The organism is Yoonia vestfoldensis DSM 16212 (assembly GCF_000382265.1).
GTDB lineage: Bacteria > Pseudomonadota > Alphaproteobacteria > Rhodobacterales > Rhodobacteraceae > Yoonia > Yoonia vestfoldensis.
In genome coordinates this window covers 173015-229619 of the sequence record NZ_KB907976.1, presented here as the reverse complement: position 1 = coordinate 229619, position 56605 = coordinate 173015, and the positions used below count along the sequence as shown (strand labels likewise).

Below are 56605 nucleotides of genomic sequence, written 5' to 3'. Positions count from 1 at the left end.
CATCCTGCAACCCCAGCACATGCGACGCGTCAGACGGCGTGACCCCCGCCAGCATCACCAGCCCGCGCCCGATCAGCCGGCCCAGCGCGGGGTTTTCCATCCGCGTCTGCACCGCCTGCCCCAACCGCAACGGGCCCTCCGCCAGCCGCTGCGCCACGATCAGTTCGCGCGGATCAAGCCCCTGCGGCAGCGTTTTCCACAACGGCAGCACAAATTGCCCGCCATCGGACGCAGGCACACCGCTGGCCAGCGCGCGGTCCAGCGCCTGATGCACCAGTTCGGGAAATTGCCTTGCGGCAAGCGCGATGGGCATCAACCGCCGTGGCCCAAGGCGCAGACCGGCGGTCAGCCCTTCGGTCACATGCACCTCGCTGTCGCCGCCCAGACCGGTCGTGCGCATCGCCACCGCCTCGACCATGGTGCGGAACGGGCCGACACGCGCGCCCGCAGGGTCGATCATCGGGCGACCGGCCCGCAACAGGCAAACATCGGTGGTGGTGCCGCCGATATCGCTGACCAGCGCGTCGGTTTCCTTGGTCAGCCAGCTGGCCCCCGCGATGGATGCGGCAGGACCGCTCAGGATCGTTTCAATCGGTTTTTCGCGCGCGACAGCCGCCGATACCAGCGCCCCGTCACCGCGCACGACCATCAGACGGGCACTAATCCCGCAAGCCGCCAGATGCGTTTCGCAAGCGGTGATCAACCCGTCGATCATCCCGATCAGGCGCGCGTTCAGCACCGCCGTCAGCGCCCGTTTCGGCCCGCCCAAGGCAGAGGACAATTCATGCGAACAGGTCACGGGCAGGCCCGTCAGGTCGCGGATCAGGTCACGCACCGCAATTTCATGCGCAGGATTGCGGGTGGCGAAACTGGCGGCGACGGCAAAGCCGGTGATCCCTGCATCCAGATCGGCCAGCGCCGCCTGCAAACGTGCCAGATCAAGGGGGGCCGCCTCGACCCCTGCATGGCTGTGCCCGCCCGCGAGCGCGATGACCGGATCGCCGCGCAAGGCGTCTTGCAGGCCGGCGCGGGTCAGTTCGGCCGCGTCGAACCCGATGAAGACAAGCGCGATCCGCCCGCCTTGCCCTTCGACCAGCGCATTGGTCGCCAAGGTCGTGGACAAGGACACCATCGCGATATCGCGCGCGGCCACCCCCGCCTTGGCCAGGGCCGCATCAATTGCCGCGCCCACGCCCAGCGCCAGATCGGGCCGCGAGGTCAGCGCCTTGGCCGAGGCCACGACACGTTCTGCCCCGTCATCCAGCACCACCGCATCGGTATAGGTGCCGCCCGTATCGACCCCGAGTAGATAAGCCATCCGGCACCCCTGAAAATCCTTCCCTCTCGGTAAACGAAGGAACGGGCGAAATTGCAACGCCGATCATCGGTTTGACGGTGCAATCTTTACCTTGGCGCAAATCTGACCCAATGTCCGCGAAACCCACGTGACGGATCAGAATGATGTTCAAGAAAACCTTGGGACAAGCCCACGAAAAGCTGGTGTTCAACAGGCGCGTGCGGGTGCTGGTGGACCATATCGGCGCGCTGGTCCCGCAAGGCGCGCAGATGCTGGATGTCGGCACCGGCGACGGGCAGATCGCCAAGATGATCGGCGAAAAACAGGCGGGTGCGCAGGTGCAGGGCATCGACATCATGCTGCGAGAAAAGACACATATCCCCGTCACGCTGTTCGACGGCACCACGATCCCGTTCGCGGACAACAGCGTCGATGTGGTGACCTTTGTCGATGTGCTGCACCATACCGATGACCCCCAGCGCCTGATCTCAGAGGCCGCGCGCGTCGCCCGCCGCGCCGTGATTATCAAGGATCACCTGAGCGAGAACAGGCTCGATCATGCTACCTTGCGACTGATGGATTGGGTCGGCAACGCCCCGCATGGCGTCGTGCTGCCCTATAATTATGCGCCGCGCGCCGATTGGGACCGCTGGTTCGCAAAGGCGGGTCTTGCAACCGACGTGTTCGACACCGCGATCCCGCTTTATCCGGCGCCTGCGTCCTTTGTCTTTGGGCGCAAGCTGCATTTCATCGCCCGTCTGGTGCCTGCGTCCTGAAGATGATGTAGCGGCAGATCAGGAAGCTTGCGACAGCGGCGGCGCCCGCGGTCACAAGAAACAAAAGCGTATCGAGCCAGAACACCTTGGTCACGTAGCGCGTCGTAATGACGGATACGACGGCAAGGCTGCCGATCTGGGTCGCGGTATAGATCCAGACCGCGCCCCTTGCCTGCTGGTCCGCGCGAAACGCAATGCGCCGCTGCGCCCAGAAAGCTGCGGGAATACACAGCAGATACACCACGACAGAGGTGGGCAGGGGCGGGGCCGCCGCGAACCGGATCAATCCGGCGGTGATCAGCGCATAGCCAAGGCTGAAACTGCCGCCCACCAGCACGAACCGGATGAAAGCCATCATTGCGGCAGGATCTCGAACACCAGCAGATCGCCCGCCTCTACGGCGACAGGCCGGAGCCAGTCGACCTGCGCACCCGCCGCCAATGCGGTGGGAAAGTCGTTTTCATAGGTCGTGTCAGCGCACATCAGCAGCAGGTTCGCGCCCGATGCGCGCAGAAAAGCCGCCATCTCGTCCTCGGGCAATTGGTAGGGCTGCAGGCTGTTGATCAGGATGGTCGGATCGACATGATACCCCGCCGACATCACCTCATGATGGGTCGCCCACAGAACAGACGGACCGATGTTCATTGGTGTGATGAACCGACCTTTCGGGACTGCGTTCAATCCTGCCAATGCCTGATACCCGCGACACTCCTCGGCAAGTTCGGGCCGCGGTTCATCGTCGTCCTCGGCCATGAATATCCTGATCTGCTGGGCGATCAGCGTCGGTGAAATGATCATCGTCGCCAAAGCCAACCAGATGACCGCGGCACCCGGGGCGCGGGTACGCAGATACACCTCGAGCGCTTGCGCAATCACAATTCCGCCGAGTATCGGAATGACGGCCGCTGCCATGATGACTGTCCGCATCTGGTACAAGACCATCGCCAGCCCAAGCAACGACAAAACCCACAAAACGACCAGCGCGGCACGCGGCGTGCCGCCGCGCCGGATCAGGATCGCACCAGCGATGACGACCATCAGGATCGGCAGCGTGAAGACGACGAATCCGGCGGGATTGTTGCGCAAAAACCGATAGGCGGGCTGCGCTTCGGTGATCCGGGTCGAGATGAACGACTGCAAATCTGCGGGCAAAGCACCGTAAGGACCGTCGATGCAGGGCGCGAGCCATGGCCAGATCAGCACGACCCCCACCCCCGTCGCACCGACCGCCGCCGCGAAAGCGATGCCTGACCCGAAACGCGACAACGCGCCTGCCAACACGCTTGCGACGACGGCGACACCGATCAACGACAATGCAGGCAGGCCCAACTGATCGCATTTGCCGATACCGCGCAACGCGGGCGCGGTCTGGCCCAGCCAGAACAAGATTGCCGCGAAGCCAAGCGACAGGCAGAAGGCGACAAGAAACCGACGGCTTTCCTGTGACCTATCCACAAGATGCCGGACAAGCGCGATTGCCCCGGCAACGACGATGAACGGCAAAGCCTCCAGACCGACCGCCAACGAAAATGCAGCGGCAATACCTGCGATCACACCTGCCGCCAGAACGCGGTTGGGCCAGATCAGCGCAAAGGCGACGAGCGTCATCATCAGCATCTGTACGTTGTGGTGGTCGATATTGCCAGCACCGGAATGCAGATAGGCGCTCGTCGGCCAGATCACCATGATGGCAAGGGCGAAACAGGCGGCCAGATCACCAAAAATACGACGTGTCCCGAACCCGATCACCGCGACATGCGCAGTAAAGATCAGCGTCGGCCAGATCGTTACCGCCAGTTGCTCGGCCGTGTCCATCGAGACAAGCCACGACAGCGGCACGATGATCGCGGCGACGCCAAGATCGACATAGCGCGACCAGTGCATCACAACGCCATCCGGCGGCAACAGCCGGTATTGCGTCATGTCGAACCACCCCTGCCCGGCGATGAAATCACGCACCATCACCAATCGCAGGATGTCATCATTATCCATCGTCGCGAAATTATCGTGCATGCCATACCCGTCGAGCGCTGCACGTACGAGGACCAAGCTGAATGCAGCCGCCATTGCCCAAGGAAAGGGATTGGTCCGCATATCGCTAAGGGGGCGCCTGTCACTCATGATTTTTGTCTTCTTGCACTTATTTCAGATGGGTAACACAGGTGACCAATTGGCAACATAACCTGTCGGCACCGGCACCGGCGCGCGTCATGCATGTTGCGCAAAGGCCACTGCCTGCCGTAACGCTGGGGCGGGTCGGGTCACCGATCCGATAACACTACAGGATCAGGGCGCTTTCATGACCGAATTGACCATTTTGATGCCCTGCCTCAACGAGGCCGAAACGCTCGAAACCTGCATCGTGAAGGCCAAGGGTTATCTGGCACGCGCTGGCGTCGATGGCGAGGTGCTGATCGCCGACAACGGGTCCACCGACGGCAGTCAGGACATCGCCCGCCGCCTTGGCGCGCGCATCGTCGATGTGCCCACCAAAGGCTATGGCGCCGCGCTGATCGCGGGGATCGCGGACGCGAGGGGCCGTTACGTCATCATGGGCGACAGCGACGACAGCTATGATTTCGCCAATCTCGATCCGTTCGTCGCGGAATTGCGCGATGGCGCCGATCTGGTGATGGGCAACCGTTTCCGTGGCGGGATCGCCAAGAACGCCATGCCGCCATTGCACCGCTATCTGGGCAATCCGGTGCTATCCACGGTCGGGCGCGTGTTTTACCGCACGCCGGTCGGGGATTTCCATTGCGGGCTGCGCGGGTTCAGCCGCGACGCCATCCTTGGCCTGCATCTGAACACGCCGGGAATGGAATTCGCGTCCGAGATGGTCATCAAGGCGACCCTGTCGCGGCTCGACATCCGCGAGGTGCCCACGACGCTGAAACCCGATGGGAGGTCGCGCCCGCCGCATCTGCGCAGCTGGCGCGATGGCTGGCTGCATCTGAAACTGCTGATGACCTTCGCGCCTTACTGGCTGTTTTACTACCCCGGTCTGGTGCTATTCGGGCTGGGCAGCGTCAGCTTTCTGGCGCTGTTGTTCGGCCCTGTCACCATCGGCGGCGTCAGTTTCGACGTCGCGACCTTGATCCTCGCCTCCGCACTGGTCCTGACGGGTTTCCAGATGATCTGCTTTTACGCGCTCTCGCGGATTTTCGCGGTACGTTTCGCGCTTTTGCCCAGCTCTGCCCGATTCGAGAGGTTCAAGTCCCGCCTGTCGGTCGACAATGCCTGTATCGCGGGTGGTCTTTTGCTGGTGGTCGCCATCTTTGCCACGCTGGCGGGTGTGTTCAGCTGGGGTGCCACCGGCTTTGGAGATCTTGACGCAAGCCGCATTGTGCGGCCGGCAGCGCTTGCCGTGGTCGCAGCCTCGCTCGGGGTGCAGATCATCACCACAGGGTTCCTTGCGTCGATGCTGCAACAACGGATTAGCCCCGGCCAGACGGCCTAGGCTCTTGCGGGGGGCATCGGGTTGGCGGATAGTTCCGGCATGACCGACAACAGCCCCCTGATGGACGCCATCACCGACCGCCGCGACGACCTCATCGCGCTGACACAGGACCTGATCCGCATACCCACGCTGAACCCGCCCGGCGCGTTCTATCATGATATCTGCGATTATCTGGACCGGCGGCTGCGCAAATCGGGCTTTGCCACGCAACGGATCCGCGCGCATGGCACACCGGGCGACAGCGACCGCTATCCGCGCTGGAACATTGTCGCGCGGCGCGAAGGCGCGCGCACCGGCGATTGCGTGCATTTCAACAGCCATATCGACGTGGTCGAGGTCGGGCATGGCTGGACACAGGACCCGTTCGGCGGCGCATTGATCGACGGCAAGATTTACGGGCGCGGCGCCTGCGACATGAAAGGCGGGCTTGCCGCATCCATCATTGCGGCCGAGGCCTTTATCGCCATACATCCCGATTTCGCGGGCGCGGTCGAGATTTCCGGCACGGCAGACGAGGAATCAGGCGGCTATGGCGGGGTTGCCTATCTGGCCGAACAGGGGTTCTTCGACCCCGCCCGCGTGCAGCATGTCATCATCCCCGAACCTTTGCACAAGGACCGCGTCTGTCTGGGCCATCGCGGCGGCTGGTGGGCCGAGATCGAGACGCATGGCGAAATCGCCCACGGCTCCATGCCGTTTCTGGGCGATTGCGCGGTGCGGCACATGGGGGCGGTGCTGGCCGCGTTCGAGACCACGCTTTACCCCGCCATGGCCGCGCGGCGCACCGATATGCCCGTGGTCCCCGATGGCGCGCGGTCGTCCACGATGAACATCAATTCCATCCACGGCGGCCAGCCTGAATTCGCCGACGGCGACACTAGCCTGCCCGCCCATTGCGTGCCGGACAGCTGCCGCATCGTGATCGACCGCCGCTTTCTGGCGGAGGAAAGCATCGACGACGTGCGCGGCGAGATGACGGCCCTGCTCGAGGATATCAAGGCGCAGCGCGACACGTTCCGCTATGACCTGCGCGAGATCAACATGGTCCTGCCCAGCATGACCGACCGCGATGCGCCTGTCGTGCAGGTGATCGCCGCGCAGATCGAAAAGGTGCTTGGGCGTCCGGCAGAATTCGTCGCCAGCCCCGGCACCTATGATCAGAAACACATCGACCGGATCGGCAAGCTGAAGAACTGCATCGCCTATGGTCCGGGCCTGCTGGAACTGGCGCACAAACCGGATGAGTATATCGGCGTGGACGACATGATCGACAGCGCACAGGTGATGGCCGGCGGATTGGCCAGGATCTTGACGTAGGCCGGGGTTCACCCCGGCAATGTTCGAGGGGTTCTTGAGGGTGAGAGTGATGTCGGGGAGAACCCCGACCTGCGGCTCGCCATTGTGCCGCAATATCAAAAGCGCTTTTGCGGGGCATGAGTGGGCGGTTTAGGCATGGGTGCAAGCACCCATCCTACGCTTGCTGCAAATATCAGATTACGCGGCAGCGTTTGAACATCAAAGGGGCCGCAAGGCCCGCCTTTGATAAGGCCGCATGCAAGCGGTCGCTGACGAAAAACTGGCCGCCGCTGATAACGGGATCAACCCAGATGTCCGAACCATATGAAGCGGTTCCTTTCAACGTCAGTTGATCATCGTCATAAACACTGAGCTGGTAATAACGGTTTGTCTTTGAGCCTGCCGCGCTTGCCCCCGGGGATTGCTCTGGTACCAACGTATCTTTCGCGACGCCGACATTGAGGATGAAGAACTCTTGATCAAACGTTGTGCCCTTGTCCGCGCGCCGCATCGCCACTGGATAGAGATTGGTCGCGCCGATATCGAACTGCCGCAAGACATCCGCGATTTCTTTGGAAATCACGGGACATGTCCAATTGACGAAATGCGGCAGTTTGGCTGGCAGTTTGTATTTGTGGGGATCACCGGGTGTTGGCGTGAAATGCGTCTCCAGCACTTGCGGGAAACGACTTTGAGGCAGTGGAATACCTTTCTCGCTGTCTAAAATGAGGGCATTGTAGGCGTCCGCCAACTCTTGCGGGCTGAATCCTTCCTTTGGCCAACCAAATCCAAAGTGTGTTTCAAACAGGCTTGGTGTAGTGTTTACCCATACATAGTCGCTCATTTCACATCCCCCTGATCCACTTTCTGCGCCCCCATCTTCTCCAACGTCTCCGCATCCACCAGCCGTGTGACGATCGGGTGCAACCGCAGGTCCCCATCCTTCACCACCTGCTTGAAGTTCGCGATGACCAATGCCGTCGTCTTTTGGTTCGGTGCGATCACGTCCAGCAGCCAGTTGATGTCCTCTTACGGTTCATCTTCAACCTTTACGAGAAATAGCGACCACTTGCCCGCCTGACCAGCAGGACTTGAATTGCCACCCCACTTGGGTGAACACTGGCCCCAACAACAGGGGGTCCTCATGCATCATTTCAAACGCCTTGCCGCATCCACCGCCGTCGTGCTTTGCGCCTCCGGTGCGCTGGCGCAGGACAGCATCACCGTCGCAATCCAGCTGGAGCCGCCGAACCTCGACCCGACCAGCGGGGCGGCGCAGGCGATTGACTCGGTGCTCTACGCCAACGTGTTCGAGGGGCTGACCCGTTTCGATGCCGACGGCGCGATCATCCGCGGGCTGGCGCAAAGTTGGGACATTTCCGAGGACGGGCTGACCTATACCTTCAACCTTGCCGCTGGCGTGACCTTTCACGACGGCACCACGATGGACGCCGAGGATGTGAAATTCAGCCTTGACCGCGCCCGCGCCGAGGACAGCACCAACGCGCAAAAGGCGCTGTTCGCCGATATCGCCGAGGTCACCGTGATCGACCCCTTGATCGTGCAGGTCACGCTGTCGCAGCCCAACGGCATGTTCCTGTTCAACATGGCGTGGGGCGATGCCGTGATCGTGGCGCCCGAAAGCATCGACACCATCGCGACCAACCCTGTCGGCACCGGGCCGTTCACCTTTGCCGATTGGGTGCAGGGTGACCGGCTGGAGCTGACCCGCAACGAGAACTACTGGGGTGCCGCCCCCGCGCTGGAAAGCGCGACCTTCCGCTTCATCTCGGACCCGACCGCCGCCTTTGCGGCGATGATGGCCGAAGATGTGGATGTTTTCGTGGGCTTCCCCGCCCCCGAAAACCTGCCGCAGTTTGAAGCTGACCCGCGCTTTCAGGTGCTGAACGGCAATACCGAAGGCGAAACCATTCTGGCGATGAACAACAAGGTCGCCCCTTTCGACAACCCGCTGGTGCGCCGCGCTGTCACCCATGCCATCGACCGTCAGGCGATCATCGACGGCGCGATGTTTGGCCAAGGCACGCCCATCGGCACGCATTTCGCGCCGCATAACCCCGATTACGTCGACCTTCTGGCCAATTCGCAATTCGACCCCGCATTGTCGCGGTCCCTGCTGGCCGAGGCCGGTCTGGCCGACGGTTTCACCACGACGCTGAAACTGCCGCCGCCGTCCTATGCCCGTCGCGGCGGTGAAATCATCGCGAGCCAGCTGCGCGAGGTCGGGATCGAGACCGAGATCACCAACCTCGAATGGGCCCAATGGATCGAAGAAGTCTTCACCAACAAGGATTTCGGCCTGAGCATCGTCAGCCATACCGAACCGATGGACATCAACATCTACGCCAATCCCGATTATTATTTCCAATACGACAATGCGGATTTCCGCGCCGTGCTGGATGAACTGAACGCGACGACCGACCCCGCAGGGCGGTCGGCCTTGCTGGCACAGGCGCAGACGATCATCTCCGAGGATTACGTCAACGCCTACCTGTTCCAGCTGGGTGTTGCGACCGTTGCACGGGCCGAGATTACGGGGCTTTGGGTCAACCAGCCGACCGCAGCGGTCGATCTGACGGGCGTGTCCTGGGGCAATTGAGCGGGCATGATCCGCTTTGCCCTCGGGCGGCTTGCGTCGCTGACAGCCAGCCTGATCGTCGCCTCCATCGTGATTTTCGCGGTGGTCGAGGTGATCCCCGGCGATCCGGCGGCCTTTATGCTCGGGGTGAATGCGCGGCCTGACACGATCGCCGCCTTGCGCGCCGAAATGGGGCTGGATGAACCGCTGGTCAGTCGCTACGCGGCTTGGGTCGGCGGCATGGTGCAGGGTAATTTTGGGGTGTCATGGACCTATAAAACGCCGGTCGCGACCCTGATCGCGGACCGCATCTGGGTGTCGCTGCCGCTGGCGATCTATGCGCTGACTTTGTCCACGCTGGTGGCCTTTCCTGCGGGCATCTATGCCGCCAGCCGCAGGGGTGGGGCAGGCGACACCGCGATCATGGGGGCAACGCAACTGGGCGTGGCGATCCCGAATTTCTGGTTCGCCATGATCCTTGTGCTGATCTTTGCAATCAACCTGCGCTGGTTTTCGGCAGGCGGCTTTCCGGGCTGGGCCGATCCTTGGGCAGCCCTCAAGGCGCTGACGCTGCCCGCCATCGCCCTTGCCTTGCCGCAGGCGGCGATCCTTGCGCGGGTCATGCGGTCGTCGCTTCTGGACATGCTGGGCGAGGATTTCATCCGCACCGCGCGCGCCAAGGGGCTGACCCGCAGGCAGGCGCTCTGGCGGCACGCGCTGCGCAACGCGCTGATCCCGGTGCTGACGATCATCGGGTTGCAGTTTTCGTTCCTGCTCGCAGGCGCGATCATCATCGAACAGGTGTTTTTCCTGCCGGGGTTAGGGCGGCTGATTTTTCAGGCGATCAGCGCGCGCGACCTGATCGTGGTAGAAAGCGTGGTGATGCTGCTGGTCTTCACCGTCATCATGGTGAATTTCATCGTCGATCTGACCTATGCCGCCGTCGATCCCCGCCTGCGGGCGCGCGCCTGATGTCGCGCAACCTGATCATCGGCGCGGGCCTGACCGCGTTCTTCACCGGACTGGCGGCGCTGTCCTTTCTCTGGACGCCTTACAATATCGAGGTGCTGGACATCCCCAACCGCCTGCTGACCCCCGGCGGCGCGCATGTGTTGGGCACGGACCATTTCGGCCGCGATATCCTGTCGATGGTGATGATGGGCGCGCGCACGTCGATTGCCGTGGCACTGGTCGCTGTGGGTATCGGGATGGGGCTTGGCGTGCCGCTGGGCCTCTGGGCTGCGGCGCGGCGGGGGTCGCTGCTGGACGACCTGATCATGCGCGGCAATGATCTGGTCTTTGCCTTCCCCTCGCTGGTGATCGCCATCTTGATTACCGCCGTGTTCGGCCCCTCTGCCATCAACGCAATCATCGCCATCGGCATTTTCAACATCCCCGTGTTTGCCCGCCTGACGCGGGGCGCGGCACTGCCATTGTGGGAACGTGATTTCATCCTCGCCGCGCGCGTCAGCGGCAAGGGGGCGGCGCGGATCTCGGTCGAACATATCCTGCCGAACATCGCCAATCTGATGATCGTGCAGGGGACGATCCAGTTCAGCCTTGGCATATTGGCCGAGGCCGCCCTGTCCTATATTGGCCTAGGCGCGCAGCCACCCACGGCCAGTTGGGGACGGATGCTGGCTGATGCGCAGACCTTGGTCAGTATCGCGCCGCATGTGGCCCTGATACCCGGTTTCGCGATCCTGCTGACGGTGCTGGGGCTGAACCTTTTGGGGGACGGTCTGCGCGACTGGCTTGATCCGCGCCTGCGCGTGGTGCGGACATGACGCTGCTTACGATCAAAGACCTGTCGGTGCAGATCGGCGGCACGCCAGTGCTGCAGGGTATTGATCTTGACATGGCAGCGGGCCAGATCACCGCGATCACGGGCGAAAGCGGGTCGGGCAAATCCATGACCGCGCTGGCGACCATGGGACTGTTGCCGCAAGGGGCAGTGGCGCAGGGGCAAATCCTGCTGGATGGCACCGATATTCTGCAAACGCCCGAACCCGCCCTGTGCCGGATGCGCGGCAATGCGATGGGCATGGTGTTTCAGGAACCGATGACCGCGCTGAACCCCGTGCAGACCATCGGCGCGCAGGTGGCCGAAACGATCCTGATCCATGAACAGGTAACCAAGGCCGAGGCCCACGCCCGCGCCGCCGCCATGCTGGAACGTGTCGGGCTGAAGGTCGCGCCGACGCGCTATCCGCACGAACTCTCCGGCGGGCAACGCCAGCGTGTCGTCATCGCTATGGCCATCGCCATGCGACCCAAGCTGCTCATTGCAGATGAACCGACAACCGCGCTCGATGTCACGACGCAGGCCCGCATCCTCGACCTGCTGCAGGGGCTGGTCGATGAATTCGGCATGGGCCTGCTGCTGATCACCCATGATCTGGCGGTCGTGGCCGATGTGGCCGACCGCATCGCCGTGATGCAACACGGGCGCATCGTCGAGGAAGGCGCGACCCCCGACCTCCTGCGCGCCATGCGCCACCCCTATACGCGCGCGCTGTTCGCCGCCTCGGCCCGTGCGGTGGATCTGCCGCCGGTCCCGACCGACGCACCCCTGCTGGCGGTGCGAAATGTGGTGCGCGATTACCCGACCAAGCGGCTGTCGCTGTTCGGCCCGCGCCCAACCTTCCGCGCGCTGAACAACGTGTCGCTGACGATCAATCGGGGCGAACGCGTGGGGCTGGTGGGCGAAAGCGGTTGTGGAAAATCGACACTAACACGGGCGATTTTGGGGTTGGAACCTGTTCAGGGCGGCACGATTACCGTTGACGATGCGCCGGTGTCGCAAGGCGACCATGCCCTTCGGCGCAAGATGCAGGTCGTGTTTCAGGACCCCTACGGCAGTTTCAATCCGCGTCACCGCGTCGACCGGCTGATTACAGAACCCTTCCATCTGCTGGACAACCCGCCGAAGGGCGAAGACCGCGCCAAGGCCATCGCCAAGGCGCTGAAAGATGTCGGGCTGCCGCCCGATGCGGCGGGCAAATACATCCACGAATTCTCCGGCGGCCAGCGGCAACGCCTTGCCATCGCGCGCGCACTGATCGTGGAACCCGATCTGATCATCTTTGACGAGGCGGTCTCCGCGCTCGACGTCTCGGTGCGCGCGCAAGTGCTGGACCTGATCGCCGACCTCTGCCGCAAGCGCCCGCTGGCGTATCTGTTCATCAGCCACGACCTGAGCGTCGTGCGCAGCATCACCGACCGCGTGCTGGTGATGCAGGCCGGAAAAATCGTCGAATCCGGCGTAACAGAGACTGTTTTTGCCAATCCGCAACATCCCTACACCCAATCCCTGATCGCCGCCGCCCCCCAATTGCCGGAGCTCGCCTATGCCGCTGACGCCCTTTGATATCCCGCCTGCCAGCCACCTGATCGGCGGGCATTGGGTGCGCAGCACGGCGACAATTCCTGTGACGGACCCGTCGACCGGCCAGCCCCTGACGCAGATCGCGCGCGGCACGGGCGCGGATATCGACGCCGCCGTGCAGGCCGCCCATACCGCCCGCGCGGGCGACTGGGGCCGGATGACCGCGACCGAGCGGGGCCGCATCCTGACCCGCATCGGGCAGGCGGTGCTGGCGCAGACCGAAACGCTCGCACGGATCGAGGCGCGCGATGTCGGCAAACCCCTGACCCAAGCGCGCGCCGATGCGTTGGCCCTGGCCCGCTACATGGAATTCTACGGCGGTGCCGCTGACAAGATCATGGGCGAAACCATCCCCTATCTGGACGGTTACACCGTCTATACCCTGCGCGAACCGCATGGCGTGACCGGCCATATCATCCCGTGGAACTATCCGATGCAGATCATCGGGCGATCCGTGGGCGCGGCACTTGCCATGGGCAATGCCTGCGTGCTGAAACCGGCCGAGGATGCCTGCCTGACCGCGCTGGCCTTCGCCGCCATCGCGCAGGGGGCAGGCTTGCCAGCGGGGGCGCTGAATGTCGTAACCGGCTTGGGGGCCGAGGCAGGCGCAGCACTCGCCAGCCATCCCGGCGTGCAGCACCTCTCCTTCACCGGATCGGTCCGGACGGGCGAAGCGATCCAGACGGCGGCAGCCAAGAACGTGATCCCCGTCACGCTGGAACTGGGCGGCAAATCGCCTCAGATCGTATTCGACGACGCTGATCTCGACCGCGCGCTGCCGTTTCTGGTCAATGCGGGTATCCAGAACGCGGGTCAGACCTGTTCGGCGTCCAGCCGGATTCTGGTGCAGCGCGGCGTCTACGATCAAGTGCGCGACCGGATGGCCGCAGCCTATAGCAGCCTGCAGGTCGGGCCAGCGCTGGATGATCTGCACCTTGGCCCGCTGATCTCTGCCCGCCAGAAAGACATCGTGACAGGGTTTATCGCGCAGGGTGCCGACCTGACTATCGCCGCACAGGGCCAGATCGTGACGGATGCGGCGGGCCATTATATAGCCCCCGTCCTGTTCGCCGATGTGCCGCCCTATCATGTGCTGGCGCAGGACGAAATCTTTGGCCCCGTGCAAGTGCTGATCCCGTTCGAGGATGAGGCCGAGGCGCTGAAAATCGCCAATGGCACCGCCTACGGGCTGGTCGCAGCGGTCTGGACCCGCGACGGTGGCCGCCAGATGCGGTTGGCCAAGGCATTGCAGGCAGGGCAGGTGTTCATCAACAATTACGGCGCGGGCGGCGGGGTGGAATTGCCCTTTGGCGGCGTCGGTAAATCGGGGCATGGCCGCGAAAAAGGGTTCGAGGCGCTCTATGGCTTCTCGACCCTGAAAACCGTGGCCGCATGGCATGGGTGAAGGCATGAGACTGGCAGGCAAGACAGCTTTGGTGACAGGGGCCGGATCGGGGTTCGGCGCAGGCATCGCGCGCAAATTCGCGGCGGAAGGGGCGCGGGTCTGGTGCGCTGATATCAACGGCGCGGCAGCTGAACAGATCGCGGCGGAACTGGGTGGGGCGGCGATCACCTGCGATGTGGGCAGCGCGGAATCAGTGTCTAACATGGCGCAAATCATCCTTTCTGCCGGACCTTTGGACATTCTGGTGAACAACGCGGGCATCACGCATCTGCCCAGCGCGATGGAGGACGTGACCGAGGATGATTTCGACCGCGTGTTTCGAGTGAACATGAAATCGGTCTATCTGACCGCCCGCGCTTTTGTCCCGCATTTCAAAGGCCGTAAGGCGGGCGCGATCCTCAACGTGGCCTCCACCGCTGGTGTGTCACCGCGCCCGCGGCTGAACTGGTACAACGCCTCCAAAGGCTGGATGATTACCGCGACGAAAACGATGGCCGTCGAACTTGCGCCCTTCGGCATCCGGATCAACGCGATCAATCCGGTCGCGGGGGAAACGCCCTTGTTAAAGTCGTTCATGGGCGAGGATACACCCGAAATCCGCGCGAAATTTCTGGCGACAATCCCCTTGGGCCGCTTTTCCACGCCCGAGGATATGGGCAACGCCGCCTGTTTCCTCTGCTCGGACGAGGCCAGCATGATCACAGGCATCGCGATGGAGGTGGACGGTGGACGCTGCATATAAGACGGGACCGCGCAATCTGATCACCGATGTCTCAGGGCTGCGCGTGGGCAATGCGCAGGACGACCGGATCAAGACCGGCACGACGGTTCTGGTCGGGGGCGCGCCTTTCACTGCCAGCGTGCATGTCATGGGCGGCGCACCGGGGACCAAGGAAACCGACCTTCTCGCCCCCGACAAGACCGTGCAACAGGTCGATGCGCTGGTGCTGTCGGGCGGGTCGGCTTACGGCCTCGACGCGTGCTCCGGCGTTATGGACGGGCTGCGCGCGATGGGGCGCGGCTTTGCCATTGGTCACGTGCGGATACCGATCGTGCCAGGGGCGATCATTTTCGATCTGATCAACGGCGGGGCGAAGGATTGGGATGAAAACCCCTATCGTGCGCTTGGTCTTGCGGCCTTGCAAAACGCGGGCATGGATTTCGCCCTTGGCACGACAGGCGCGGGCACGGGCGCGCTGGCTGCGATGCAAAAAGGCGGGCTGGGGTCGGCGTCACTGATCCTGCCCGATGGCAGCACGGTCGGCGCATTGGTCGCGGTCAATGCGCTTGGCAGCGTCACCACCCCCGGCGGGCAGCATTTCTGGGCGGCACCGTTCGAGATGGGTGAAGAATTCGGCGGCCTTGGCCCTGATCCGCGCGGCGGGCTGGTCAGCCCGGAGCCCAGCCTGAAAGAACAGGCCATGCAAATGCACGCCTCGGGCGGCGCCAATACGACCATCGCCATCGTCGCCACCGATGCACCGCTGACTAAGGTGCAATGCCACCGGCTTGCCGTGACCGCACATGACGGGATGGCGCGCGCGATCGTGCCGTCGCACACGCCGCTTGATGGTGATCTCGTGTTCGGGGTGGCCACTGGCAACGAGGGGTCGGTCGATGCTACGGCCTTTCGCAATATCGCGGCGGCGGGTGCGGTCTGCCTCAGCCGCGCCATTGCGCGCGCGGTCTATGAGGCGACGGCAGCAGAGCGCGACATCCTGCCGACCTATCGCGGCAGATAGCGCAAATCGCCCCGGTCGTTCAGTATCTTGTCAAAGTCGCGACAGGTTGATCGGGCAAAGGATATGGCCAGGCCGCCTGTCCAAGCCGGGCCAAGTCGGGGAACATGACGGCAAGCGGGTAACTGGCGTCGGGCCTGATATCCGTGGCTGTGACCCGGATCGTCTGCGCGATGGGCGGCATTTGCCCGGTTTGGAAACGGCGCACCCCACCATCGCGCAGATCGCGTTCGACCAGCCCCTCGTGCAGATGGATTTCGGCGCGCAGAATCAGACCGTAGGCTTCGAGGTCCCACCCGACCGACTGCCAAAACCCCCTGAATCCGTCGCTGCGCCCCGCAAAAGGCGACCCCGGCAGCCCGAACCACCCCGACAGATGCGGCAGTTCGCGCGTCGCCCAGAACGTCCCGGACCAGACAAGATAGGCATCGTCCTGTCCGACGGGCATGTTGAACAGCAGCCTGTATTCCTCGGCCTGCCACCCGTCCAGAACGGTCTGGCGTCCGGTCGGGATGATCGAGGACACAAACATGTCACGGTTGCGTCTTGCCGCTGTCGGCGGGGGGCTGCCGAGCACCGGCAAGGCGATGCCGCCGCCGGGATCTTTGGCGTAGACAAAACCCGGAAACTGCGCCAGCCCGAAATACATCCATGTATCGCCCTGAAAGGTCGCGACCTCGGCATTGGCGATCGTCCGATAGCGGATAGAATCGCCTGTGCCCGTATCAAATGACAGGGTCATGTCCCATGCATCGAGGCCTTCGACGGGAATGTGGACCCAATCGACCGGCCCCGGATCGAACCCGTCGGGGAAGGTCCAGACCTTTTCGCCCGGCAGACGCGATGTGCGCAACTGCTGCCAGGACGGCCGCGTCCCCGCGACCTCCCTGCGGATAAGCCAGTCAGAGATTACCTCGTCCGCGACAAAGATACCGTGGCGCAGGATGCCGTTGGTCGCGCTGTCCTGCCCGACCACGCCCGAAGAAATCACCATCTCGTAGCTGCCGCGCACCACGGCCTCGCGCACCAGCAAGGCCGCGATCCGGGCCGGGACGGTCAGGCCTGTCGCGTCCGTTGCGTGATAGACCGGCGGATCTGATGTTTCGTCGATGGTGATGTCCTTCCAGTCCCAGCTATCGCCAACCGGGTCGGCAAGGTCGAGACAGGACAGCGCAAAGCAAAGCGCCGCGGCGGCTTCAGGTTCCGGCAGAATACGCCGCCCGATGGCGATCGGCGCTGCACCCATGCCCTGATGCGTATCGAAAACGAACCGCCAGGTCACATGCGGCGCAGGGTCGGGTGCAACGGGCGTAAAGATGCCCGCGTAATCCACAGCGACTTGGGCGGCTACCGTCGGCGCCAGATCAAAGCGTGTGACCTCGACCAGACGTAAGGGCGCCTTCCAATCCTCTTCTGTCGGCAGGTCGCGGCTGCTGATCCGGTAGCGGACCTGCGGCAGCGGACCGTCCAAGGCGTCGATGGCCAGAATCGCCTTTTCGACATCATGCATGCTGACATCGGCATAAAAGATGCTGCTGTGGTCGTAGTTCGGAAACCGCTGCGGCCCGTTCCACGCCTCTGACCAGAAATAGGCGGGGTCGATCGGCAGGAAACCTGCGGGATGTGCGAAGCTCACAATAGTTTCGGCCCTGAGCACCGTGGCGGACCCGGACGACAGGGCCAGAGAAGCGCCGGTCAGCACAGTAGCCATGCGCCACCGCAGACCCGACCTGCGCCCGCGCGCAAAGGGCACCGATGTCACCCCTGCCACCGGTATGTGGTTGTCGTCACGACGCGGCACTGATCGCCCATCCCGATCATCCCCGCGATGGCGGGCGACAGGATGATCGTCATGAACTGCGTGCCTCTGATCTCGGTATCGGACAGCACGCGCATCGACACGCTGACGCGGCCAAGCGCAAAGTCGTTGGCGTCATGCATGATGACACCGCGCCAGCGCGACAGCCCGGTCTGTCGCCAGGTGCCGTGCCCGCCCATCAAGGGTGCTGGCGAAAACGGCGTCGGCCAGACGATCTGCGTCGTGTTGGATGCACCGGCCGCGCCGATCGCGCCGCTGACGGCGGGCGGGCAGCCTTCCATCGTCATGTCGGTGATGTCGGCCCGCCAACTCCCGTTGCGCGCGCGGTCAGGGCCAAAGAGGTCGAGGATCGGCTCGCCCTCGCCGCCGCAGGTCGCATGGATCGAGCGCGCATCGTCGTAGGACCAGACAGGGGCACCATTATCGCGCATGATGAGGATCGCATCCGGGAACGGTGGTGGTGCCAGATCGCGCCCGATGGTAAAGGCGATCTCGTCCGGCTCGACCGAGACCGTATGGAACACGGCTCCGTCCCAGTCCGGCGAACAGTGCGCCAGCGTCGTGTCGGCCTTTGCACTGACCGGCAGGGCGCAAAGCAGCGCCACCGCAGCGCTGATGGCTTGCAGGCGCGTCATTCTCCGGCCCCGATCAGATCAAAGATCGCGGCGTCGATTTCCTCGGGGGTCATGGGGCTGCCAGCCTCGACATCGGTCCGGGCGGCCTCGGTCGCGCCCTGCGTGATCGCATCGGCCATGGTCCCTGCACCGTCGCCGATCTGCAATGGTGCAAAGACGACGGGGGCAGGGCAATCGCGCGTGACGATGCCGTCGCCTTCACGAAAGGCGCATTGCGGCAGCGCAAAATCAAGCGTGATCGCCTCGCAGGGGGCCATCAGCATCAGGTTGGCGGTGCTCTGGCCTGTGCTGCCAAAAGAGATGATCTCGAAAATCAGCGGCGCCTCTGGGTCAAGCACTGCGCGGATATCCTGCCCGCCTGCGGTGGCCGTCACCGGGGCGATCATCGTGTAATCGCCGCCTTCGGGGCCCGTCAACGCGGCAGAGATGAAGCAGCCCGTCCCGAATTGCGACACACCTGTCGGGGTCACAGTGATCTGGCCTGCGGGGGTGTCAGCGGCCACAGCCTCGAAATCCGTGCCGCCGAACATCTCGCCGTTCATGTCGAGAAAGCGGATTTCGTAAAAGCCCGGCGTGTCAGGTGCCGGCAGCACCGGGTCCTGGCTGCCGATCAGCGTCGCCGCATCGATGGTAAAGATCGCAGGCGCATCGCGGTCATCGGCGTCATGCAGCGCGATGAACCCGTTGAAATCCGCAGGCGCTGTCAGCGTCACGGGCACATACCTGTCAGGCCCAGCCACGATCTGCGCGTCGGTGAAGTCCAAAGTGACCTCATCCGACATGAAGACCGGAGCCAGATCCACCACCTGCACCATGTTGCCGGGCATGACCGTAACGCTGCGGTTGCGATACTGGCGCGTGCCCGACACCGCCCACAGATCATAGGTATTCCCGACCCCCAGCACATATTCGGCCTGCGCTTCCTGGAAAATCAGGCGTTGCGTTGTTTCGTGGGCAGGATCGTTTCCAGAGACCAGCGTGATTTCGATGTCGTAGGCCGCATCGCGCGGCGCACCTGCTAGCGACACCGAGACAGCCCGCGTCTGCGCGCCCGCCACAGGCTCTGCGCGGGCGATCATCGGCGCGATCATCAGGGCGGTCATCTGGGCTACGATATCGGCATCCTTGAAATGGCACAGGCGGCCCAGATCGGGGGTGTCGTGGCAGATGCCGTCGCTGTCGATCCACATGCGCGGGTTCAGCCGCAATTCCTGCCCTTCGGGCCCAAAGAGCGACATGCTCGGCAGGTCCGTTTCGCTTGGCGTGGCCGAGGCGGTCTGGAATTCCGGCGCTGTCACGCTCCAGCCTTGGGGCAAGGGCACGGTCACGCCACTGGCCGGATCGGTCCATGAACAGACGGAGTCCGCGCAGGCAAAAACGGTGCCGCCGTCCTGCTGCAATGCGCCTTCCTCCAGCGATGCAGGTCCGTAGAGTTCGTCCTGCAAGGCCGAGAGCGGCGGCAAGGCCGTATCATTGCGCCAGAAGATCACCGGCATCGCATTCGGCCCCGATTCCATCTGCCCGATATAGCCATCGCCGAAAGGCAGCGGCTGAAGCGCCAAGATAAACGGTTCGGGCGAGGCTGCAGGCAAGGTGAATTGCAAAACGAAATACGCCTCTTCCTCAAATGCGGCGTCGAGCGGCATCTCGGCCCCCGGCGCGCCCGTCATCAGCTGCGACGGCGTGAAGCGCCCGACATAGCCGGTGCCCGCATCGTTCGCAGCGATGGTCACATCCATCATCGTCAAAGGCTCGGTCGGCGCACCTGCGGGTGCATCGCGCGGCGGCACCGCCAGCACGCGCCACTGCCCTTCAAAGAACAGCGGTTCGGCACCGGCGTCACGGCTGGCGTTGATCTGCACGGTGAAATCATTGGCCTGCCCGGGAAAGATCGTGACATCGGCCGACAGCGTCACCTCGCCCGGTGCATAGGCCGTGACGCGCCAGTTGCCGGGTTCGAAACTGCCGGTGATGACGGGGCCTGTGTCCATCGGCGCCCAGGCTTCGGGCGACATATCGGCATCAAGCGGCACGCCGTCCCATGTCACATCCGATTGCGGCACATCGGGCGGAAGGCGGAAGGTGGCGGTGACCAGCGCCAGATCGTCCTGCGCCGCGTCGCCCCGGGTCGCCGCCGCCGCTTGTGCGGCCAGATCGGCGCTCGTGGTCATGTCGGCATCTTCAAACGGAACACCGACCCCGAAGCGGCGCGAGAACATGACCTCGGTCGCGCCAGCATTCAGATAGCGCAATTCGTATTCGCCGGGCGTTGTCGGCACCGCCAGTGTCATCGCGCCGTTCTTGGCCATGGCATTGCCCCAGCCATGGCGCTGATCTTCATTGACCGGCTGGTCAAGGTCGGCAATCACGATCCGTTCGCCCAATTGTTCCGGCCCGCGGAAGACAAACCGCACGCGGCTGCCCGGTTCGACCGATCCGATGGGATCAAAGCCCATCGCGGGTGCGACAACTTCGACAGGCTGCCGCGCGATCACGCCGTCCCGCGCGGTGACCAGGATCAGGTCATACATGCCCGGGGTCGTCGGCGCGGTCCGCGTGGCCGGATTGTTCGGTGCGGCCCCTGTGCCACCGATGGTGCGGTAGCTGCCAGAGGCTGGCGCGCGGCTTTCGCCTTGGGGCACAAAGCCCATGTAATCGACATTAGTCGCCTGACCGTTCCAGCGGATGCTGTAGTCAAAGCCAGCCTCTGCCTTGTCGCCGATATCAAAGGCGGCGGCAGGGGGTGCAGGTTCCGCCGGTGCGGGTGCCACCGCGCTGACCTGCTGCAAGGCATCCGCCAGTTCTGCGCCGGAATTGGTCTGGAACAGCATCCCGCCGGTCTGGTCGGTGATGCAGGACAGCGCCTCGACCTCGACCGCGCTCAGCCCGAAACCGACCACATGGGCGCGGATGTCGATACCCTCGGCGGCAAGGCTTGCGGCCAGCGCGCACGGATCGCCTTCGCAATTCTCCAAGCCGTCAGTGACCAGAATGATATCCGCCGCCTCGGCCGAGGGCGGGATCTGGTCGCGCGCCAGCGCAAGGCTGTCGGTCAAGGGCGTCATGCCCCGCGGCATCAGCCCGCGCAGGCGGGATTCGAGCGATCCGGCGTCGCCTTGCCCCATCGGCGTGACCACCTCGATATCGCGGCAATCGCCGCGCCGGTTGTGGCCATAGGCGATGACCGACAGCGGCACCGCTCCGTCGCGGCTGGTGAAGTAATCGCCCATCACATCGCGGGCGACCTCGATCCGTGTCAGATCGCCTTCGACACGGTTCCACATCGACCCCGAGGCATCGAAAACAAGCACCGCGACACGGTCGGCCATGGCAGGGGCGGCGGTCAGCAGCAGCGCGGCAAGGGCAGGGATCAGGCGGGTCATGTGATGTCTCCAAACGGTAGCGAAAGGGCGGCGTTGATATAGCCGTTGAGGATGGCAAGATCGGACGCAAAGGCGGGGATCAGCGCGTCGGGGTCGAGCGGTTGCCAATAGGGGGGCGGTTCGAACGCGCCGTCGAACATCGACAGTGGCGTCAGCACGACCAGCTTGCCGGGCAGGATCACCACCCAAGGGCGCAATCCGGTGCCCGCGGGTACTTCGGTCAGGCCGGTCGGGCCGCACCGCGCCTCTGCCTCCAGCCGCGCGAAACCGGCGCACAAGGCTGGGGTCATGCGGCTGACGTCGCCGGTCACGCTGTAGCGGTTGTCGAAATCGGCATCCCCTGTCGGCACTGCGCGGGTCCGGTGCATCAGCATCTGCGACACTTTCGACACAGCAGAGGCGTCCTTTGCCATGACCGTCGTCATACTATCCGATCCGCCGGTTTCCGGCAGCGCGACCTCGACCATGACGAAAGTCAGCCCGTCGCCCTGCTTTTCCCGACGATTCCTGTCATGTCCGAACATCAGCCCGATCCGGCTCGCGACGACGATGCGCCCGTTGCGCTGACCAGTCAGGCACAGGTCCACCGTCACCTTGCGGACACGCGAAAAGAGTTTGAGTGCATCGATCTCCTCTGTGCCGATCACAGGGGCGGGATCGACACGAAAACCCATCAGGTGGCGGGCCAGCACATCGGTGATTTCATTTCTGGTGGCGGTGCGCGGGTCATCCATGGCCTTGCCCGACAGGACGATCACCACAGCGACTCCGCCGAGAACCGCCAGAAAAAGGCCCAGCAGGATGTCACCCGAAACACCCCAACCCACAACCAGCCCGACAAGCGCGGCCCCGGGGATTGCGCGGTTCAGGAACCTGTCCGCGCGGTCCACATGCGCCGCCCGGTCGCGACCAAGCGCCGCCATCACAGGCGTCAGCCGGTCCTTGAGCGCGGCAAGATCATCGGCGGGCAGCGCCGCAGCAATCGGACGCGGTTCATAGGATTCCCCGAACTGCATCCCGCGGTGAAAAGCGGTATAGCGACCAAGGGTGCGGACGATACTGAACTCTGACATATTCCCTTTCGCCTGCTGCGGGACCCGCCTTGTGCTGCGACCGCCGCTGCAAAGGAATTACCATTTGGTAGTTGGCGACAAGAAACGGACGTGCCACGTCGGAGCGGTCAGTTCCTGACGCCACAGTGCAATCAGACACTGACACAGCGCGATTTCTTGTTCATGCGGTTCGCCCACAGGTATAGTCCACCTGCGCGCGCACCGCCAATATCAGGAAATCCCTAGATCATGGAGGCGGGACCGCTTGGCCCAAGCAACGCTCGACGACTTTATCGAGGCTTTGACAAAAGCTGCGAACACAGCCCCCTCGCTGGGGGTCGGTGCGGTCTGGGACCTGACGACAGCGTTCTACGCGGACCATGGGTTCGACAAGCTGATCTATGTGGATACCCGACCGGACGGGATGAACATGATGACCACGCTGTCCCCGGTCTGGGTCGCGCGGTATCAGGACTGCGACTATGCGCGGATAGACCCGTTCTTTACCCATTGCGGCGCAACCTTCCGTCCGATTTCCACGGGGATCGCCTATGCGGACAGGCATGACGGCCTGTCGGCAGATCAGGTTGCCATGATCCGCGAGGCGGCCGAATTCGGGATCAATGCGGGGTTTTCGTCGACGATCCGTCTGCATGGCCCGTCTGGCATGACGGGGTGGAACATCGGATCGTCGCTGGACCGCGCAGAGGTCGACAGGTTGCGCATCGCGCACGAAGCCGTTCTGCGGCTTGCGTCCGTTCATGCGCATGATGCCCTGCGGTCCCTGCGACACACCGTTCTTTCGCCGCGCGAAGAGCAGTGCCTGTCGTTGCTTGCAAGTGGGTTACGCACCAAGGAAATCGCGCGGAGGCTGATGCTCAGCCCTGCGTCGGTGGAATTGTATCTACGCAACGCCCGCCAAAAGCTGGGCGCAGCCACGCGAGAACAGGCGATCGCGATCGCCACCGAAAAGCGGCTGCTGGCGAACAGATAGATCAGGTCGTCATGCGCCGTCTGCCGCCGGGGCCTGCGCCCTGTCGAATTGTCCGTAATCCCTGCGCAGGTGATAGATTGCGACGCTCTCCAGTCCTGGCGTGTCACTGTAGCGCGCCAAAGCACCCTGCGCATCGGCCAGCCCCGCATAGGTTGCCAGCGCGATGAAACGGTCTTTGTGGTTGACGCTTTCAAACGCGTGCAGCCCGTCGGACAGGACCGGCTTCGACCCATAAAGCGCCAACACATATGCGCCGTCGCCAGCCGCGGTTTCATCTGGCATGACCGGATGCCCGGCCTGCCGATGCAGGACCCGCGCGCCGACACGGATCCGGTAATCGGCGAAATGCACCTTGCGCCCCGCTGTCTGCGACCGGCGATGATCGCGGTCCTTGCGCCATGCGACAATCGCCTCCTCGCTGTCCCAAAGCTGGTGTGACAACAACAAGTCCGGTTGCGTCAGAGACAGATACCGATCCAGAAACACAAGCCCTGTGTGCTGCGCCAGCACCGGACGCAACCGGGCGACATGCGCGAAGTAGTGATCAAGATGCCCCGGCAACGGGCGCATTTCAAAGAACAAAGCGTGCATGATGACCTTTCGCTTGTCATCCGGCAAAGGCGGCAAGACCCGCCGGATCACGATCAGGCTGCCGCAATTTCAGACCGAAAACAAGGTTGGGACCTCGAAGGATCAGGCGGCTTGCGCTGCCAGAAACCCTTGCAGCCGTTCGGTCTGAGGCTTGCGCAGAACGTCTTTGGGATCACCTTGTTCGGCGATAACGCCCTGATCCAGAAAAATGACGCGGTTCGCCACGTCACGGGCGAAATTCATCTCGTGCGTCACCACGATCATCGTGCGGCCTTCCTCGGCCAGACTGCGCATGACGCGCAGCACCTCGCCCACCAGTTCGGGGTCAAGAGCACTTGTCGGTTCGTCGAACAGCATCAGTTCGGGTTCCATCGCCAGCGCGCGGGCAATGGCCACGCGCTGCTGTTCGCCGCCGGACAGAAAGCCGGGATAGGCATCCTGCCTGTGGGCGACACCGACGCGGGCAAGATAATGGTCCGCACGCTCGCCCGCCTCCGTCCGCGACAGGCCATGCACGCGCATCGGGCCAAGCATGACGTTTTCGCGCGCGGTCATATGCGCCCACAGGTTGAACTGCTGGAACACCATCGTCACGCGGGCGCGAAAGGCACGCAATTGCGCGGGGTCCGCGACGGTCTGGTCACCGTTGCGGTCGCGTTTGCAGCTCAGGGCCTGCCCGCCAAGGCTGATCTGTCCCGCCGTCGGATGTTCCAGAAAGTTCAGACAGCGCAGAAACGTGCTTTTGCCGGACCCGGACGATCCGATCATGGAAATCACGTCGCCTTTTGCGGCGGACAGGCTGATGCCGCGCAGCACCTCGTGATTGCCGAAACTTTTGCGGATGTCGGTGGCGTCAAGCATGGCGGTCATGGCTTTCCCTCAGGGGCTAAGCAGCGCACCGTCCCGGAACGGAACACTGCCTGCAATTTTGCCAAGCCGCTTGCCGGCCTCGGCGATACGTGTGGCGGGGCGGGCGTAGAAAACGCCCGAAGTTGTGGCCTGTACCGGCGTCACGGTGCCGGTATCAAGATCGGTAATCTCGGCGACGACCTGCCCTGCCGTGACCTGTGTACCGACAGGGACGGGGTAGGACAGTAAGCCCGCGACGGGCGCTGTCAGCGCCTCGGACCCCGCAAGGGGTGTCGGCGCGCAGGCCGCATCCGGCAGATCGACCGATCCTGTCAGCGCACCAAGCCAGATCAGGTAATCCATGATCGCCTGCGCGTCGCGCATCCCCATGTCACGGCAGACATCGGACCTGCCGCGCAGTTCAAGGGTGGTGCTGATACAGCCAAGCGGGATCGGATGATCGGGGAACCGTGCGGACAGCGCCGTCCATGGTCCCGACACCGCTTCGTCGAACGGGTTGCCGCCCGATACCTCGGCCAAGAGCGCGGCACGGCAACCGGTCAGCGCGGCCAGCGGCGCAAAGGTGGGCCATGCGGCAGGCTGGGTGTAAAGATGCATCGCGGCTTCGCCATCGCAATGCAGGTCAAGCACGACATCAGCCTGCATCGCGCATCCCATCAGGTGATGGCGCAGGGTCTCTACCGGGCCGACAGGCTCATGATCCTGCAAAGCGGCGGACAGGGCCGTGCGGATCAGCGCACGATTAGCGGCTTCATCCAAGGTAAGGTCGTGCGCCACACGCGCAGCCACGCGTTCGGCAAGGTCCGGATAATCACGGTTGAAATTGCGTCCGTCGTAGAAATCGAACCGTCCGGCATGATCGCCGTGCAGGATCTGGCCCAGCCCCAGCGAATTGGCGAAAGGCACGACAGTCAGCGTGCCGATCATGCGCCCGTCCTTTTCAGCGACGGCAAGCAGGTCGGCAAGCAGCCGCGCGACCATCATGCCGGGCCCTTCATCGGCATGCAGCCCGCCTTGGATATGGACATGCGGGCGGGCGTCGGGGTCGCCGAATGTGAACGCCGTGACACTGTGTTTCGTGCCTGCGCCACGTCCGGCGAAATTGAAGCGGTGCCTATGCATGGGCGGTGGCCTTTTCTGCTGCTGGTCGCGCCGTCGCGCTGGCGCGCGGGTCAAGGTGGCGAAGAAAGTGCCGCTCCAACCCGCGGAAAAGGGTGGTCAGCGCCAAAGTCAGGCCAAGGTAAAACACTGCCGCCATACCGAAACTTTCGGGAATGACCAGATAGTTGGTATAGACATCGCGCCCCACCCGCAGGATTTCGACGATGGTGATGGTGCTGGCAAGGGCGGTCGCATGCATCAATTGCACGATCTCGTTGCCATATTGCGGCAGGGCGCGCCGCCATGCCCCCGGCCAGAACACATCGCGGAACACCTGCGCGCGGGTCAGGCCCATGGCGCGGGCGGCCTCGATCTCGCCCGATGGGGTGGTGCGGATGGCACCTGCGAAAATCTCGGTCGTATAGGCCGTGGTATTCAGCGTGAACGCGAGCCATGCGCAGAACCACGGATCGCGCAGCATCGGCCAGAGCGCGCTGTCGCGGATCAGCCCGAATTGCGGCAGGCCATAGTAGATGATGAACAGCTGCACCAAAAGCGGTGTGCCCCGGATCACGTAGGTAAAGCCGAACACCGGCCATGACGCCCAGCGGCTTTGCGCGGTTCTGGCCACTGCCAGCGGAACTGACAGCACCAGCCCGCTGATCGCCGCCGTGACCAGCAGGAACAGCGTCATCAGCAGCCCGTTCCAGAAGGCGGGCAGCATGTCGATCACGATCGTCCAGTTGATCATCGGACCGCCTCTGCCTTGATGCCACGCGAAACGCGGCGGTTGAGCGCGCCCAGCGCAATGATGGAAACCGTCGTCACCGCCAGATAGATCAATCCGATCAGCGCATAGAAAGTGAACGGCTCTCGCGTCGCGGCCGAGGCAAGCGAGGCGCGATGCACCATGTCATCCAGTCCGATGATCGACACCAGCGCCGTCGCCTTGAGCATGACCAGCCAGTTGTTCGTGAAACCGGGGATCGCGTGCCGGATCATCTGCGGGATCGTGATGTCGCGCATCACCTGCCCGCGCGTCAGGCCCATGGCGTGCCCCGCCTCGATCTGCCCGCGCGGAATCGCAAGGATCGCGCCACGGAAGGTTTCCGTCAGATAGGCACCGAACACGAAACCCAGCGTGATCGTACCCGCCACGAAGGCATTGATGTCGATGTACCCCCAACCCTGCGCCTGCGTCAGGCGGTTCAGCATGATCTGGCCACCATAGAAGATGATCAGCATCAACAAGAGGTCAGGCAGCGCGCGGATGACGGTCGTATAACCCCATCCGATGCCGCGCAGCACCGGCGACGACGACAGCTTGGCGCTGGCTCCCATCATCCCGAAAACACAAGCCACCGCCAGCGACACAAGCGCCACCGACAACGTGACCTGCAATCCGTCCAGGATCATCGGCAAATAGCCATGAAACATCATCGTCCCCCCGGCGTCGGTCGCCCCCTGTCGTGCAGGGGGCGGCCTTTGTTACTGGCGTGCGCCGACGGGCATGATGTCAAAGTCGAAATAGGCCGATGCCATCTCGTCATAGGTGCCGTCGGCCATGATCGCGGCCAGGGCTTCGTTCACGCGGGTGCGCAGCGCGTTGTCACCCTTGCGCATCGCGATGCCGACACCGCCGTCAACACCGTCTGTCAGCGTGATTGGTTCGCCAACCTGCGCGAAACCTTCGCCTTCGGGCTGGTTCAGGAACGCCTCGGCCGATACGACGGACGACCCAAAGGCCACGTCGCCGCGCCCGGCCATCAGTTCCAGGTACACCGCCGGTTCGCGGTCAACGGCAAGGATGTCGCTGTCAGGGTAGGTCGCCGCCAGATATTCGGCGCGCGGGCTGTTGCGCAGCACGATAATCGTCTTGCCAGCCAGTTCTTCGGGGCTGTAGCCTTCGAACGCACCCTCTGCCGCGATAAAGCGCGACGGGACATCGTAATAGGGATCAGAGAAATCGACGACTTCCTTGCGCTTTTCGGTGATCGTCATCGAGGCCACGATCATATCGAACTTGTTGGCCGCCAGCGCCGGGATCATCCCGTCCCATTCCTGCTGCACCATCGTGCATTCCGCGCTCATCCGGTCGCAAAGCACATTGGCGATATCGATGTCGAATCCGGACAGCGTCCCGTCAGGCGACACCTGGCTGAAGGGCGGGTAATTGCCTTCGACGCCGATGCGGATTTCATCCTGCGCAATGGCCGGGGCCGCGAGAAGCGCCGCAAACGATACGGCGGCAAGGGATTTGTACATGGGAGGCTCCTGTTGGATGCCGGATAAACCGACTTGTTGTGATTGATTAACTTTCATAAGTTTGAAAAATGAAAATGAATAAGTCAACAGAGAACTTGGGCTGGACCGCTGGCGCGACCCGGCACTTTGCCGACAGCGCCTTGGGCCAGCAGGTCGTGGCGCGGATGCGCGACGGATCAAAGTCGCAGCGGGCGCTGTCGGATTTCATCCTGCGCAACCCGGTTTTCGTCGCGACCCACGGGATCGAGGACATCTCGCAAGCTGCGGGTATCTCGGCCAGTACGATCAGCCGCTATGTCAGGGATCTGGGGATCGACAATTATGCCGCCTTTCGCGCAGAGGTGGCGAACCGGGTGCATGACCTGATTGCCCCTGTGACCAAGCTGGAAAGCCGCCTGGCCCAAGGCGCACAAGGGGCATCGGCGTCGGAATCCTCTCTCGCATCGGCCCGCGCGCAGTTGGACAGCCTGTCGGATGACGCGACCGCCGCTGCGATACAACAAGCGACGAAAACGTTGTGTGACGCGCGGCAGATCTGGGTCATCGGCTTTGGGCTATCGGCCCATCTGGCGGCGATTCTGGCGCTTGGCCTTCAGCCTTACCGCGATGCGGTGTTCAACGTCGTGCAGTTCGGCGGGACAGAGGTTGCGGCGGGGCGGCTGATGTCGGTCGGACCGGGCGATACCGTGGTGGCGATTTCATTCCCGCGCTATTCCAGCGACGTGATCGAGCTGTCGAAGGCCGCAAAATCCATGGGCGCGAACCTGATCGCGCTGACCGATTCGCCAGCATCCCCCTTGGCGCAGATCGCGGATCAGGTGTTGATGGCGCCAGCGCAGCATCCGATCCTGTCGTCGTCCTGTCTGCCGGGCCTCGCGTTGATCGAGGCGCTTTTGGCCGAATTCCTGCTGTCGGATCCCGCGCATGTCCACCGTGCGGGTCGGATGGCGGCGATCATGTCCGCCTATCTTGCCGATGGCGGCAGCTAGCGCTGGGCGGCAGTCACCTCGACCTCGACCAGAAATTCGGGGCGGGTGAACCCCGACACGATCACAAGGGTCGAGGCGGGCAACCGTGTCGCCGTCGCCAGCCATGCGTCGCGTGCCTTCATATAATCCGGCATATGGTCGCGCTGCGTGACGAAGGCGTTGATGCGGATCACGTCATGCGGGGTCATGCCAGCGTCGTGCAGGATCGCCGCGCAATGCGCAAAGCAGACCTGCGCCTGTTCGAACGCGGTGGCTGGGACTCGGCCCTGCGCATCAAGCCCCAACTGCCCGGATGTCACGACGATGCGCGCGCCAGGCGGCACCTCGACGCCATGCGCGTAGCGACCAAACGGGGCAGGCAGAACGGGCGGGGATAGCTGTCGCATCATGGCTCCTTTTTGTGGACCGCAGGGCATTGTGACGGCGCGATCGCACCCGCGGCATATGAAACGCGCACCGACCGGCCATTTCGGCGTCGACGCTGTAATTTCTGGCACCTGCCGACGGAATCACGGTGAATCTGGTGGTTTTTTGGGCAGGAACTGACTCTGCGTGATCACGCACCCGCTTTTCCTTGATTCTGCAACGCAGCGAATTGTTGCTGAGCAAAAGCGTTAATCATCCGGGGAGCCTTTGGAATGAAAATCCGTCGCCTTTTACTTGCCACCACCGTCATGCCCTTTGCCGCGGTGGCCACCGCACAGACCGCATTGGTCGATGTCACCTACGGCACCAACTGGGTCGCGCAGGCGGAACATGGCGGGTTCTATCAATCCGTCGCCGATGGCACCTATGAAGCCTGCGGGCTGAACGTCACGATCCTGCCGGGTGGTCCGCAGGTCAACAACCAGGCACTGATGCTGGCCGGACGGATCGATTTCTATATGGGTGGCACGCTGGATGCGTTCTTTGGCGTGGCCGAGGGGCTGCCGCTGGTGAACGTGATGGCGTCGTTCCAGAAGGATCCGCAAGTCATCATCAGCCACCCCGGCCGCGTCGGCAGTTTCGCGGAACTGACCGACCTGACGATGATCGTGCAGGACGGCGCGCCCTATTACGAATGGATGAAGGCCGCTTATGGCTTCAACGATGAGCAGCGCCAGCCCTACACATTCAACTCTGCCCCGTTCCTCGTGAACACTGAAAGCGCGATGCAGGGGTATCTGTCTTCCGAACCCTACGCGATCGAGGTTGAAACCGGCATGGTGCCGGATGTCTGGCTGATCGCGGATGCCGGATTCTCTGCCTATTCGACGACCATCCAGACGCTGGCCGAAACAGTCGAAACGCAGCCCGAGGTCGTGAAATGCTTTGTCGAAGGGTCGATTCTCGGCTGGTACAACTACATCTACGGCGACAACAGCGCCGCCAATGAACTGATCATGTCGGACAACCCCGACATGACGATGGACAAAATCGAATTCGCCATCGCCATGATGAAAGACGAAGGCATCATCGACAGCGGCGATACTGAAACGCTGGGCGTCGGCGCAATGACCGAGGCGCGGATGAACGACTTTTACGCCAAGATGGTCGAGGCTGGCGTGATCGAGGGCGGACTTGATATCAGCACGAGCTATTCGCTCGACTTCGTGAACGCCGGGCTGGGGATGGACCTGAAACCCTGACCCCAAAGGCGAGCTTTGAAAGGAGCATCATGACCACGCAACCGCGCATGATCTTGCCCGCCGGACAGCGCGCGCCCGTCTTGTCGATGCAATCCGTTGACAAGACGTTCAACGGGAACGTGGTCGCCTTGCAGCGGATGTCGCTGACAGTGAACGAGGGCGACTTCATCTCGCTGTTGGGGCCGTCGGGCTGTGGTAAATCAACCGCCTTGCGCCTGATCGCCGGGCTGATGCGGCCGACGCTGGGCCGGATCACATGGGAAGGCGGGCAAGGGGCCGATGATCTGGGCGTGGTGTTTCAGGAAGCAACCTTGATGCCATGGACCACCGTGGCCAAAAACGTCTGGCTGCCGTTCCGCCTGCGCGGTCAATCCTTTGCGCAGGTCAAGGACCGGATCGAGGAAGTGCTGGCCCTGGTAGGTCTTGAGAAATTCGCGAATGCCTATCCGCGCGAATTGTCGGGCGGGATGAAGATGCGGGTGTCCATCGCGCGGGCGCTTGTCACGAACCCGCGCCTGATCCTGATGGACGAACCATTCGCCGCGCTGGATGAGATCACCCGCCAAAGGTTGAACGACGATCTGTTGAACCTCAAGGCGCGCACCGGGGCGACGGTGATTTTCGTCACCCATTCGGTGTTCGAAAGCGTGTTCCTGTCCGACCGGATATTGGTGATGGCTGCGCGACCGGGGCGGATCATCCGCGAAATCGCGGTCGATGCGCCCTATCCGCGTGGCATCGACTGGCGCACATCGCCGGAATACGCGCAGATCGCGCGCGAAACATCGGACACATTGATGAGCACGCTGGCCCCAGAGGAGACACATTGATGTCCGCAACCGAACAGGCTCTTGGCCGCGGCAAGACGGAAAACACCGCCATGGTCGATATCGACGAACTTGCCTTTGCCCGCAAAAAGCGTGTCGAGGCCATTGCGAAATGGGTACTGCCCATCCTTGTTCTGTCGCTCAGCGTCTGGATCTGGGACCGCATCGTCGTCGTGAACGCGATTCCACATTACGTGCTGCCGCGCCCCGGCCTTGTCCTGCAAACGCTGGTCGACGACTGGCACACGCTTTATCCGTCCCTGTTGGTGACGTTGCAGATCACGTTGATGGCGCTGGCGGTTGCGATCATCGGCGGGGTCGGGCTGGCCGTGCTGTTCACGCAAAGCAAACTGGCGGAAATGTCGTTTTCGCCTTTTGCGGTGATCTTGCAGGTAACCCCCATCGTGGCCATCGCGCCGCTGATCTTCATCTATATCGAAAACCGGATGGTGGGCCTGCTGCTATGCGCGTGGATCGTCGCGTTCTTTCCGATCCTTGCCAATACGTCGCTGGGGCTGAAATCGGCGGACCACAACCTGCGGGACCTGATGCTGATCTACAAGGCAAGCCGCTGGCAGCGCCTGCGCTATCTGCAACTGCCGTCCGCCTTGCCCTATTTCCTTGGGGGCCTGCGGATCGCGGGTGGCCTCGCGCTGATCGGCGCGGTGGTCGCCGAATACGTCGCTGGCACCGGCGGGATCGGGTCCGGCCTTGCGTTCCGCATTCTCGAGGCGGGATACCGCCTGAACATTCCGCGGATGTTCGCCGCATTGTTGCTGATCGCGCTGACAGGTGTTGTCATCTTCGCGATCACCACGGCGATCAGCCATTTTGCACTGCGCAAATGGCATGAAAGCGCACTGAAACGGGAATGATGATGCCATTCAAGGACTTGCCTGACGTTGCCGCCCTGCGGCTGACCAATCTGACTGTGCCGGGGTATCTGGTGGGGCAATCCGCCTCGCTGGTGGCGCATAGCCTGACGATTGTGGATGGCGTAATCAGTGACGCTCCGGCCGAGGCAGAGGTCGACATGCAGGGCGCGCTGGCGCTGCCCTGTTTCGTCGACATGCACACCCATCTGGACAAGGGCCACATCTGGGCGCGCCAACCCAACCCCGACGGCACCTTTGACGGGGCGATCAATGCCGTCGGCGTGGATGCACGCGCCAACTGGAACGCCGACGATCTGCGGGCGCGGATGGATTTTTCGCTGCGCTGCGCCTATGCGCACGGCACCCGCGCGATCCGCACCCATCTGGACAGCCACACACCCCAGGACGCGATTACATGGCCTGTCTTCGCCGAGATGCGCGACACATGGGCGGGCCGGATCGCATTGCAGGCCGCCAGCCTGTCGTCGTGTGATTATATCGAAGAGAAAGACGCATTCAGCGCCACCGCCGATCTGGTTGCGGGGACAGGGGGTGTTCTTGGCACCGTGACCTATCCCAATCCCAACATCGTCGCGCAAATCAGCGGCTTTCTTGCCGCCGCCACCGTCCGGGGGCTGGAGGCAGATTTCCACGTCGATGAAACGCTCGACCCTTCCGTCAACACCCTGCGCCTGATCGCGGCAGAGGTGCTCGCCTCGCATTTCGATGCAAAGGTCGTCGTCGGGCACCTGTGCAGCCTGTCCACAATGGATGAGACCGAGGCGCTGCACACGCTCGATCTGGTCGCCAAGGCAGGGCTGCATGTCGTCAGCCTGCCGATGTGCAACCTGTATCTGCAAGACAGGCACACAGGCCGCACGCCGCGCAATCGCGGGATCACGCTGGTCCACGAGATGAAGGCGCGGGGGATCAACGTCAGCTTTGCCTCCGACAATACGCGCGATCCGTTCTACGCATATGGCGACATGGACATGATCGAGGTGCTGCGCGAGGCGACCCGCATCGGGCATCTGGATCATGCCGACCCCGACTGGTGCCGTACGGTTCTGACGAACCCCGCCGCGGCCTGCGGCTTTGACGCGCCGTCGCTGGCGGTGGGCACCCCTGTCGATCTGGTGATCTGCAATGCGCGCAGCTGGAACGAGCTCTTCGCCCGCCCGCAATCCGACCGGATCGTGCTGCGCGCCGGGCGCGCCATCGACACGACCTTGCCCGCCTATGCCGAACTTGACCATCTGATGAGGACGCACTGATGAAACCGAATGTCGCCGCCGCTCTTGCCGCTCTGTCGCATCTGGAGATCGACACCAACCCCGTCGCCGTCAAAGCGAAAAGCCGGGATTTTTTCTGGTATTCGCCCGTGCTCAAGGCGCGGCTGGACGGGGTTGTCGGCGATTTCGTCGTCTCGCCCAAGTCCGAGGCCGAGGTGATCGAGGTGCTGAAAACCTGCTATGCCCACAATGTCCCCGTCACGACACGCGGCACCGGCACGGGCAATTACGGGCAGGCGATGCCGCTGGCGGGCGGCTGCATCCTGCACATGCACAAGATGAACGCGGTCAAGGAAATCCATCCGGGCCGCTGCATTGTCGAACCGGGCTGCCTCCTGAAAGACATCGACGCGGCCTGCATCAGTCATTCAGCGCAGGAATTGCGCATGTTTTCATCCACCTGGGCCACGGCCACCATCGGCGGTTTCATCGCGGGCGGGTCCGGCGGGGTCGGATCGGTGCGATGGGGGTCGTTGCGCGACCCCGGCAACATCATCCGCCTGCGCGTGATCACGATGGAAGAAGAGCCCCGCATCCTTGAATGTCGCGGCGATGATCTGCACCGCGTCAGCCACGCCTATGGCACCAATGGCATCATCACGGAAATCGAGATACCGCTCGCCCCCGCTTATGACTGGGTCGGCATCTTCGTCACCCTGCCGGATTTCGACGAGGCCATGCAGTTCAGCTATGATCTGGCCTCCTGTGACGGGCTGCTGATCAAGCTTGCCACGATATTCGAGGCACCGACCGCGCAGGATTATTTCCAGCGCGTCGCACCCCATGTGCAGCCGGGCGACACCGTGCTGGCGCTGATGGTCGCCCCCCATGCGATGGAGGCCTTCACGACCTTCTGCACGCAGTTTCCAACCGCCAAAGTGATCTATCGGTCCGATGCGAGCGATTGGGACCGTGATCCGGGCCATGTGTTCGAATACGGCTGGAACCACACGACCCTGCGCGCGCTCAAAGTCGATCCGACGATCACCTATCTGCAAGTGGGCTATGGCACCGACGATCCGCTGGCCCTGATCGCCGAGATCCGCGCCAAATTCTCGCCCGAGGTGTTGCAGCATATCGAGGTGACGCGCCAGAACGGGCGGGTGGCGATGGGCGGTCTGAGCCTTGTCAAATTCACGACCGAGGCGCGGCTGGATGAAATCGTCGCCCTGCACGAGGCGGCGGGCGCGATGGTGTTCAACCCGCACCGCTATACGCTGGAGGAAGGCGGGCGGCAGTCCACCGACCAGCGCCAGCTTGATTTCAAGCGCGAGGCGGACCCCAAGGGCCTGCTGAACCCCGGCAAGATGATCGCATGGGACAATCCCGACTGGTCCTATGACCAGATGTACGCCTGGCCCGGCCTGACGAAGGTGGCTGAATGATGCCAAAGGCGCTGCTGGTCTATGCCCATCCCTGCGAAGAAAGTTTTGCCTCGGCCCTGCATGCGGCGACGGCAGAGGCGCTGACCAAGGCAGGCTGGGACGTAGACGATTGCGACCTTTACGCCGAAAAATTCGATCCCGTGCTGTCAGCGCAGGAACGGCGCAATTACCATGACACCGCGATCAATACCGCCCCCGTGCAGGGCTATGTCGACCGGCTGCGCGCAGCGGATGCGCTGGTGCTGGTCTTTCCAGTCTGGAACTTCGGCTATCCTGCTATCCTGAAAGGGTTTTTCGACCGTGTTTTCCTGCCCGGCGTGTCGTTCGACCTGACGCCGACAGGGGTGCAGGGCTGTTTGCAGAACATCCGCAAGCTGGCAGCGGTCACGACCTATGGAGCCACCCCGCTGCGTGCCTTTCTGGCAGGGGACCCACCGCGCAAGCTGGTCAAGCGCGCGGTCTGGGGTGTGACGAAGCCCGACAAGGTCCGGTATCTTGCGCTGCACAACATGAACCACGCGACCCACGCCCAGCGCACCGGCTATCTGGCCCGTGTGCGGTCGGAAATGGCGGCACTATGAAAGCTCTGGTCATCTATGCGCATCCCGCCGAGGGCAGTTTCAACGCCGCGATACGCGATCTTGTGGTCGAAAAACTGTCCGCGGCCGGTGCCGAAATCCGGCTGCGGGATCTTTATGCCGAAGGGTTCCAGCCGGTTCTGACCGGCCCGGAATGGACAGGCTACACCGACAGTCCCGCCAATCGCGCGCCTGTCGGGGATCATTGCGCCGATGTGGGTTGGTGCGACACCTTGATCTTTGTCTACCCGACATGGTGGTACGGGATGCCCGCGATGCTGAAAGGCTGGCTTGACCGCGTGCTGTTGCCCGATGTGGCGTTCCTGATGCCCGACGACACGCACCGCACGATCCGGCGCGGGCTGCAGCACATCCGGCGGATGGGTGTTTTCACGACCTGCGGTGCCAGTCGCTGGCTGACCTTTCTGATCGGCGCGCCCGGCAAGCGGACCTTGCTGCGCGGTGTGGGCCTGCTACTGCATCCGCGCGCGAAAAAGGTGTTCGCAGCGCATTTCCTGATGGACACCTCGACTGACGCCAGCCGCAGGCGACATCTGCGCCGCGTTGCCGCCCGCATGGACCGGCTGATCGGTAAACCCGCGCGCCAGGCCGCCATGAAGGAGCAGACAGGATGAGACGTGACTGGAAAGACTTTCGCGCGCCGGAATATGCGGCCATCGACCCGATGCGCACCATTACGATTCTGCCGACAGCGGCGATCGAACAGCACGGCCCGCATCTGCCGGTGGGTGTGGACACGATCATCAACGAAGGGCTGCTGGACCTGTTGCGCCAGCGCGCCCCCGAGGATCTGGATTTCCGCATCCTGCCTGTCATGGCGGTGGGCAAGTCGAACGAACACCTTTGGGCCAAGGGCACGCTGACGCTGACGGCGGAAACCGCCCTGCGCGCCTGGACCGAAATCGGGCTGAGCGTGGCGCGCGCCGGGGTCCGCAAGATGCTGATCCTGAACAGCCACGGTGGCAATGTGGACCTGATTTCCATCCTATCGCGCGAATTGCGGGTGCAGGCTGGGATGTATTGCGTGCGGATGGGCTGGGGCGGGCTTGGCCTGCCCGACGGCCTTTTTTCCGAACAGGAAATGCGCCACGGCATCCATGGCGGGGACAGCGAAACATCCCTGATGCTGCATTTCGCGCCTGACACCGTGGATATGACGGCGGCGCAGGATTTCCGGTCCACTGCGGAAACCAGCCCGGTATCGCCTATCGGGGCAGTCGCCTATGGCTGGATCGCCAGTGACATCAATCCGCATGGCGTCGCAGGAGAGGCGCATCTTGCGACCGCTGAAAAGGGCAAACAAGCAGCCGAACACATGGTCGATTCCGTGATCGGGCTGCTGCATGCCATGACCCGCGAACCCATTGATCGGTTCGCGCCCGTCCACGCGCCGTTTTCCGCAAGCTGACACCAGACGGCGCCCAAGGGAACCTTCGGGCACGTCGTCAGTTGTTCCCAGCAGAGACCGGCCAATGGCCCGGCCGATCGCGTCACCGCCGGCCCGGCTAGGCCGCGCTCAAATCAATCGCTCTTGGACCCTGCCCGCCGGTCGATGTCGTCCGGCGGCACAGCGGACCAGTGCAACGAAAGAAATATCCATGAACCAGATCATCTATATCGTAGGTGCCGTCGTCATCGTTATCGCCATTCTCAGCTTTGTCGGCCTTGCCTGACAGGCTGTCACGACAAACAACAAGAAAGGATAGGCCCATGCCCGCCATCATCGCCTGGCTCTTGGGCGCGCCTCTGGTCGTCGTGATCATTGTCGCGCTGCTTTTCTAAGGCAAGCCACATCACAAAAGGCTCAGGCAGCGATGCCTGAGCCTTTTGTTGTCACTGAACATGCGTATTGCGCATCCTGACCTCAGCTCAAACTCACCTCCGGTCATTTGGATTGTCCGATGGTTGATTTCTGGGGCGACGTGGTGTGCCGCCCTCCCAGTCTTTCTGCCCATAAATCCGTATTGCGCAAGATGCTGTGCCCCGATGGGGCCAGACAGACCCTTTGCCGACCTCTGCGTTCCAAAGGATTTTACGCGACCCACATGCAAGAACCGATCCGCCTCAGCGCCTTTTGACGGTTGCAGCCATCTGGCGTCGGCAAACGGGGTGGTCCGTTATGATGTAAGGCCCCAGAAATCCGCGATGTGGCGGGTCGAGGAAATGCCGACTTCCAGCATATATTTGCCCTCTTTGCCCAAACCATCGTCGCCCCCGGCGCTGATCGGGGTGCCGTGGCCCATATTGCCGATGATGTATTGCTCGATCACCACCCGCCCGTCCGCGTCGCACCAGACTTCCCGGGGAAAGCCGTCAACCATCTCGACATGTGTCGGCGGGCCTTCGACCTTGTGGATCTTCTGCCACTGCCGGACGATCGAACTGGCGTTGGAATTGTCGACGGTTGTATCATCATCGCCATGCCAGACAGAGATTGTGGGCCAAGGCCCCGTGAATGTCGAAGCTCCGCGCACGAGTGCGTCAAGCTGGCTATCGGACGGACTACCATAGCCATTCATGCGAACCAGCGCCTCCATCATGTTGGTCGCGCTGCGGTAGGGTAGCCCCGCGATGATCGCACCACCTGCGAACACTTCCGGGTAGGTCGCAAGCATAACAGACGTCATCGCTCCGCCCGAGGACATGCCCGTAATGAACACGCGCGATGGGTCGATGGCATGATCGTCAACGACCTGTTTGATCATCTGCCGAATGGACAACGGCTCGCCGCCGCCCCGGTGGCTGTCGCCCAGCTTGAACCAGTTGAAGCTGCCAATGGGGTTGTTTGCCTTGCGTTGCTCCGGAAAAAGGAGCGCAATCCCGCATTCATCGGCGAGAGCCGACCAGCCTGACCCGATATTGTAGCTTTCCGGAGACTGCGTGCTGCCATGCAGGACAACAACGAGCGGGCGTCCCTTGGGCAGGTTCTTCGGAACGTAGGTGTCCGCGCCCAGCGATCCGGGGTCGGTTCCAAAATGCCCAAGGGCGCTGAGGTGATCACTGGTTTCTGGGGAGATCGGCATGAAGAGATCCATTTTCGCGGGATTTCCTCGTATGTACGCGAATAAGGGCTGCGTGGGCTGATATGGATCAGTTCCTTGACCAAGAACCGTCAATAGCTATCAAAGGACAAAGACCCTGACCAAACACGGACAAAACCTCAAGGGCCAGCGTCTAAAAGCCGCCGCGCGTCACAGACATTATATGTATGGTGGTGAGCCGGTCGGGATCCGAACCCGAGACCTACTGATTAAAAGTCAGTTGCTCTACCAACTGAGCTACCGGCCCACACAGGCCGCTACTTAGAAAGCTGCTGCATCGCGGTCAACCCCCAAATGCCTTCGCCGCTGGATATGTGTCCTGGCATTGTTTATATCGCCGCCATGACACAAACCGATCAGACCTTTCTGCCTTTTCGCAAGATGCACGGGCTTGGCAACGACTTCGTTGTCGTTGACGAACGCGGGACAACGCCGCGCGTCACGGCAGCGCTTGCGCGCGCGATTGCCGACAGGCACCGGGGCGTCGGGTTTGACCAGCTGGCGGTGATCTCTGACACGCCCGATGCGGACCTGCATCTGACCTTCTGGAACAGCGACGGCACGACCGCCGCCGCCTGTGGCAATGCGACGCGCTGCATCGCGCGGCTGGTCATGGACCAGACCGGACAGCGCGATCTGACAATCACAACGGACCGCGGCACGCTAAAGGCTGTCGATCCCGGCAACGGGCTGACCTCGGTCAACATGGGCCAACCACAGCTGGACTGGCACGAAATTCCGCTGGCCGAACAAATGGATACGCTGCAACTGCCCATCGACGGTGCGCCGACGGCCACCGGCATGGGCAACCCGCATTGCACGTTCTTCGTCGATGATGTCAACGCCGTGGACCTTGCCTCGCGCGGCGCGCTGATGGAACATCACCCGCTGTTCCCGCAACGCACCAATGTCCAGTTCGCCAGCGTGATCGGCCCCGACCATCTGCGGATGCGCGTCTGGGAACGCGGGGTCGGGGTGACGCTGGCATCGGGGTCGTCGTCCTGTGCCGTTGCGGTTGCGGCGGCACGACGCGGGCTGACAGGCCGCACCGTCACCATCACGCTCGACGGTGGTGACCTTGCCATCGATTGGCGCGATGACGGTGTCTGGATGACGGGTGCGACGGCCTATGTGTTCGACGGGCAATGGCGGCTCTGATGACCAAGGCACCGATCTTTTCGAATCACGGCTGCCGTCTGAACGCCTATGAAACCGAGGCGATGAAAGACCTTGCAGCCACCGCCGGTGTGCAGAACGCCGTCATCGTGAACACCTGCGCCGTGACAGCCGAGGCCGTGCGCAAGGCGCGTCAGGACATCCGCAAATTGCGCCGTGACCATCCGGCTGCGCGCATCATCGTGACAGGCTGCGCCGCGCAAACCGAACCCGATACATTCGCGCTCATGCCCGAGGTCGACGTCGTGATCGGCAATACCGAAAAGATGGAGCCCGCGACCTGGGCAGGGCTGACACCCGACCTGATCGGCACGACCGAGCCCGTGCAGGTCGATGACATCATGTCGGTGACAGAAACGGCGGGCCACCTGATCGACGGCTTCGGCACCCGCAGCCGCGCCTATGTACAGGTGCAAAACGGCTGCGACCATCGCTGCACCTTTTGCATCATCCCCTTCGGCCGTGGCAATTCGCGGTCCGTGCCTGCGGGCGTCGTGGTAGACCAGATCAAACGGCTGGTGGATCGCGGCTATCAGGAGGTCGTGCTGACCGGCGTCGACCTGACCAGCTGGGGGGCCGACCTGCCATCAGCCCCGAAACTGGGCGATCTGGTGATGCGCATCCTGAAACTGGTGCCCGACCTGCCGCGCCTGCGGATCAGCTCGATCGATTCGATCGAGGTCGACGACAACCTGATGGCCGCCATCGCGACGGAACCGCGCCTGATGCCACATCTGCACCTGTCGCTGCAACATGGTGACGATCTGATCCTGAAACGGATGAAACGCCGCCACCTGCGCGACGATGCGATCGGTTTCTGCGAAACCGCGCGCCGCTTGCGCCCCGACATGACATTCGGCGCGGACATCATTGCGGGCTTTCCCACCGAAACCGAGGACATGTTCGCCAATTCGCTGGCCCTCGTGCGGGAATGCGACCTGACATGGCTGCACGTCTTCCCCTATTCCGCGCGCCCCGGCACCCCCGCCGCGCGCATGCCCGCCGTGAATGGTGCCGCGATCAAGGACCGCGCCGCCCGCCTGCGGGCCGCTGGCGATGCGCAGGTCAGCACGCATCTTGCCGCCCAGATCGGGCGCACCCATCACATCCTGATGGAAAGCCCGCGCATGGGCCGCACCGAACAATTCACCGAAGTGACCTTTGCCGCCGACCAACCCGAAAGCCGGATCGTCACGGCGACAATCACCGGAGTTGCCGACAATCGCCTGACTGCCTGACATCTTCCGAGCCTAAATATCCCCGCCGGAGGCAAGACTCTTTGCAATCCCGCCCCATCCTCTGGACCTTCCGCCGCTGTCCTTTCGCCATGCGCGCAAGGCTTGCGATCCATGCCAGCGGCGTGCAGGTGGATCTGCGTGAAATCCTGCTGCGCGACAAACCGGCGGCGTTTCTGGCGACATCCCCCAAAGGCACCGTGCCGGTCATCGACACCGGGGGTCGCGTGATCGCCGAAAGCCGCGACATCATGCTCTGGGCGCTCAACCAGCACGACCCGGAAGACTGGCTTGCCATGACGCAGGACGGGCATGACCTGATCGACCACTGCGACGGGCCGTTCAAGTCCGCGCTCGACCACACCAAATACGCCGTGCGCTACCCGGATCTCGATCTGGTCACGGAACGCGACAAGGCACTGGATTTTCTAAGAGATCTTGACGCGCGGCTGCGCGGGTCGGCATACCTGTTCGGACCGCAGGCGCGCATGGCCGATATGGCGATCCTGCCATTCGTGCGCCAGTTCGCGCATATCGACATGGATTGGTTTGCAGCGCAGGACATGCCGGACCTCGCGCGCTGGCTGGAGGATTTCAAAAGCTCGCACCGCTTTGCCGCCGTGATGCGGAAATATCCACCTTGGCAAAACGGGCAGGATCAGGTCTTGTTCGCGTGATCTTCATATAGGTGCCGTAATGAAACTGCTGATGTCCCCCGCGTCCCCATTTGTGCGCAAGGTCCGCGTTGTCCTGCGCGAACTTGATCTGCTGGATCAGGTCGAAGAGGTGACAGTGACGACGACACCGCTGGCCTCTGATCCCTCTGTGGTCGCGGCGAACCCGACCGGCAAGATCCCGGCGCTGGTGCGCGACAGCGGCCCCGCGATCTATGACAGCCGGGTCATCACCCGCTTTCTGAACGACCACGGCGACGGATCGCTGTATCCTCAGGCGCGGATCTGGGAGGTTCTGACGCTCGAGGCGACAGCCGATGCCATCATGGAAGCCGCCGTGCTGATGACATACGAGGCGCGGCTGCGGCCCGAGGCGCAGCAATCATCCGACTGGGTCGAGGCGCAATGGGGCAAGGCCAGCCGCACGATCGCCGCCGTCAATGCCCGCTGGATGAGCCATCTGCACGGCCCATTGGATATCGGCCATATCGGGATCGCCTGCGCGCTGTCCTATGTCGATCTGCGGCATCACGCGCGCGGTTGGCGCAACGGCAATGACGCGCTGGCTGCTTGGCACGCGGATTTCATGACGCGGGACAGCATGGCCGCCACCGCCGCCTGACGGTCAGAAATTGAAGCTGACGCCGAGATTCACTGCATTGGTGAAGATGTCGGTTTCGACAGTGCCGCCGGTATCAAGATCGCCAGTGTTGGACGTGAACGTCCCTTTATACTCGCCAAAGACAGACCATTGATCGCTGATCGGATAGCTCGCCCCGGCAATCCAGGTCGCGGCAGGTCCGGTGAATTGGTAGCCGAACGTCTCTGAACCGGAGGCGGTCACTTCGACATGCGGGATGGATACGCCAAGCCCGCCACCGACATAAGGTGTCACATTTCCAAGCATGTTGGGCCAGCGGCGATAGGCATTGACGGTCAGCGTGTTCAACCCATCGGTGAATTCAAGCACGCTAAATGGGCCAGGCAGTTCGCCGTCCTTGGGATAGACCTTGTTATGCGCAAAATCGAGCCCGAAGCCGAATGTGGGCGACTGCCAGCGCGTCGCGCGGATCCCGTAGTATATCGGCGCGCTTGACGAACGGCCTTCCCAGTCGATGGAAAAATCGGAATCCGCAATGACCGAGTCGCCGCGAATCGCAACGTCCGACCCCGGCGCCGACTGCGCACCGCCGTAAAAGCTCAACTCGACCTGCGCCGCAGCGAAGGTCGGGAGAGCCAAAAGGCCGCAGCAAAGTGCAAAAGCGCGCGTCATCGTCGAATCCTCGGTGTCTCAGGCAGGCCGAACACTTAAAGATACACAGCAAGAGTCACAACAAAACATTAAGTGATGACGTGCATCTTGCGCCCCTGTGCTCAGAGGGTCACTAGTGATTGCATATTAATCGAAAAAAAGCGATTTTGCAGCAGAGTGTGCAGTTAATCTGCGCATCACTCTGCAATGATACCGACAAACATGGGGCAATGACCTGCCGGCTCTCTTGCATGGCAAGATGTTTGCGCCAACAAGAACGGGTGCGTCACCCTGCGCCCGAATGTCCGCTGGACGGCTGTGGTGAACGGGGCTAAACAGCGGCGGATTGGACCGATGGCGACATCGGGCTAAGTTACGCACGGGCAGTTCGCCCGCCAATGAACCGGAGATGGACCCAGTGTCACAAGTTGAAGAACATCAGGGAACACGCCGCGACTTCCTTTACTATGCCACCGCCGGTGCCGGCGTTGTCGTGACGGGTGCCGCGGTCTGGCCGCTTGTCAACCAAATGAACCCATCCGCAGACGTGCTCGCGCTTGCTTCGATTCGCGTGGATGTCAGCGCTGTCGACCCCGGCACGCAGCTGACCGTCCTGTGGCAGGGCAAGCCTGTCTTCATCCGCGCGCGCACCGAAGAGGAAATCGCCGATGCGCGGTCTGTCGATGTGGCAGCCCTGCCCGACTCATTGGCCCGCAACGCCAATATCGAGGATGTCGCACCTGCGACCGACGAAAACCGCGCCTTGTCCGAAGACGGCGTGTGGCTTGTCCAGATGGGGATTTGCACGCACCTTGGCTGCGTCCCTCTGGGCGAACAAGGCGATTTCGGCGGCTGGTTCTGCCCTTGCCACGGGTCGCACTATGACCATTCCGGGCGCATCCGCCGCGGGCCCGCACCGCGCAATCTCGATATTCCCGTCGCGTCCTTCGTGGACGAAACAACCATTCAACTCGGTTAAGGAGAGCGATCCATGGCTGGTATCCCCCACGACCATTACGAACCGAAGTCCAACGGTGAAAAATGGCTGCATTCGCGGCTGCCCATCGTCGGGCTGCTTTATGACACTTTGGTGCTGCCGACCCCCCGCAACCTGAACTGGATGTGGATCTGGGGCATCGTGCTGGTCTTCACGCTGGTGATGCAGATCATCACCGGCATCGTGCTTGTGATGCATTACATTCCACATGTGGACATGGCGTTTGCGTCGGTCGAGCACATCATGCGTGACGTGAACGGCGGCCACATGATCCGCTATTTCCACCAGAACGGCGCATCGCTGTTCTTTGTCGCTGTCTATGCGCACATCTTCCGGTCACTTTACTACGGGTCGTACAAAGCCCCCCGTGAAGTGACATGGATCATCGGGATGCTGATGTATCTTTTGATGATGGGCACCGCCTTCATGGGGTATGTGCTGCCATGGGGCCAGATGTCCTTCCACGGCACTGCCGTGATCACCGGCCTGTTCGGCGCGATCCCGTTCATCGGGGAAAGCGTGCAAACATGGCTTCTGGGTGCAACCGCTGTTGGTCAGCCTGCGCTGAACCGCTTCTTCTCGCTTCACTATCTGCTGCCCTTCATCCTGCTGGGCCTGACGATCGTGCACATCTGGGCCTTCCACACGACGGGCAACAACAACCCGACCGGCGTCGAAGTCCGCCGCACGTCGAAAGAAGACGCAGAGAAAGACACACTGCCGTTCTGGCCCTATTTCGTGATCAAGGACCTGTTCGCGCTGGCGATCATCCTGGCCGTGTTTGTGGCGATCGTCGGTTTCATGCCAAACTATCTGGGGCACCCTGACAACTACATCCCTGCGAACCCGCTGGCGACACCCGCGCATATCGTGCCGGAATGGTATTTCCTGCCGTTCTACGCGATCCTGCGGGCCTTTACCGCCGACGTTTGGGTCGTGCAGATCGTCCAGTTCCTGAGCTTTGGGATCATCGACGCCAAGTTCTTTGGTGTTCTGGCGATGTTCGGCGCGATCGTGGTCATGGCGCTTGCACCATGGCTGGACACATCCACGGTCCGTTCCGGTCGCTATCGCCCGATGTTCAAATGGTGGTTCTGGCTGCTGGTGGTCGATTTCTTCGTCCTGATGTGGGTGGGCGCGCGCCCGGCGGAATCGCCTTACGACCTGATTTCGCTGATCGCTTCGACCTACTGGTTCGCCTATTTCCTGGTGATCCTGCCGCTGCTGGGCGTCATTGAAAAGCCGCTGACGCCGCCTGCGACGATCGAAGACGACTATAACGCGCATTACGCGCCGAAAAGCGACAGCGCACCTGTCGCCAACCCGGCCGAGTGAGGAAGACCGATGAATATGATCCGTAAAGTCACGCTCGCCGCCGCGGCAGCGCTTGCCCTGACATCAGGGCAAGCGATCGCAGCGGGCGCAGAGATCGAAGTGACAGATTACGCCTTCCCGTTCGAGGGCCCGTTCGGCCAGTTCGACCAGATGCAATTGCAACGCGGCCTTCAGGTCTACACCGAGATATGCGCCGCGTGCCATGGCTTGCAGTATCTGTCGTTCCGCAACCTGTCGGATGAAGGCGGGCCTAGTCTGCCAGAAGACCAGATGCGCGCCTATGCCGAATTCTACGAGGTGTTCGATCAGGCCCTGTTCGATGGCGAAGGCGATTTCCGCCCCGCCACACCGGCAGACAAGTTCCCGATGTCGAACCTGTCGAACGCACCGGACCTGACGTTGATGGCAAAAGCGCGTGCAGGTTTTTCCGGCCCGTATGGCACCGGCATCGCGCAATTGCTTCAGGGCATGGGTGGTGCCGAATACATCGCGTCACTGATGACGGGTTACGTCGACGAACCCGAATGCGCGCTCGAAAGCGACCCGATGGACGGGTACTACAACGTCGCTTTTGCGGCCGGTGGTTTCCCTGAAAGCTGCAAAGGTGAACACGGCGAACATCTCGTCCCGGGAAGCTGGATCGCGATGGCACCCCCGCTGTATGGCGATGACGTGGACTTTGCCGATGGCAGCTCGACCGAGTTGGAAGCCGTGGCAATGGATGTTGCATCATTCCTGATGTGGACCGCCGAACCCAAGATGATGGCGCGCAAGCAGGCTGGTCTGACGGGCGTTCTGTTCCTGACGGTGCTGTCAGTCCTGTTGTACCTCACCAACAAACGCCTCTGGGCACCCTACAAAAACAAAAAAGCCTAAGGCCTGCACTGGCTGCAAGCGACAAAAGGCCCGCCAATCTGGCGGGCCTTTTTCGTTAACCCAGATAGGCTATGAGCGCAGGTGACGGGTTATCAAAGAAAGTCTGTGTTGCGACAGGCGGCGTGACCCGCCCATCGCCAACGAACACCGCCTGATCGGCGATGCGTTTGGCATCAGCGGGATCATGCGTGACCATCAGGATGGTGCGCCCTGCCGCGCCAAGCTTGGTTTTCACCAGGTCCAGCATTTCGTCCTTCAATCCGGGCCCAAGGGCGGCAAAGGGTTCATCCAACAGCACGACAGGCCGATCCGCCAGCAGCACCCGCCCCAGCGCGGCTCGGCTTTGCTGGCCACCTGACAAGGCGGCGGGCTTGCGGTCAGCAAGCCCCGCCAGACCGACCGATTCGAGCACCTGACCAACGGCCGCCCTTTCGTGGCGCGAAAGGCGCAGAGAGGGACGCAGCGCCAGACCGATGTTCTGGGAAATGGTCAAATGCGGAAACAGGTTGTTGTCCTGAAAGATCGCACTGACCGGCCGCTGGCCCGGTGGCAACGGGGCCAGGTCCCTGCCTTGCCACAAAACGCGCCCGGCATCAGGCGACAGGAACCCGGCCAGCGCGGCCAGCAAGGTGGATTTGCCCGCCCCCGATGGCCCGATCAGCGCCATGATCATGCCTGCGCCGAATGCAATATCGGCAGTCAGGCGAAAATCATCCTGTTCGATCACCAGATTGTCACAGATCAGCATCGCCGCGCCCCCTTTGATCGCAGATCCAGAACGCGGCGAAGCTGAGCACCAGCAGGACCAGCGCAGCACCCGCCGCTGCCTCCATCCGGTAAGCACCCATCAGGCGATACATGGCCAGTGGCAAAGTCTGCTGGGCCTCGCCCGCAAACAAGGTGATCACGCCAAGGTCGCCCATCGACAAGGCAGCCGCAAGCCCCGCACCGAACCCCAAAGGGCGGCGTATGCGCGGCAGCACAACGATGCGGACCCAAGCCCAGCGCGACAGACCAAGGCTGGCCCCGAGGCGCCCGAAATTGCGGTCGATCCCATCTACCGCCTGCCCAATCGCGCGCAGAGCGAACGGCAAGGCAAGCGTCGCGTTCACCAGTATGGTGATCGGCAGGGCGAGATGTGCGGGATTGATGAACTGATAGACCAGCAGAAACGCCCCCGTCCCCACGACCAGCCCCGACGCCGCCAAAGGGATCACCCCGACGATGGCAGTCAGTGTCCCGCCGCGCAAGGCAAGCGCCAGCGCCATGCAGACGCACAGCACCGCCGAGGCAGCAGAGACAATCACCGACCGGACCGCCGCCGCCCAGACATCGGCAGGCAGCAGCATCAGGCCCGGCACGCCGCGCCACACGACCATGGCAAGCGGGGTGAATAGAAACGCCGCGACCAATGCGATCATCAGGTAATCCGCCACCGGCCAGCGCAGGTCCCAGCGCTGCACGACACGGTCCAGCCCCACGCCCATTGTATCGACCAAGGACAACCGCCAGACGATGGCCGCCGCCAGAACGCACAGCCCGAATTGCACGCAAGCCAGCAAGGATGCGCGCCCCAGATCGAAATCGAACCGTAGCGCCTGATAGATCGCAAGCTCGACCGTCGTGGCGCGCGGCCCGCCACCCAGCGTCAATGCCACTGCGAAACTGGTCAGGCAGATCAGGAAGATGACAAGGAAAACCCCCGGCACCACGCTGCGCAGCATCGGCCATTCCAGCAACCGCCCTACCGGCGCGTTCAGCGATGCGGCCAGACGGAACCGTTCCGCCGGGATCGCCAGCCAGCCTTGCAGGATCAGCCGGATCGCGAGTGGCAGGTTGAAAAACACATGCGCCAGCACGACGCCATGAAAGCCGAAAATCGTGATCGTTGGCAGGCCCAGCCAAGCCAAGCCACTGTTCACCATGCCCCCGCGGCCGAACACGGCGAGCAGCCCGATGACAGCGACGACCACCGGCAACAGAAACGGCGCGCCCATCAGCGTGATCAAGGCCGACCGCCCCCGAAACCGCCGCCGCGCAAGGGCGCGCGCGACGGGAATAGCCAGCAGCACGCTCAGCCCTGCGGACACCAGCGCTTGGGTGATGGTGAACCGGATTGCCGCCCAATCAGCAGGCGACAGTCCGCGCTGCCATTCGGCACGCCAACCGACAGCGGCCAGCGTGCCAATGGTCAGCACCAGCACCAGCGCCGCAGCAGCGGCACCGGGCCAGCGTGGTGCTATTGCGACAGCGCGTTGCGCCATTCATCCAGTGCCACATCACGAATGGCTGCGGCATCCTCTGGGGACAGCAGCAGGGCTGTTTCAGGGACGATCAGCGTCTCGAACCCGGCGGGCAGGCCACCCTCGGGCACCACGGCGGGATACATCCAGTTGGTTGTCGGGATGACGGACTGAAACGCATCGGACACCATGAAGGCCAGAAACTGGTCCGCGAGTTCCGGCTGGTCGGTGCCAGCGACCTTGGCTGCGACTTCGACCTGCATGTAATGCCCTTCTTCAAAGGCCCATGCGACCTTGCTGTCATCCTCTTCCGCGATCAGGTGATAGGCGGGCGAGGTGGTGTAGGACAGGACAGCGTCGGCTTCGCCTTCAAGGAACAGCCCATAAGCCTCGGACCAACCGGGGGTGACGGTGACGATATTGTCCGCAAGATCGGCCCACAGATCGGCCGCAGTGTCAGGATAGGCCGTCTTGACCCACATCAGCAGGCCAAGGCCGGGGGTGGATGACCGCGGGTCCTGAATGACGATCCGGATGTCGCTGTCGGCCAAGGCGCGCAGGGATGTCGGTGCTTCGGCACCTTCATTGCCAACAAAAGCGAAATAGCCCCAGTCGAACGGCAGAAAATCGGGATCGTCCCATGTGATCGGCAGGTCAAGCGCGACATCAACGCCGTGCGGCGCGAAGAGGTCCGTTTCGCGCGCGGCGGCGATCAGGTTGGTATCGAGGCCAAGCACGATATCAGCCTCGGTCCGGGGCCCTTCCAACTGCAAACGCGCGAGCAGGGCAGCCCCGTCGCCCGTGCCGATGAATTGCAGATCGCAGCCGCAGGTTTCCTCGAACGCCGCTTCAATCGCGGGGCCGGGGCCCCATTCGCTGACGAAACTGTCGTAGGTCATCACTTGCAGCACGGGGGTTTGCGCGACTGTGCCGCTGGCACAAAGCGCAAATCCCGCGACAAGTGGCAGATAAATGGAATGTTGCATTCTATCCTCCAAATGCACGGGCGGATTGGGGGATAGCGGGATTGCCATACCTTCCCTCCGCCGGTCCTAACCGGTTCAGGTTCAACGGGTCTGCAAACGCATCTCAGCCAGTGAAGGCACCCCGAGGTGGGGCGGAAGCTAGGGTGGAACGCGGGCAGGTGCAAGGGAAACCTCTTGAGCCTGTTCCGTCCGCCCGCTAGACCGTTCCCAAACAGGGGTTTGCCATGTCCATCAACAGTTTCGGTCATTTGTTCCGGTTCACCACTTGGGGCGAAAGCCACGGGCCTGCCTTGGGTGCCACGGTCGATGGCTGCCCGCCGGGTGTGCCGCTGGAGCCTGCGATGATCCAGCAATGGCTCGACAAACGCCGCCCCGGTCTGAACAAGAACACGACCCAGCGGAATGAACCCGATGCGGTCGAAATCCTGTCCGGCGTCTATGAGGGGCGCACGGCCGGCACGCCGATTCAGCTGATGATCCGCAACACCGACCAGCGGTCCAAGGATTACGGCGATATCCTCAACACGTTCCGCCCCGGTCATGCCGATATCACCTATCACCAGAAATACGGGTTGCGTGATCCGCGCGGCGGCGGGCGATCCTCGGCGCGTGAAACCGCGTCGCGTGTGGCGGCGGGCGGTGTGGCGCGCGAGGCGATCAAGCTGATTGCGCCGAATATGCAGATCAAAGGCTACATGACCCAGATGGGCACCAAGCAGATCGACCGCACGCGGATGGATTGGGATGAAATCGACCGCAATGATTTTTTCTGCCCCGATGCGCAGGCCGCTGCCGAATGGAACGAGTATCTGACATGGCTGCGCAAGGACGATCATAATTCCGTCGGCGCAATCATCGAGGTCGTGGCGCGCGGTGTGCCGGCAGGTATCGGTGCGCCCGTTTATGCCAAGTTAGACACTGATCTGGCCGCTGCGATGATGTCGATCAACGCCGTCAAAGGTGTCGAAATCGGCGAAGGCATGGCCGCCGCCGCACTGACAGGCCGCGATAACGCGGACGAGATTTTCATGGGGCCAAACGGGCCGGAATATTCATCCAACCATGCTGGCGGCATCCTTGGCGGGATCAGCACAGGGCAGGACATCGTCGTGCGGTTCGCCGTGAAACCGACATCCTCGATCCTGTCACCGCGCAAGTCGATCATGATGGATGGCTCGCCCACGGAAGTCATCACCAAAGGCCGCCACGACCCCTGCGTCGGGATCCGCGCCGTGCCGGTGGGCGAGGCGATGATGGCCTGCGTGATCCTTGACCACCTGCTGCTGGACCGCGGTCAGACGGGCGGCGTGCGCGGTGTGATCGGCGCGGGCTGACGCGACAGTTGTACGGCCAGAATGCCCAGCGCGATGATGATCACGCCGACCACGTCGAGCGGGCCTATCTGTTCGTCCAGCAGCACAGCCGCCACGGCGACCCCCAGAAACGGGTTCAGAAAGTGGAATGTCGACGCTTTGACCGCGCCGATCCGGCCCACCAGCAGGAACCAAACCAGCGTCGCCGCCAGCCCCGGCACCAGCACCGTGTAGATAAAGGCAACGATCAGCTGCCAGTTCCATGTGACGACCCAGTCTTCCAGCGTCAGCGCAGGTATCCAGAGCAGCGCCGACCCGACCAGCATCTGCAGACCCACGATCATCAGCACATTGCCGCCAGAGGATGCGCCCAGCACCGCCAGCGTGGCGATGGTCAGTGAAATCACCCCGATCACGCAAAGGATCAGGCCAAAGATATCGACGCCGCCTTGAATCCGCGCGCCCATGATCAGCACGACGCCGACGACACCCGCCGACAGCCCTGCAATCCCCAAGGGGCGCACACGCGTGCCGAACACCACCCAGCCGACAAGCGCGACCAGCAGCGGCATGGTCGAGGCAATGATCGCGGCAAGCGACGCGGGGATCGTTTGCATCGCGACAAAGTTCAGACCGAGGTAAAGCGCGTTCTGGCACATGCCAAAGACCAGCACCCCGGTCCATTGCCGCCGTGTCAGCCGCGCGGACTGGCCCAGCAACCACGCGATGCCCACGCCGATCAGGCCGGAAATCAGGAACCGCAGCGCCAGTGCCGACAGGGGCGGCGCATATTCCACGATCACCCGCGCCGAGGTAAAGGCCGAGGACCACATGAACGCGAAGGCAAGACCCATCAGGACCGCTTTGATATCCATGTCACCTCACGCAAAAAGGGCCGCCTGTTGGGGCGACCCTTTCCTGATTTCGCATCCGGCACAAGGCCCGATGGCTTAGCCGTTGACGCTGTCTTTCAGCGCCTTGGCGATCGTGACTTTGACGACCTTGTCGGCCTCTTTCTTGATCTGCTCGCCCGTGGCGGGGTTGCGCACCATCCGCTCTGGACGCTCGCGGCAATAGATCTTGCCGACGCCGGGCAGTGTGACAGCACCGCCGCCAGCCACTTCGGATGTGATGATGCCTGTCACGGCATCCAGCGCTGCACCGGCAGCTTTTTTGTCCATGCCTGTCTGATCGGCAATTGCAGCAACCAGCTGCGCTTTGGTCATCGGTTTCGTCGCCATGTTACTGGTCTCCCTCATTTGCCCCATCTGTAGGGCCTATTACCCGCCCATATAACGGTATGTTGTGGTACACCACAACGAATAGCGGCTCCTGACAAGGCAAAAACGCAATTATCCGCCTTTTTTATAGGGTCAGAGGAAGGCTGTCTCCTCGAAACTGCGCAATTTGCGGCTATGGATGCGTTCCAGCGGCATTTCGCGCAGCAGTTCCATGGCCCGGATGCCGATCATCAGATGCGCTGCAACCTGTGTTTTATAGAACTCTGACGCCATGCCGGGCAGTTTCAACTCGCCATGCAGCGGCTTGTCGGACACGCACAGCAGGGTGCCATAGGGCACGCGGAACCGGAAACCGTTGGCGGCGATGGTGGCACTTTCCATGTCCAGCGCAATCGCGCGGGATTGCGACAAGCGTTGCACCGGCCCTGCCTGTTCGCGCAGTTCCCAGTTGCGGTTGTCGATGGTCGCCACTGTGCCGGTGCGCATGATGCGCTTCAGCTCGTACCCTTCGAGCTGCGTCACATCGGCCACGGCGGTTTGCAGCGCGATCTGGATTTCCGCCAGCGCGGGGATCGGGACCCAGACCGGCAGGTCATCGTCCAGCACGTGATCTTCGCGTAAGTAAGCATGCGCCAGCACGAAATCGCCCAAGCGTTGCGAATTGCGCAGGCCCGCGCAATGGCCGACCATCAGCCAGGCATGCGGGCGCAGCACGGCGATATGGTCGGTCGCGGTTTTCGCATTTGACGGGCCGACGCCGATATTGACCAGCGTGATCCCCGCACCGTTCGCCCGTTTCAGATGATAGGTCGGCATCTGCGGCAGTTTCGCGGGCACCGGCAGCGGCGCGTCATGGGCCGTAATCTCGACATTGCCGGTGCTGACGAAACTGGTGTAGCCGCTGGCAGGATCTGCCAGCATCTTGCGGGCGAAAGCCTCGAATTCTTCGACATAGAACTGGTAGTTGGTGAACAGTACGTGGTTCTGGAAATGCTCGGGGGCGGTCGCGGTGTAATGCGCCAGCCGCGCCAGCGAATAGTCGATCCGCTGCGCTGTAAACGGCGCCAACGGGCGCGCGCCGTCGGGATAGGTGAAACCTGCCCCGTTGACGATGGCATCATGCGTCGTGCTCAGGTCCGGCACGTCGAAATTGTCGCGCAGGTTGAATTCCATCGACCCGTCCTGCGGCACCGTCACACCGGCATCGTTCGCCACCGCAAAATGCACCGGGATCACGGTGTCGGACGTGCCGATCACCACAGGCACACCGTGGCTTTTCAGCAAAAGGTCGATCTGCTGTTCCAGATAGCTTTGGAACAGGTCAGGCCGCGTGACGGTCGTGGCATAGGTGCCCGGTTCCGCGACATGGCCAAACGACAAGCGGCTGTCCATCTTGGCATGGGTCGTCGTCGTCAGCCGGATTTCGGGATAAAACGCACGGAAACGCCCGTCGGGCTGACCATCGCGCAGGGCGGCGACGAAATTTTCGGACAGGAACCGCACAGAGGCGGCATAGAGTTCGTGCAGGCGCGCAACCGCCTTTTTCGGATCGGTAAAGGCCTTGGCTTGCGGCAGGTCAGGTGTCCGGATGACAACCTTGTGGGGAGCGTTCATGTATTTTCCTCGAACAGATCGGTAATTTCAAACTTTGTCACATCGACCAAGCCCAGATCAGAGATCCGCAACGCCGGTATGACAACAAGCGCCAGCAGCGAATGCTGCATATAGGCGTTGTTCAATGTACAACCGCAGGCGGCCATCGCGGCGACCATGGCATCGGCTTTGGCGGCGACCTCGGCCGCCGGACTGTCGGACATCAGGCCCGCGATGGGCAATTCGACCAGCGCCAGTTCGGCATCGTCTTTCCAGACGGTCACGCCACCGCCGACCTGCCCCAGCCGGTTCGCGGCCTTGGCCATCAGCGCGCGGTCGGTGCCGACGACGATCATGTGGTGGCTGTCATGCGCCACGGTCGACGCGATTGCCATCCGCCCCGAATAGCCGAAACCGGAAACAAAGCCGTTCACCACCTTGCCCGTCGCGCGGTGCCGTTCGACAAGCGCGATCTGGTAGGTATCGCCTTGCCCGCAGGCGACGCCATCGACGACGGGCAGTTCCGCCGTCAGCGCCTCGGTCGGGGCCTGATTTTCGACGACGCCGATCACTTTGGCGACGACGCTGTTGGCACCTTTGGGCGCATGAACGGCGAAATCGGCGTGATCCAGCACCTTGCCCATCCGCACCGTCTGGCGCGCATCGGCAGGCCAGTCGTAATGCGGGCAATCCACGGTGATCTTGCCATTCATCGCCACAGTCTTGCCGCGTGCGATCACGTGTTCGATCGGCAACGTGACAAGGTCAGAGGTCAGGATCACATCGGCGCGGCGTCCGGGGGTGATCGACCCAAGCTCGCGTTCCAGCCCGAAATGGGTGGCGGTGTTGATCGTCGCCATCTGTAAGGCGATCAGCGGATCGCAGCCACAGGCGATGGCATGGCGGACAACGCGGTTCATATGGCCATCGTTGACCAAGGTGCCGGAATGGCAATCATCGGTGCACAGGATGAAATTGCGCGGGTCCAACCCCTTTTGCGTCACGGCGGTGATCTGGCTTTCGACGTCATACCACGCCGACCCCAAACGCATCATCGACCGCATGCCGTTGCGGGTGCGGGCAAGCGCGTCAGCCTCTGCCGTGCCTTCGTGGTCGTCTGCGGCGCCGCCCGCGACATAGGCGCTGAAGGCCACACCTTTGTCAGGGCTGGCATAATGGCCGCCCACGGTCTTACCTGCGCGCATGGTGGCGGCCATTTCGGCCAGCATCTGCGGATCGCCGTTCACGACGCCGGGAAAGTTCATCATCTCGCCCAGACCGATGATGCCGGGCCATGCCATCGCCTCGGCCACGTCATCGGCGCTGATCTCGAATCCTGTGGTTTCCAGACCGGGGGCGGACGGCGCGCAGGACGGCATCTGCGTAAAGATGTTGACGGGCTGCATCAGGGCCTCGTCATGCATCATCCGCACGCCGCGCAGACCAAGGACATTGGCAATCTCGTGCGGGTCGGTGAACATCGTCGTCGTGCCATGCGGGATCACCGCAGCGGCGAATTCAGCGGGGGTCAGCATCCCGCTTTCGATATGCATATGCCCATCGCAGAGGCCGGGGATCAGGTAGCGGCCAGCCGCTTCGATGATCTCGGTTTCGGGACCGATGCAATGGCTGGCGTCAGGGCCGATATAGGCGAAACGCCCTGCGGCGATGGCAACCTGCCAGTCCAGGACCTCGCGCGTCTGGACATTGACCAGCTTGCCGCCACGAATGACGCAATCCGCAGGCATGCGCCCCGCCGCGACTGCCACCAATTGCGGAGTAACCTCCGCCCAAGATTTGATGTGATTTTCCATCCCCAAAATTGACACCGATTCCGGCGGTGTTCAAGGGGGTCAGATCGTGCTGAGGTCCAGAGGCTTTTCGTTGGGGTTCAGTCGCGCCATCGCGATGGCGAGCGCTGTCGCGATCGTCACCCAGACAAGATAGGGCACAAATGCAACCCCTGCCCAGAAGTCCAGTTGGAAATGCGTGATCGTGCAGCCCAGTACGGACAGCCACAGGGCCGCGATGATCGGAATTGATCCTTTCAAGCGGCGCAGGCCAAAAAATACCGGCGTCCAAAGTGCATTGAACGCGATCTGGATGGCCCAGAACGCCATTGCATAGCCGTTACCGTCAATCACCGCGACACGTGCCCCGGCGAAAGAGATCAGCAGATAGATCGATGTCCAGGCAACCGGAAACAGCCAGTTCGGTGGCACCCATGTCGGCTTGTTCAGGCTCTTGTACCACGCGCCGGTCGGGAACAGGGCACCCGTCGATCCAGCCGCAAAGGTGGCAGCCAGAAACAGCAGGAACAGCAGATAATCCATCAAGGGCCCTTTCGCGGTTATCCCGCGCAACTAAGCGCGATGGCC

56 protein-coding genes, 1 tRNA gene and 1 riboswitch (2 of these 58 cut by a window edge) are annotated in these 56605 nt (G+C 62.6%); of the genes, 28 read left to right on the top strand and 29 right to left on the bottom strand.

Annotated features, from left to right (window positions below):
• Positions 1–1318: the 5' portion of a hydantoinase/oxoprolinase N-terminal domain-containing protein gene (locus H147_RS0105775; protein WP_019954405.1), read on the bottom strand. It extends 686 nt beyond the left edge of the window; the window shows 1318 of its 2004 coding nt (coding positions 1–1318); the start codon lies at positions 1316–1318; its stop codon lies off the left edge, out of view.
• Between the two features lie 140 nt (positions 1319–1458).
• Here H147_RS0105775 and H147_RS0105770 point away from each other — a divergent pair, with 140 nt between their 5' ends.
• A complete protein-coding gene (locus H147_RS0105770) occupies positions 1459–2073 on the top strand; it encodes a class I SAM-dependent methyltransferase (protein WP_019954404.1) in 615 nt (204 codons plus the stop codon).
• Here the strand turns inward: H147_RS0105770 and H147_RS0105765 are convergent.
• Entirely contained in the window at positions 2045–2431 is a 387-nt protein-coding gene (locus tag H147_RS0105765; protein ID WP_019954403.1) for a GtrA family protein, read from the bottom strand. The genes H147_RS0105770 and H147_RS0105765 overlap by 29 nt on opposite strands.
• Positions 2428–4086, bottom strand: a complete 1659-nt coding sequence (locus tag H147_RS0105760) for a hypothetical protein (RefSeq protein WP_211216510.1) — start codon at positions 4084–4086, stop codon at positions 2428–2430. Before H147_RS0105760 ends, H147_RS0105765 begins: the two co-directional genes overlap by 4 nt.
• A 286-nt stretch (positions 4087–4372) precedes the next feature.
• Here H147_RS0105760 and H147_RS0105755 point away from each other — a divergent pair, with 286 nt between their 5' ends.
• Together H147_RS0105755 and H147_RS0105750 are read left to right on the top strand one after the other, a co-directional pair.
• A complete protein-coding gene (locus H147_RS0105755) occupies positions 4373–5533 on the top strand; it encodes a glycosyltransferase family 2 protein (protein WP_019954401.1) in 1161 nt (386 codons plus the stop codon).
• Positions 5534–5572: 39 nt separating this feature from the next.
• Entirely contained in the window at positions 5573–6850 is a 1278-nt protein-coding gene (locus H147_RS0105750; protein WP_019954400.1) for an acetylornithine deacetylase/succinyl-diaminopimelate desuccinylase family protein, read from the top strand.
• Positions 6851–7022: 172 nt separating this feature from the next.
• Here the strand turns inward: H147_RS0105750 and H147_RS0105745 are convergent, their stop codons facing one another.
• Both H147_RS0105745 and H147_RS20945 read right to left on the bottom strand, forming a co-directional pair.
• Positions 7023–7673 carry an imm11 family protein gene (locus H147_RS0105745; RefSeq protein WP_162561638.1) on the bottom strand — a complete coding sequence of 217 codons (651 nt, stop codon included), beginning with the start codon at positions 7671–7673 and terminating at the stop codon, positions 7023–7025.
• Positions 7670–7834 (bottom strand): hypothetical protein, encoded by a 165-nt coding sequence (locus H147_RS20945; protein WP_019954398.1) that lies wholly within the window; start codon positions 7832–7834, stop codon positions 7670–7672. Before H147_RS20945 ends, H147_RS0105745 begins: the two co-directional genes overlap by 4 nt.
• 139 nt (positions 7835–7973) lie before the next feature.
• On the opposite strand from H147_RS20945, the gene H147_RS0105735 reads away from it, so the two are divergent.
• From H147_RS0105735 to H147_RS0105705, 7 genes are read left to right on the top strand one after another with little or no spacing between them, the layout of a single operon-like run.
• Positions 7974–9449, top strand: coding sequence for an ABC transporter substrate-binding protein (locus tag H147_RS0105735; protein WP_019954397.1), 1476 nt, complete (start codon positions 7974–7976; stop codon positions 9447–9449).
• Between the two features lie 6 nt (positions 9450–9455).
• Positions 9456–10400, top strand: coding sequence for an ABC transporter permease (locus H147_RS0105730; protein WP_019954396.1), 945 nt, complete (start codon positions 9456–9458; stop codon positions 10398–10400).
• The gene (locus H147_RS0105725; protein WP_019954395.1) at positions 10400–11215 is read left to right on the top strand and encodes an ABC transporter permease; all 816 of its coding nucleotides are present in this window, start codon (positions 10400–10402) and stop codon (positions 11213–11215) included. Before H147_RS0105730 ends, H147_RS0105725 begins: the two co-directional genes overlap by 1 nt.
• Entirely contained in the window at positions 11212–12798 is a 1587-nt protein-coding gene (locus tag H147_RS0105720; protein WP_019954394.1) for an ABC transporter ATP-binding protein, read from the top strand. Before H147_RS0105725 ends, H147_RS0105720 begins: the two co-directional genes overlap by 4 nt.
• Positions 12779–14221 carry an aldehyde dehydrogenase family protein gene (locus tag H147_RS0105715; protein WP_019954393.1) on the top strand — a complete coding sequence of 481 codons (1443 nt, stop codon included), beginning with the start codon at positions 12779–12781 and terminating at the stop codon, positions 14219–14221. Before H147_RS0105720 ends, H147_RS0105715 begins: the two co-directional genes overlap by 20 nt.
• Before the next feature lie 4 nt (positions 14222–14225).
• On the top strand, positions 14226–14963 hold the full coding sequence (locus H147_RS0105710; protein ID WP_026352284.1) for an SDR family oxidoreductase: 738 nt from the start codon (positions 14226–14228) through the stop codon (positions 14961–14963).
• Positions 14947–15963 carry a P1 family peptidase gene (locus H147_RS0105705; protein ID WP_019954391.1) on the top strand — a complete coding sequence of 339 codons (1017 nt, stop codon included), beginning with the start codon at positions 14947–14949 and terminating at the stop codon, positions 15961–15963. The genes H147_RS0105710 and H147_RS0105705 overlap by 17 nt, the downstream gene beginning before the upstream one ends.
• Before the next feature lie 19 nt (positions 15964–15982).
• On the opposite strand, the gene H147_RS0105700 is transcribed toward H147_RS0105705, so the two are convergent.
• Genes H147_RS0105700 through H147_RS0105685 form a run of 4 tightly spaced genes read right to left on the bottom strand, consistent with a single transcriptional unit; the run spans position 15983 to position 22870 of the window.
• Entirely contained in the window at positions 15983–17671 is a 1689-nt protein-coding gene (locus H147_RS0105700; RefSeq protein ID WP_019954390.1) for a hypothetical protein, read from the bottom strand.
• A 47-nt stretch (positions 17672–17718) separates the two neighbouring features.
• Positions 17719–18414, bottom strand: coding sequence for a hypothetical protein (locus tag H147_RS0105695; RefSeq protein ID WP_019954389.1), 696 nt, complete (start codon positions 18412–18414; stop codon positions 17719–17721).
• A complete protein-coding gene (locus tag H147_RS20940; RefSeq protein ID WP_019954388.1) occupies positions 18411–21797 on the bottom strand; it encodes a vWA domain-containing protein in 3387 nt (1128 codons plus the stop codon). Before H147_RS20940 ends, H147_RS0105695 begins: the two co-directional genes overlap by 4 nt.
• Positions 21794–22870, bottom strand: coding sequence for a hypothetical protein (locus H147_RS0105685; protein ID WP_162561637.1), 1077 nt, complete (start codon positions 22868–22870; stop codon positions 21794–21796). The genes H147_RS20940 and H147_RS0105685 overlap by 4 nt, the downstream gene beginning before the upstream one ends.
• 244 nt (positions 22871–23114) lie before the next feature.
• Between H147_RS0105685 and H147_RS20275 the strand changes: the two genes are divergently transcribed.
• Positions 23115–23843 (top strand): helix-turn-helix transcriptional regulator, encoded by a 729-nt coding sequence (locus H147_RS20275; protein ID WP_019954386.1) that lies wholly within the window; start codon positions 23115–23117, stop codon positions 23841–23843.
• Between the two features lie 9 nt (positions 23844–23852).
• On the opposite strand, the gene H147_RS0105675 is transcribed toward H147_RS20275, so the two are convergent.
• The 6 genes from H147_RS0105675 to H147_RS0105650 all read right to left on the bottom strand — a co-directional run bounded on the left by H147_RS0105675 (position 23853) and on the right by H147_RS0105650 (position 28670).
• Positions 23853–24434, bottom strand: a complete 582-nt coding sequence (locus H147_RS0105675; RefSeq protein ID WP_026352283.1) for an antibiotic biosynthesis monooxygenase family protein — start codon at positions 24432–24434, stop codon at positions 23853–23855.
• A 102-nt stretch (positions 24435–24536) separates the two neighbouring features.
• The gene (locus H147_RS0105670) at positions 24537–25304 is read right to left on the bottom strand and encodes an ABC transporter ATP-binding protein (protein WP_019954384.1); all 768 of its coding nucleotides are present in this window, start codon (positions 25302–25304) and stop codon (positions 24537–24539) included.
• A gap of 9 nt (positions 25305–25313) precedes the next feature.
• Positions 25314–26426: a succinylglutamate desuccinylase/aspartoacylase family protein gene (locus H147_RS19375; RefSeq protein ID WP_051108187.1), complete on the bottom strand. Its 1113-nt coding sequence runs from the start codon at positions 26424–26426 to the stop codon at positions 25314–25316.
• Positions 26419–27156 carry an ABC transporter permease gene (locus H147_RS0105660; protein WP_019954382.1) on the bottom strand — a complete coding sequence of 246 codons (738 nt, stop codon included), beginning with the start codon at positions 27154–27156 and terminating at the stop codon, positions 26419–26421. The genes H147_RS19375 and H147_RS0105660 overlap by 8 nt, the downstream gene beginning before the upstream one ends.
• Entirely contained in the window at positions 27153–27842 is a 690-nt protein-coding gene (locus H147_RS0105655; protein ID WP_026352282.1) for an ABC transporter permease, read from the bottom strand. Before H147_RS0105655 ends, H147_RS0105660 begins: the two co-directional genes overlap by 4 nt.
• A 51-nt stretch (positions 27843–27893) precedes the next feature.
• On the bottom strand, positions 27894–28670 hold the full coding sequence (locus H147_RS0105650; RefSeq protein WP_019954380.1) for a transporter substrate-binding domain-containing protein: 777 nt from the start codon (positions 28668–28670) through the stop codon (positions 27894–27896).
• A gap of 74 nt (positions 28671–28744) precedes the next feature.
• On the opposite strand from H147_RS0105650, the gene H147_RS19370 reads away from it, so the two are divergent.
• Entirely contained in the window at positions 28745–29659 is a 915-nt protein-coding gene (locus H147_RS19370) for a MurR/RpiR family transcriptional regulator (RefSeq protein WP_162561636.1), read from the top strand.
• On the opposite strand, the gene H147_RS0105640 is transcribed toward H147_RS19370, so the two are convergent.
• On the bottom strand, positions 29656–30045 hold the full coding sequence (locus H147_RS0105640) for a RidA family protein (RefSeq protein WP_110570923.1): 390 nt from the start codon (positions 30043–30045) through the stop codon (positions 29656–29658). The two genes, H147_RS19370 and H147_RS0105640, sit on opposite strands and share 4 nt — an antisense overlap.
• A gap of 252 nt (positions 30046–30297) precedes the next feature.
• Between H147_RS0105640 and H147_RS0105635 the strand changes: the two genes are divergently transcribed.
• From H147_RS0105635 to H147_RS0105600, 8 genes are read left to right on the top strand one after another with little or no spacing between them, the layout of a single operon-like run.
• A complete protein-coding gene (locus H147_RS0105635) occupies positions 30298–31287 on the top strand; it encodes an ABC transporter substrate-binding protein (RefSeq protein WP_019954377.1) in 990 nt (329 codons plus the stop codon).
• 29 nt (positions 31288–31316) lie between these two features.
• Positions 31317–32117: an ABC transporter ATP-binding protein gene (locus H147_RS0105630; RefSeq protein WP_019954376.1), complete on the top strand. Its 801-nt coding sequence runs from the start codon at positions 31317–31319 to the stop codon at positions 32115–32117.
• On the top strand, positions 32117–32989 hold the full coding sequence (locus H147_RS0105625) for an ABC transporter permease (protein WP_019954375.1): 873 nt from the start codon (positions 32117–32119) through the stop codon (positions 32987–32989). Before H147_RS0105630 ends, H147_RS0105625 begins: the two co-directional genes overlap by 1 nt.
• A complete protein-coding gene (locus H147_RS0105620) occupies positions 32986–34263 on the top strand; it encodes a cytosine deaminase (RefSeq protein ID WP_019954374.1) in 1278 nt (425 codons plus the stop codon). The genes H147_RS0105625 and H147_RS0105620 overlap by 4 nt, the downstream gene beginning before the upstream one ends.
• Entirely contained in the window at positions 34263–35666 is a 1404-nt protein-coding gene (locus tag H147_RS0105615; RefSeq protein ID WP_019954373.1) for an FAD-binding oxidoreductase, read from the top strand. Before H147_RS0105620 ends, H147_RS0105615 begins: the two co-directional genes overlap by 1 nt.
• Complete coding sequence (locus H147_RS0105610) at positions 35666–36247, top strand: NAD(P)H-dependent oxidoreductase (protein ID WP_110570921.1); 582 nt, start codon at positions 35666–35668, stop codon at positions 36245–36247. The genes H147_RS0105615 and H147_RS0105610 overlap by 1 nt, the downstream gene beginning before the upstream one ends.
• Complete coding sequence (locus H147_RS0105605) at positions 36244–36879, top strand: NAD(P)H-dependent oxidoreductase (RefSeq protein ID WP_019954371.1); 636 nt, start codon at positions 36244–36246, stop codon at positions 36877–36879. Before H147_RS0105610 ends, H147_RS0105605 begins: the two co-directional genes overlap by 4 nt.
• The gene (locus H147_RS0105600) at positions 36876–37673 is read left to right on the top strand and encodes a creatininase family protein (RefSeq protein ID WP_019954370.1); all 798 of its coding nucleotides are present in this window, start codon (positions 36876–36878) and stop codon (positions 37671–37673) included. The genes H147_RS0105605 and H147_RS0105600 overlap by 4 nt, the downstream gene beginning before the upstream one ends.
• 97 nt (positions 37674–37770) lie before the next feature.
• On the opposite strand, the gene H147_RS20935 is transcribed toward H147_RS0105600, so the two are convergent.
• From H147_RS20935 to H147_RS0105585, 3 genes are all read right to left on the bottom strand, one after another.
• Complete coding sequence (locus H147_RS20935; protein WP_019954369.1) at positions 37771–38028, bottom strand: hypothetical protein; 258 nt, start codon at positions 38026–38028, stop codon at positions 37771–37773.
• A 354-nt stretch (positions 38029–38382) separates the two neighbouring features.
• Positions 38383–39381, bottom strand: coding sequence for an extracellular catalytic domain type 1 short-chain-length polyhydroxyalkanoate depolymerase (locus H147_RS0105590; RefSeq protein ID WP_245541107.1), 999 nt, complete (start codon positions 39379–39381; stop codon positions 38383–38385).
• Positions 39382–39477: 96 nt separating this feature from the next.
• Positions 39478–39553, bottom strand: a tRNA-Lys gene (locus H147_RS0105585).
• A 95-nt stretch (positions 39554–39648) separates the two neighbouring features.
• Here H147_RS0105585 and dapF point away from each other — a divergent pair.
• From dapF to H147_RS0105565, 4 genes are read left to right on the top strand one after another with little or no spacing between them, the layout of a single operon-like run.
• Positions 39649–40464: a diaminopimelate epimerase gene (dapF, locus tag H147_RS0105580; RefSeq protein WP_026352277.1), complete on the top strand. Its 816-nt coding sequence runs from the start codon at positions 39649–39651 to the stop codon at positions 40462–40464.
• On the top strand, positions 40464–41720 hold the full coding sequence (gene mtaB, locus H147_RS0105575) for a tRNA (N(6)-L-threonylcarbamoyladenosine(37)-C(2))-methylthiotransferase MtaB (protein WP_043699424.1): 1257 nt from the start codon (positions 40464–40466) through the stop codon (positions 41718–41720). Before dapF ends, mtaB begins: the two co-directional genes overlap by 1 nt.
• Positions 41721–41761: 41 nt before the next feature.
• Positions 41762–42394, top strand: a complete 633-nt coding sequence (locus H147_RS0105570; RefSeq protein WP_081625826.1) for a glutathione S-transferase — start codon at positions 41762–41764, stop codon at positions 42392–42394.
• Positions 42395–42413: 19 nt separating this feature from the next.
• Positions 42414–43013: a glutathione S-transferase gene (locus H147_RS0105565; RefSeq protein WP_019954365.1), complete on the top strand. Its 600-nt coding sequence runs from the start codon at positions 42414–42416 to the stop codon at positions 43011–43013.
• A gap of 3 nt (positions 43014–43016) precedes the next feature.
• On the opposite strand, the gene H147_RS0105560 is transcribed toward H147_RS0105565, so the two are convergent.
• On the bottom strand, positions 43017–43664 hold the full coding sequence (locus tag H147_RS0105560) for an outer membrane protein (protein WP_019954364.1): 648 nt from the start codon (positions 43662–43664) through the stop codon (positions 43017–43019).
• 397 nt (positions 43665–44061) lie between these two features.
• On the opposite strand from H147_RS0105560, the gene petA reads away from it, so the two are divergent.
• From petA to H147_RS0105545, 3 genes are read left to right on the top strand one after another with little or no spacing between them, the layout of a single operon-like run.
• Positions 44062–44622, top strand: coding sequence for a ubiquinol-cytochrome c reductase iron-sulfur subunit (gene petA, locus H147_RS0105555; RefSeq protein ID WP_026352276.1), 561 nt, complete (start codon positions 44062–44064; stop codon positions 44620–44622).
• A gap of 12 nt (positions 44623–44634) precedes the next feature.
• A complete protein-coding gene (locus H147_RS0105550) occupies positions 44635–45975 on the top strand; it encodes a cytochrome b (protein WP_019954362.1) in 1341 nt (446 codons plus the stop codon).
• A 9-nt stretch (positions 45976–45984) separates the two neighbouring features.
• Complete coding sequence (locus H147_RS0105545) at positions 45985–46851, top strand: cytochrome c1 (protein ID WP_019954361.1); 867 nt, start codon at positions 45985–45987, stop codon at positions 46849–46851.
• A gap of 55 nt (positions 46852–46906) precedes the next feature.
• Here H147_RS0105545 and H147_RS0105540 read toward each other — a convergent pair whose 3' ends face one another.
• The 3 genes from H147_RS0105540 to thiB are packed head-to-tail and all read right to left on the bottom strand — an operon-like array spanning position 46907 to position 50080.
• Positions 46907–47599, bottom strand: a complete 693-nt coding sequence (locus H147_RS0105540) for a thiamine ABC transporter ATP-binding protein (RefSeq protein ID WP_026352288.1) — start codon at positions 47597–47599, stop codon at positions 46907–46909.
• The gene (locus H147_RS0105535) at positions 47586–49115 is read right to left on the bottom strand and encodes an ABC transporter permease family protein (protein ID WP_019954359.1); all 1530 of its coding nucleotides are present in this window, start codon (positions 49113–49115) and stop codon (positions 47586–47588) included. Before H147_RS0105535 ends, H147_RS0105540 begins: the two co-directional genes overlap by 14 nt.
• A complete protein-coding gene (thiB, locus tag H147_RS0105530; RefSeq protein ID WP_019954358.1) occupies positions 49091–50080 on the bottom strand; it encodes a thiamine ABC transporter substrate binding subunit in 990 nt (329 codons plus the stop codon). Before thiB ends, H147_RS0105535 begins: the two co-directional genes overlap by 25 nt.
• A gap of 35 nt (positions 50081–50115) precedes the next feature.
• Positions 50116–50214: riboswitch (TPP riboswitch) on the bottom strand.
• 90 nt (positions 50215–50304) lie between these two features.
• Between thiB and aroC the strand changes: the two genes are divergently transcribed.
• Entirely contained in the window at positions 50305–51414 is a 1110-nt protein-coding gene (gene aroC, locus H147_RS0105525; protein ID WP_019954357.1) for a chorismate synthase, read from the top strand.
• Here the strand turns inward: aroC and H147_RS0105520 are convergent.
• The 6 genes from H147_RS0105520 to crtB form a co-directional block, all read right to left on the bottom strand.
• Positions 51375–52268 carry a DMT family transporter gene (locus tag H147_RS0105520; protein ID WP_019954356.1) on the bottom strand — a complete coding sequence of 298 codons (894 nt, stop codon included), beginning with the start codon at positions 52266–52268 and terminating at the stop codon, positions 51375–51377. The genes aroC and H147_RS0105520 overlap by 40 nt on opposite strands.
• A 75-nt stretch (positions 52269–52343) precedes the next feature.
• Positions 52344–52634: an HU family DNA-binding protein gene (locus tag H147_RS0105515; protein WP_007206370.1), complete on the bottom strand. Its 291-nt coding sequence runs from the start codon at positions 52632–52634 to the stop codon at positions 52344–52346.
• A gap of 132 nt (positions 52635–52766) precedes the next feature.
• Positions 52767–54248 (bottom strand): AMP nucleosidase, encoded by a 1482-nt coding sequence (locus H147_RS0105510; RefSeq protein WP_019954355.1) that lies wholly within the window; start codon positions 54246–54248, stop codon positions 52767–52769.
• Positions 54245–56041 carry an adenine deaminase gene (locus H147_RS0105505; protein ID WP_019954354.1) on the bottom strand — a complete coding sequence of 599 codons (1797 nt, stop codon included), beginning with the start codon at positions 56039–56041 and terminating at the stop codon, positions 54245–54247. Before H147_RS0105505 ends, H147_RS0105510 begins: the two co-directional genes overlap by 4 nt.
• Positions 56042–56080: 39 nt before the next feature.
• Positions 56081–56560, bottom strand: coding sequence for a tryptophan-rich sensory protein TspO (gene tspO, locus H147_RS0105500; protein WP_019954353.1), 480 nt, complete (start codon positions 56558–56560; stop codon positions 56081–56083).
• A 30-nt stretch (positions 56561–56590) separates the two neighbouring features.
• Positions 56591–56605: the 3' portion of a 15-cis-phytoene synthase gene (gene crtB / locus H147_RS0105495; protein ID WP_019954352.1), read on the bottom strand. It continues 1008 nt past the right edge of the window; only the last 15 of its 1023 coding nucleotides appear in the window; the start codon falls outside the window, past its right edge; its stop codon occupies positions 56591–56593.

Bases quoted from the DNA above. Each gene is read 5' to 3' on its own strand.
- tspO (WP_019954353.1), bottom strand. From the start codon at position 56,560: ATGGATTATCTGCTGTTCCTGCTGTTTCTGGCTGCCACCTTTGCGGCT.
- H147_RS0105765 (WP_019954403.1), bottom strand. From the start codon at position 2,431: ATGATGGCTTTCATCCGGTTCGTGCTGGTGGGCGGCAGTTTCAGCCTT.
- H147_RS20940 (WP_019954388.1), bottom strand. From the start codon at position 21,797: ATGACCCGCCTGATCCCTGCCCTTGCCGCGCTGCTGCTGACCGCCGCC.
- H147_RS0105605 (WP_019954371.1), top strand. From the start codon at position 36,244: ATGAAAGCTCTGGTCATCTATGCGCATCCCGCCGAGGGCAGTTTCAAC.
- H147_RS0105510 (WP_019954355.1), bottom strand. From the start codon at position 54,248: ATGAACGCTCCCCACAAGGTTGTCATCCGGACACCTGACCTGCCGCAA.
- H147_RS0105635 (WP_019954377.1), top strand. From the start codon at position 30,298: ATGAAAATCCGTCGCCTTTTACTTGCCACCACCGTCATGCCCTTTGCC.
- H147_RS0105770 (WP_019954404.1), top strand. From the start codon at position 1,459: ATGATGTTCAAGAAAACCTTGGGACAAGCCCACGAAAAGCTGGTGTTC.
- H147_RS0105725 (WP_019954395.1), top strand. From the start codon at position 10,400: ATGTCGCGCAACCTGATCATCGGCGCGGGCCTGACCGCGTTCTTCACC.
- H147_RS0105760 (WP_211216510.1), bottom strand. From the start codon at position 4,086: ATGCACGATAATTTCGCGACGATGGATAATGATGACATCCTGCGATTG.
- H147_RS0105535 (WP_019954359.1), bottom strand. From the start codon at position 49,115: ATGGCGCAACGCGCTGTCGCAATAGCACCACGCTGGCCCGGTGCCGCT.
- H147_RS0105515 (WP_007206370.1), bottom strand. From the start codon at position 52,634: ATGGCGACGAAACCGATGACCAAAGCGCAGCTGGTTGCTGCAATTGCC.
- H147_RS0105755 (WP_019954401.1), top strand. From the start codon at position 4,373: ATGACCGAATTGACCATTTTGATGCCCTGCCTCAACGAGGCCGAAACG.
- H147_RS0105625 (WP_019954375.1), top strand. From the start codon at position 32,117: ATGTCCGCAACCGAACAGGCTCTTGGCCGCGGCAAGACGGAAAACACC.
- H147_RS0105750 (WP_019954400.1), top strand. From the start codon at position 5,573: ATGACCGACAACAGCCCCCTGATGGACGCCATCACCGACCGCCGCGAC.
- mtaB (WP_043699424.1), top strand. From the start codon at position 40,464: ATGACCAAGGCACCGATCTTTTCGAATCACGGCTGCCGTCTGAACGCC.
- H147_RS0105615 (WP_019954373.1), top strand. From the start codon at position 34,263: ATGAAACCGAATGTCGCCGCCGCTCTTGCCGCTCTGTCGCATCTGGAG.
- H147_RS19375 (WP_051108187.1), bottom strand. From the start codon at position 26,426: ATGCATAGGCACCGCTTCAATTTCGCCGGACGTGGCGCAGGCACGAAA.
- H147_RS0105715 (WP_019954393.1), top strand. From the start codon at position 12,779: ATGCCGCTGACGCCCTTTGATATCCCGCCTGCCAGCCACCTGATCGGC.
- H147_RS0105560 (WP_019954364.1), bottom strand. From the start codon at position 43,664: ATGACGCGCGCTTTTGCACTTTGCTGCGGCCTTTTGGCTCTCCCGACC.
- H147_RS0105730 (WP_019954396.1), top strand. From the start codon at position 9,456: ATGATCCGCTTTGCCCTCGGGCGGCTTGCGTCGCTGACAGCCAGCCTG.
- H147_RS0105565 (WP_019954365.1), top strand. From the start codon at position 42,414: ATGAAACTGCTGATGTCCCCCGCGTCCCCATTTGTGCGCAAGGTCCGC.
- H147_RS0105650 (WP_019954380.1), bottom strand. From the start codon at position 28,670: ATGTACAAATCCCTTGCCGCCGTATCGTTTGCGGCGCTTCTCGCGGCC.
- H147_RS0105655 (WP_026352282.1), bottom strand. From the start codon at position 27,842: ATGTTTCATGGCTATTTGCCGATGATCCTGGACGGATTGCAGGTCACG.
- H147_RS0105620 (WP_019954374.1), top strand. From the start codon at position 32,986: ATGATGATGCCATTCAAGGACTTGCCTGACGTTGCCGCCCTGCGGCTG.
- H147_RS20935 (WP_019954369.1), bottom strand. From the start codon at position 38,028: ATGATCACGACGACCAGAGGCGCGCCCAAGAGCCAGGCGATGATGGCG.
- thiB (WP_019954358.1), bottom strand. From the start codon at position 50,080: ATGCAACATTCCATTTATCTGCCACTTGTCGCGGGATTTGCGCTTTGT.
- H147_RS0105600 (WP_019954370.1), top strand. From the start codon at position 36,876: ATGAGACGTGACTGGAAAGACTTTCGCGCGCCGGAATATGCGGCCATC.
- dapF (WP_026352277.1), top strand. From the start codon at position 39,649: ATGACACAAACCGATCAGACCTTTCTGCCTTTTCGCAAGATGCACGGG.
- H147_RS0105540 (WP_026352288.1), bottom strand. From the start codon at position 47,599: ATGCTGATCTGTGACAATCTGGTGATCGAACAGGATGATTTTCGCCTG.
- H147_RS0105670 (WP_019954384.1), bottom strand. From the start codon at position 25,304: ATGACCGCCATGCTTGACGCCACCGACATCCGCAAAAGTTTCGGCAAT.
- H147_RS0105675 (WP_026352283.1), bottom strand. From the start codon at position 24,434: ATGCACGCTTTGTTCTTTGAAATGCGCCCGTTGCCGGGGCATCTTGAT.
- H147_RS0105735 (WP_019954397.1), top strand. From the start codon at position 7,974: ATGCATCATTTCAAACGCCTTGCCGCATCCACCGCCGTCGTGCTTTGC.
- H147_RS0105545 (WP_019954361.1), top strand. From the start codon at position 45,985: ATGAATATGATCCGTAAAGTCACGCTCGCCGCCGCGGCAGCGCTTGCC.
- H147_RS0105695 (WP_019954389.1), bottom strand. From the start codon at position 18,414: ATGACGCGCCTGCAAGCCATCAGCGCTGCGGTGGCGCTGCTTTGCGCC.
- H147_RS0105710 (WP_026352284.1), top strand. From the start codon at position 14,226: ATGAGACTGGCAGGCAAGACAGCTTTGGTGACAGGGGCCGGATCGGGG.
- H147_RS0105745 (WP_162561638.1), bottom strand. From the start codon at position 7,673: ATGAGCGACTATGTATGGGTAAACACTACACCAAGCCTGTTTGAAACA.
- H147_RS0105505 (WP_019954354.1), bottom strand. From the start codon at position 56,041: ATGGAAAATCACATCAAATCTTGGGCGGAGGTTACTCCGCAATTGGTG.
- H147_RS0105720 (WP_019954394.1), top strand. From the start codon at position 11,212: ATGACGCTGCTTACGATCAAAGACCTGTCGGTGCAGATCGGCGGCACG.
- H147_RS0105520 (WP_019954356.1), bottom strand. From the start codon at position 52,268: ATGGATATCAAAGCGGTCCTGATGGGTCTTGCCTTCGCGTTCATGTGG.
- H147_RS0105630 (WP_019954376.1), top strand. From the start codon at position 31,317: ATGACCACGCAACCGCGCATGATCTTGCCCGCCGGACAGCGCGCGCCC.
- H147_RS0105685 (WP_162561637.1), bottom strand. From the start codon at position 22,870: ATGTCAGAGTTCAGTATCGTCCGCACCCTTGGTCGCTATACCGCTTTT.
- H147_RS0105700 (WP_019954390.1), bottom strand. From the start codon at position 17,671: ATGGCTACTGTGCTGACCGGCGCTTCTCTGGCCCTGTCGTCCGGGTCC.
- H147_RS0105660 (WP_019954382.1), bottom strand. From the start codon at position 27,156: ATGATCAACTGGACGATCGTGATCGACATGCTGCCCGCCTTCTGGAAC.
- aroC (WP_019954357.1), top strand. From the start codon at position 50,305: ATGTCCATCAACAGTTTCGGTCATTTGTTCCGGTTCACCACTTGGGGC.
- H147_RS0105610 (WP_110570921.1), top strand. From the start codon at position 35,666: ATGCCAAAGGCGCTGCTGGTCTATGCCCATCCCTGCGAAGAAAGTTTT.
- H147_RS0105550 (WP_019954362.1), top strand. From the start codon at position 44,635: ATGGCTGGTATCCCCCACGACCATTACGAACCGAAGTCCAACGGTGAA.
- H147_RS0105640 (WP_110570923.1), bottom strand. From the start codon at position 30,045: ATGCGACAGCTATCCCCGCCCGTTCTGCCTGCCCCGTTTGGTCGCTAC.
- H147_RS19370 (WP_162561636.1), top strand. From the start codon at position 28,745: ATGAATAAGTCAACAGAGAACTTGGGCTGGACCGCTGGCGCGACCCGG.